Origin of the sequence: Mesorhizobium sp. CAU 1732 (assembly GCF_039888675.1) — a bacterium.
Taxonomy (GTDB): Bacteria; Pseudomonadota; Alphaproteobacteria; order Rhizobiales; family Rhizobiaceae; genus Aerobium.
This window is the reverse complement of record NZ_JBDQQR010000001.1, coordinates 2,648,271-2,704,702: the sequence shown is the minus strand read 5'-3', so window position 1 is coordinate 2,704,702 and position 56,432 is coordinate 2,648,271. Positions and strand designations below refer to the sequence as shown.

Sequence of the window (56,432 nt, the reverse complement as noted above, 5' to 3'; positions counted from 1 at the left end):
TCGCGTTCGCATCGGCGCCGGAAATGCTGGCCGCCGCATAGGCCGCGAGCGCCACCGGCGGGGTGATCGCCGAGACGAGGCCGAAATAGAAGATGAACATATGCGCGACGATGGGATCGAGCCCGAGCCTGATCAGCGCCGGCGCGACGAGCACGGCCAGCAGCAGATAGGCCGCCGAGGTCGGCAGGCCGAGACCGAGGACGAAGGCTGCCAGAGCCGTCAGGATCAGCACCAGCCAGAGATTGGTGCCGCCCACCTCGATGATCAGGCCGGAGACCATCAGCCCCATGCCCGTGAGGTTGAGAACGCCGATGACGATGCCGGCGGCGGCCACCGCGGCCACGATCGGCATCGCCGACATCATGGTCGAACGACAGATCGCCAGGAGGTCGATGAGATTGACGCGCGTCTCCTTGCGCCATGGCGACAGCAGTAGAGCGAACACCAGACAGTAGACGGCCGCGCGCGTCGGCGTCATGCCGGAGATCATCAGGCCGATCAGGCCCACGAGCGGAATGAGAAGATAGCCGCGCGTCTTCAGGGCCTGGCCAAGGAAACGCAGGCCGCCCGACGTATCGCGTTCGAGATTGAGCCGGCCGGCTTCGAGCCTGACCGCCACCATCAGGGCAAGCACGTAGAGCAGGCCCGGAACGAGGCCCGCAAGCGCGATCTGCGCATAGGGAACGCCGACGATTTCGGCCATGAGGAAGGCTGCCGCACCCATGATCGGCGGAAGGATCTGGCCGGCGGAGGATGACGCCGCCTCGATCGCACCGGCGGTCTTGGCCGAAAAGCCGGTGCGGCGCATCAGCGGAATGGTGAAGGGGCCGGTGGTCACGACATTGGCGACCGCGCTGCCGTTGATCGTGCCGAGCATGGCGCTGGCGAGCGTCGCCGACAGGCCGGCACCGCCCTGGACGCGGCCTGTCAGTCCGCGCGCGATGTCGACGAAGACCTCGCCGGTTCCCATACGCATCAGCACGGTGCCGAGCAGCGCGAACAGGAAGATGTATTCGACCGCGACGCCCATCGGGACGCCGTAGAAACCCTCGGTCGACAAGAACAGCGTCGATGCGAGCCGCGACAGGTCGTAGCCGCCATGGCCGTATTTGCCGGGGATCAGATAGCCCCAATAGGCATAGCTGAGCGAGATGAGCGACAGCACGAGCAGCGACCAGCCGATCGAGAGGCGGACGAGCAGCAGTACCACCAGCAGTGTCCCGACGAACATGATCTCGTCCATCGAATTCGCCATCGCGCCGCGCATGATGATGTCGAGATAGGACTGGTAGAGATAGGGCCCGGGCAACAGCGCAAAGAGCGCGAACGCATAGAGCACCATGCGCAGCACTGGCGAGCGCATCTTGAGGCCCGCCGCCATGAGGCCGGCTGCGGCGACGGCGGAAAAGAACAGCGACCGCAACAGAAGCGCCGTGATCGCACCGAAGAACGCGCCATAGATGACGAGCCCGTTCGCCACCAGGGCGAGCGCGACATAGAGGATGGATATGAGTGCCGTCTCGCGCGGCCCTGCGCCGTCTTGGGGAAGGCGCAATTCATTCAGGGTTTGCGACATCTGTCCTCGCTTCGCGCGGCTGAAACCGCTGCGGCGTCGTGGGGTGCCGGCGCGCACGGATGCGCGCCGGGATGGAAAGGCAGGAAACTGCGGATCGGCATCGCCATCCCGCAGCTTGTCGATGCTACTGAGCGGCCTCGTCGAAATAGCGCTGAGCGCCCGGATGCAGGGCGATCGGCGTTTCGGTAGCGGTGTCGAGCGAGATCGCACGCGCCTGCGGATGCACTTCGCCCAGCGCGCCGAGATTGTCGAAGAGCGCCTTGGTGATCTGGTAGACGGTTTCCTCGTCAGCGCCCGCGCTGGTGAAGATCGTCGCCGGATCGTTGATGGCAAGCACCGTTTCGTCCTGGCCGGAATAGGTGCCGGGCGCGATTTCATAGAGCTGGTAGAACGGGTATTCGGCGGTCAGCGCGTCGACCTTGTCGGCATCGATCGAGATCAGCCGCATGTTGCGCTGCGCTCCGAGGTCGATCAGGGCTGCGGTGGGCGCGCCCGCCAGCACGACCGTCGCCTCGATCACCCCGTTCATCAACGCGGTCGCGCCCTCCGAATAGGAGAGGAACTGCACGTTGCCTGCATCGAACACGTCGTAGGCTTCCATCAGGCGCTGGACGAGGATCGCGGAGTTCGAGCCGGGGGGCCCGAGATTGATGCGCTTGCCGGCGAGGTCTTCCATCGTCTCGACGCCGGTACCCTCGATCGTCGCGATCTGGAGAACGGCCGGATAGAGATACGCGAGCGCCGCGACGTCGAGCTTTTCCTGGAACGGACCTTCCGCCACGGTCGCTTCGTAGAGCGTCGAGGAGGAGGAGAAGCCGAAAGTCATCTGCCCGGCTGCCACGCGGCGGATGTTCTCCACCGATGCGCCGGTGACTTCGGCCCGTGCGGTCGTGTCCGGCATATGCTGGTTCAGGATGTCCGCCATGCCCGCGCCGATGACGTAGAAGAGGCCGCCGGTGCCGCCCGTGCCGATCGACACGCGCTCCGCTGCATGCGCCGAACTGGTGATGGCAAAGGCTATGCCCATTGCGACGATTGATTTGAAAAGTTTCATTGCCCGTCCTCCCTGGATTGGCATGTTGGTTGAATGGGTTTTCCCATCAGGTGGCGAGCGCAAGGAAGCTTGCGTGGCTCGCTTCGACGATCTGCTCGATCGCACGATCGTGATCGTTGCCGTCCACGCGTCCGTCCGACAGACGGCTCACGCGCTCGGGGTTGATGAGTGCGTAATAGAGCGATCCGAGCAGAAACTGGCTTCGCCAGATCAGGCCGTCGATCGGTGCGCCCGGAACGCATTCGCCGATCGCGTCGATGAAGGCGCGGCTCGTCGTGTCGAAGGCCTGGGCGATGATCGAACGCGCATCCTCGTTGCCCTCGGCCGACAGGATGGCGCGCATGCGGGTGAACTCCGCACCGCCCCCGTCGCCATGGCTGGACGAGGAGAACGCCGGAACGACATAGGCGCGCAGGATCGCACGCAACCTGTCGTGCCTGTCCTGAATGCGCTTGGCTTCGCCAAGAAGCTCCAGACGGCGCGCATTCATCGGCGCGGTCCGGCTTTCGTAGATTTCCCGCAGCAGATTGGCCTTGGAGCCGAAATGATAGGTGAGGCTGCCGACATTGGCATCGGCCGCCTTGGCGATCTCGCGCATGGACACGGCGCTGTAGCCGTTGCGCGAAAACAGCGTCGCCGCAGTATCGATCAATCGCTGTCGCACGTCTCCGCCCACGGTCTCCTCCATATGACCAATCTCCTTGTACGTTTGTACAAATTGCTTGGTCATGTCAACACTCGCTGCTGCGGGGAGTGCGATGGACGACCGCGCGCGGGCACGCGGAAGCGCGCGGGCCATGTCGGGTTTTAACCGAAACACCCCTCCACCACTTCGTGGTCCCCCTCCCCCGTAAACGGAGGAGGATCCAGGTCGAGGATGGCCGCAACGTGGATCCTCCCCCATTTTATGGGGGAGGGGGACCGCCGGAGGCGGTGGAGGGGGTGTTCGCGCAAAGCGATTCCACCTCATCCGGAACCGCGCCCGGGTGATCCGGTCTATCGCTTGATCCGTGGAGCAGACCTCAGGTCTTGGGTTCGACCGGGGGCGTGCCGTGGGTGTGGAAGGTCTCGATGGTCTTGAGCCCCCAGGCCTGCCCCTTCCTGCGATCGGCCTCCGTCCAGGTGACGGTCGGCCAGTCCGGCCTGAGGATCAGCCGCGCGCCGGCATTGGCAAGCTCGACGCGATTGCCGGCAGGCTCCCAGACATAGAGGAAGAAGGTGCCCTGGATCGCATGCTTGTGCGGGCCGGTTTCGATGTGGACGCCGTTTTCCAGAAAGATATCGGCCGCGCGCAGGATGTCCTCGCGCTGGTCGACCGCATAGGTCACGTGGTGAAAGCGCCCGCGCCCGCCGGAGTGATCTTCCGAATAGGCGATGTCGTAGCTCTTGTTGTTGACCGTGAACCAGCAGCCGCCAAGCCTGCCATTGTCGAGCTGGATCTGCTCCGTCACGCGGCTGCCGAGCGCCTTGGTCATGAAGTCGCGGATCGCCGAGACGTCCGCGGCGAGCAGGTTTAGATGGTCGAGCCGGCGCGGTGCCGCGCCACGCCCATGATATCGCTGCGCGATGTTCTTGAGCGCCGGACGCTCGTCCTCGGGCGCTTCATAGACGGCGGTGTCGTAGTAGAGCTCGAAGATGTGGCCGTCCGGATCGGAGAAGCGATAGGCCCGCCCATGGCCGGCATCGCCATCCACCCAGCCGATCCCGCACCCCATGCCCTCGATGACCGCGACGCGCCGTTCGAGCGCCTCCGGCGAACTCGTGCGGTAGGCGACGTGGCCGATGCCGGTGGTGCTGTGGCGCACCAGCTTGAGCGTGTGGAATTCATAATCGTCGAAGGCGCGCAGATAGGCGACGCCGTCCTCGACCAGGCTTGGCGTGAGACCGTAGACGCGGACGAAGAAGTCGAGGCTCTCCTCGAACCGGTCGGTATACAGTTCCACATGCCCGAGATGGGCGACGTCGAAGCAAGGCTCCGTCATCGCGCCGCCCGCCGGCATGGTCCGGTGTCCTGTCGATTCGTCATGGCGCGTCCTCCCTGTTGGCGCAAATCGTAGAAACTCGGCCCGGAACGCGCAAGCGCCCTCCCCGATTTTGGCGGCCTGATCGACGCTCGCCATGTATTCACGAACGAGCGCGACGCATACCGATACACCGAAAAATACAGTCGCAGCGCAACTATCCGGCGAAAATCATGCCTTCTCGATTGACGTCTCGCACATCATGTATACATGATAGCTGCAATACCGGTTTTGGGAAGGATTCCACGATGACGATTCTGGATATCTTCGGTCGCTCCGGGCGCAGATCGGCACAGCCGGTTCCGTCTGTGGTTCCCGGCACGCTGACCCAGGACTGGTCGATCGAGGTGATGCCGCGCACCGCCGCGAAAATCGACGATTTTCGCGCGCTGCTGCCGCAAGGCACGCGTGTCTATATCGCTCATATCGAGGGGACCCCGATCGAGGACATGGTCGCCACCGCGCGACGTCTTCACGAAGAGGGTTTTCCCATCATGCCGCATCTGCCGGCCCGCCTCATCGCCGATGCGGCGATGCTGGAAGACTGGATCTTGCGCTATCGCGGTGAGGCGAACGTCACGCAGGCGCTTCTGCTCGGCGGTGGCGTCTCCTCGCCCGCCGGCGTGTTCGACAGCTCGATCCAGATGATCGAGACGGGCCTATTCGACCGTCACGGTTTCACCCATCTCCACGTCGCCGGCCACCCGGAGGGCAACCGCGACATCGACGCGGATGGCTCATCGACGCAGGTCGATGCGGCACTGATGTGGAAGCAGGATTTCGCCGCGCGCACCGATGCGAAGATCGCCATCGCGACCCAGTTCGCCTTTGACGCGAGTGTGGTGACGGCATGGGCCGAGCGGATACAGGCGGCAGGCGTCACGCTCCCCATCCATGTCGGAATCGCGGGGCCTGCAAAGCTCCAGACGCTGATCAAGTTCGCGCTGGCCTGCGGCGTCGGCCCCTCGGTGAGGGTTCTCCAGAAGCGCGCCATGGATATCACCAAGCTGCTGCTTCCCTATGAGCCGACGGAAATCGTCTCGGAGCTTGCCCGTTACAAGGCTGCCCGCCCCGACAGCCTGATCGAGAACCTGCATCTCTTCCCGCTGGGCGGCATCCGGAATGCCGCCGACTGGATGAACGAGCACAACAGCGTGGAACTCGAAGCCGCGCGCGCCTGATCCTCTCAGACCTTGCCGACGTCGCGATAGCTGTCGTGCAGTGCCCAATCGCCGGGGCTGAACCGGTCGGCCGCGAAATTGTGCTGATGCCAGTAGGGATAGATGTAGGGCGGGCGGCTCACCTGGTTGAGACGGTCTCGCTCTTCGGCTGTCAGCTCCACATCGGCAGCGGCGATGTTGTCGCGGAACTGGTCAGGCGTCAGCCCGCCGGTCACGAGCGTCGCGACACCGGGCCGCGACAGCGTCCATGCGAGCGCGATCTGCGCCGGCGTCAGCGACCGCTCGGCCGCGATTTCGACCAGCACGTCCACGATGTTCCAGAGCCGTTCGCGGTCACGGATCGGCGGCTCGCTCCACCCCGCCGCCTGGCGCGAATCCTCCGGGAACGCATCGCGCCGGAATGCGCCCGACAAGAGGCCTGCCGCCAGCGGCGACCACACCATCACGCCGACGCCCTGGTCGACCGCGATTGGCAAAAGTTCGTATTCCGCCTCGCGCGCTTCCAGCGTGTAGTGGATTTGTTGCGCCACGAAGCGCGGCAGGCGCTCGCGCTCGGAAATGCCCAGCGCCTTCATCAGGTGCCAGCCCGCATAGTTGGAGCATCCGGCATAACGGATCTTGCCTTGCGCCTGCAACGTCTCGAAGGCCGCCAGCGTTTCCTCCAGCGGCGTCAGCCCGTCCCATTCGTGCATCAGATAGATGTCGATATGGTCGGTCCGAAGCCGCTTCAGGCTGCGCTCGCATTCGCGGATGATGTGGAAGCGCGACGCGCCCTCGTCATTCACGCCCCCGCCGATGCGCATGCGTGCCTTGGAGCAGATCAGCACCTCGTCGCGGCGGCCGTCCAGAACCTCGCCCAGGATTTCCTCGGCGAGTCCGGTCGAATACATGTTGGCGGTGTCGAACAGGTTGATGCCGCCCTCGATGCAGGTATCGACCAGCCTGCGCGCCTCGGGCACGCCCTGTTCCGCCACCATGGCGAAATCGCCCCGGCCGCCGAACGAGAACGTGCCCATGGCGATGGCCGAGACTTTCAGGCCCGAGCGGCCAAGCGTGCGATACTGCATGACCGGTTCCTATGCTGATTGGGGAAAGGCCGCTTCGACGATGCGCAGGAAGGCGATCTGACCGGGATCGTCGAGCTGCGCGCTCTTTTCGGCGAACATGCGCGCGCGGCCGAGCTTGCACGGGCGTCCTTTGAAGGCGGTCAGCGTGTCGCGCGCCGCCTGGACGGCCTTGCCGGCCATATCGTCCGCGCTCGCGCCGTCGATCGCCTGTGCGCAGGCATCGAGGCTGTCGAGAACGGATTTCGCGCCGAGCTCGCCCTTGCCACGCGCCATCATCGCATCGCGCGCCGCAGCCACAAGCGCCGGAATGGCGCTCACGTCGAGCGTCTCGCTGCCTTTCGAGCCCTTGGCGGCGGCCATGAAGCCGGTGGCGACCAGCGTGCCGTAGGACGACGACGAAACCCGCTGGAATGCCTTGGCGCACTCCAGAAACGCGAGCCCGACATCCGCCGGCAAATCCGCGGCGGCGGCTTCCGCGAAGCCCTTGGAAACAGTGATGCCGAGATCGCCATCGCCAAGCTGGCCATCGGCCGCGTTCAGTTCGGCGGCTGCGGCGGCGGTGCCCTCCGCGACCCTTTGCAGCGTGGTCTTGAGCGTTGCGCTATCGATCGTCGCCATGGCCAGCCCTCACCCCACGCGCCAATAGGCGCAGGCAGCGGGCGCCTTCAGGTAGCGTTCCAGTTCATCGTCGAGCGCGATGGTCGTGATCGTCGCGCCGGTCATCTCCATGGAGGTGGCGTAGCGGCCGACCAGCGGCATGACGATCTCCGCGCCGATATCAGCGAAGCGCTGCCGCACGCGGCGATACATGATGTAGAGCTCCTCGAGCGGCGTCGCGCCGAGCGAGTTGACCAGAACGGACAGGCGATCGCCCTCGGCGAAGGAATGATCGGCCAGGATGCGGTCGATCATCTCGTCGACGATCTGGTCGGCCGGGCGCAGCGCGTCGCGCCAAATGCCGGGCTCGCCATGGATGCCCATGCCCATTTCCATCTCGTTCTCGCCGAGTTCGAAATTCGCCTTGCCGGCCTGCGGCACGATGCAGGGTGTCAGCGCCATACCGATCGACCGGCAGGCATCCGCGGCCTTCTGCGACACGCGTGTCACCTCGGCGAGGTCGGCCTTGGTGTCCGCGCAGGCGCCGGCGATCTTGAACGCGTAGATCATTCCAGCCACGCCGCGCCGCTTGGCGGCCTCCTCCTTGGGCGCGGACACGATGTCGTCGGCGAGAAGAACGGTCGAGGTGGCGATGTCGTTTTCCATCTCCACCATCTCGCCGGCCATGTCGAAGTTCATGACGTCGCCGCCGTAATTGCCGTAGAGGCGCAGCACGCCCGCGCCGCCGTCGGCGTGGCGGATCGCGCTTGCCATCTGCTCGGCCGAGGGGCTGGCGAAGACGTCGCCGATCGCGCAGGCGTCGAGGAAGCCGGGGCCAACATAACCGGTGAAGACCGGCAGATGGCCCGAGCCGCCGCCGGTGACGATGCCGACCTTGCCCTTGGTCGCGCCTTGCGGCCGCGCGATCACCCGCCGCTCCGGCTGGGCGTAGAATTCAGGATGCGCGGCGGTGAAGCCCTCCAGCATCTCGTCGACATAATCGGCCGGGTCGTTGAGGATTTTCTTCATGGCGATGGGCTCCTTCCCAATATTCAGGCCGACGCCTGCGCGAGGCGCTCGCGGCGCTTGGCCAGCCGGTCGATGATGATCGGCAGGCCGGTGCCGACGATGATGAGCGTGCCGACGACGACGCGCTGCCAGTAGGACGGCACGCCAGCGCTGAGCAGCGAGGTGTTGATCATGGTGATCAGAAGCGCGCCGAGCAAGGTGCCGGTGACGGTTCCGTGCCCGCCGGTGATCCGCGCCCCGCCCAGCACGACGGCGGCGATGACGTTGAGCTCCATGCCGACGAGATCGAACGGATTGGCCATGCGCGACAGCGTCATATGCGTCATGCCGGCGAGGCCCGCGATCGCGCCGACGATGACATAGATCATCACCTTGGTGCGGCCGACCTTGATCCCGATGCGCCGCGCGCCCTCTTCCGACCCGCCGATCGCGTAAATCGCGCGGCCGAACTTCGTCAGGTTCATGAGGACCGCGACGAAGATCGTGACGCCGACCAGCACGACGAAGGAGAGCGGCAGCGAGGCGAGCTGGCCGACCGCGTTCTCCATGCGCACGATCATCGTGCGGGCGAACGAGATGACGTTGCGCGGTACGTTGGTGATGTAGGTCGTGCCGACGAAGGTCAGGAGCACGCCGCGATAGAGGCTGAGCGTCCCCAGCGTCACGATCAGCGTCGGCAGACCCAGACCGCCGATCAGGATGCCGTTCACCAGACCGAGCGCGGCGCCGATCAGCGCACTGACGACGAACAACATGGCGACCGGCACGCTGAAATCGACGCCCAGCACCAGTGTTGTCGTGGTGTACATGGCAAAGGCGGCGATGGCGGGAAACGAGACGTCGATGCCGCCGGACGCCAGCACCATCATCACGCCGAGCGCGAAGATTGCCGTCACCAGCGAATTGCGCAACAGGTCGACGATCGTCGCGACCGACAGGAAGTTCGGATTGATGATGCCGATCACCAGCGCGAAGACGAGCGCGGCGATCAGGACGACGCTCTGCGGCGACATCAGGATGCGTGTGGCGGCGTTCATCGTGCCGGTCCTTCCTCGGTCACTGCCGATGATAGCCGTTCCTCGTCGACGCTGTCGGCGTCGAACGTGGCGGTGATGCGTCCGCGAACCATGACGAGGATGCGGTCCGACAGCGCCAGCGCCTCGCCGATGTCGTCGGTGACGACGAGCACGGCGGTTCCGGCGCTGCGCAAATGCAGCAGGATTTCATGGATTTCGCGCTTGGAGCCGATGTCGACGCCGACCGTCGGCCCGTTGAGGATCATCAGTTCGGGAGCCCGCTCCATCCAGCGCGCAAGCACGACGCGCTGCTGGTTGCCGCCCGAAAGCGTGGCCACCGGCGGCTCGATGCCCGGCGTCTTGATGCGCAGCCGCTTGACCGCATCCCTGGCGCGCTGGTTGAGCGCGCGGCGATCGACCAGTCCGCTTTTCTGCAGCGAGGCGATTGCGATGTTGTCGCCGATCGGCTGGTCGAGGAACAGCCCCTCGGTCAGGCGATCCTCCGGCACATAGGCGATGCCGGCGTCCATCGCCTCGATCGGTTCACGAAAACGTCGCTCCAAGCCCTTGAATTCAATGGTTCCCTGGTCGGGCTGGATTTCGCCGAACAGCGACAGCGCGAGCTCGGTGCGACCGGAGCCGAGCAGGCCGACCAGCGCGACGATCTCGCCGGGAACGATCGACAGATCGACGTCGGCATAGGCGCCGAAGCGCGTCAGGCCGCGCGTCACGATGACCGGATCGGCGGACGGCGCCGTCTCGCGCGCCAGGCGATGGGTTTCGATGTCGCGGCCCGTCATGTCGCGGGCCAGCCTGTCGGCGTCGAATTCATCGGCGCTGCCCTCGGCCACGACCCGGCCATCGCGCAGCACGGTGATCGTGTCGCAGAACGCGAAGATTTCTTCCGTCTTGTGGCTGACGAACAGGAACGCGACGCCGTCCTTCTTCAGTGCCTCGATGATGCCCTGCAAGCGGCGGACCTCGGAGCGCGTCAGCGCCGTGGTCGGCTCGTCCATGACGATGATGCGCGCATCGTTGGCAAGCGCCCGCGCGATCGCGACGAGTTGCTTGGACGCGACCGGCAGGAACTCCACCGGCAAAGCCGGGTCGATGTCCACGCCCATCCGCGCCAGCGTGTCGGTAGCCAGTTTCGCGTCGCTTCCGCGCTTGTGCCAGCGGTCGCCCCGCGCCACGCTGCGCAGGAAAGCGATGTTCTCGGCCACGAGCAGATTGGGAAACAGGGAAAAGTCCTGGTAGATCACCGACAAGCCGGCATCGATGGCGGCGGCGGGATCGTTTGCGAGTTCGTGATCGGCGATGCGCACCGTGCCCGCATCGGCCCCCACGACCCCCGACAGGATCTTGATCAGGGTGGATTTGCCCGACCCGTTCTCGCCCGCGAGGCATCGCACTTCGCCGGGCCGCAAGGTGAGCGACACGTCCTCGAGCACGCGAACCTGGCCATAGGCTTTTCGAATGCCGCTGATTTCAAGAATGGGTTCGGCCATGTGGACTCCGATCCGTCGCCTGTCAGGGGCCGCCGCGCCTGCGCGCAGCGGCCCGGTCGCAGATATCAGAAGTCGTACTGATCGAGGTTTTCGGCGGTCACGTCGACCCAGGCCTGGCCGTACACGACCTTGCCGTCGACGCGCACGTCGTTGTAGCCCTCGACGCCGAGATCGTCGCCGGTCTTGACCGTCTCGCCCTTCAGCGCCTTTTCGGCCAGAACGTTCATGGCATAGCCGGCGAGCGCCGGATCCCAGAACGAGATCATGTCGATTTCGCCGGTCTCGACATAGGGGCCGGCGACGGAGGCGAGGCTGGTGCCCACGATCGACACCTGGTCGGAGAGGCCTGCTTCTTCGACGGCAAGTGCGGCACCGACGACGTCTTCACCGGCCGAGCCCTGCATGCCCTTGAGGTTCGGATAGGTGCGGAGCAGTTCGCGCATCTTCTGGTAAGCGGTCTGCTGCTGCTCGGCGGATTCCTGCTTGCCGCCGACCAGCTTCATGTTGGGGTACTTTGCTTCCTGGTAGGCGATCGCCGCGTCGACCCATTCATTGTGGGTCACCGAGGTGAGGTAGCCGACGAACGCGACATACTCGCCCTCGCCGCCCATCTTTGTGGCAAGAGCCTCCATGAGGTGCTCGCCATAGGCCTTGTTGTCGAAGGCTTCGAGGTCGTAGGTGATGTTCTGGAGCGTCGCGCCTTCATGGCCGATCACGACGATGTCGTTTTCGAGCGCGCGCGCAAGCACCGGCTCAAGCGCCTGCGGCGAGTTCGGAACCACCGTGATGGCGTCCACGCCGCGCGCGATCAGGTCTTCGATCAACTGCACCTGCAAGGCCGCGTCGGCGGTTGCCGCGCCAACCTGCGTCGCATTGTTGCCGGTGGCTTCGGCATACTGGCGCACGCCCTCTTCCATCCGGTTGAACCACGCGATGCCCGACAGCTTGACGACCGTCACGATCTCGCGCGTGTCCTGCGCTCCCGCGCTTATGACGTAGCCGCCTGCCAGCATGGAGGCGGCCATCGCCCCGATCATGATTTTTCTCAATCCAAACGCCATTTCACTCTCCCAGTTTGGGCCTTTTACGGGAAGGCCGTTCCCCAATCATGCCTTGCGCTCGGCATGCATGAAGCTGCGCGTCGCCTCGTAGAGGCCACGATATGTGCGAAAACCGTCATCGTAGAGCGACGCCAGATCGGTCTGCGGCTCGATGCGTCCGGCCGGTGCGTTCCAGCGCTCGATGTCGCTTTCCTGCGCATAACCGACGCCGATCGCGGCAAGGAAGGCGCTGCCGAAGCTGGCGCCGAAACTCTCGCTGCGCAGGATTTGCGGGCTCGCGGAAATGTCGGACACGGCCTGCAGCCAGACGGCATTGCGCACGCCGCCGCCCACGGCGGTGATCGTCTGGGGCGGGTTGCCGGTCTCGCCATAGGTGTCGAGCACGTGGCGAACGCCATAGGCGATCCCCTCCAGCACCGCGCGATAGATGTCGCCGCGCTCATGGGTGAGGTCCAGTCCGAAGATCATGCCCTTGGCGTGCGGGTCGTGGATCGGCGTGCGCTCGCCCGAGAAATAGGGCAACACCATCACGCCATTCGCGCCCGGCGGCGAGGCTCCGGCCTCCCCCGCCAGCGTCGCCATCGCCTTGTCGCCGGCAAGCTCGCGCGCGAAACGGTCGCGAAACCAGTGGGTCAGTGTACCGCTGGTGGCAAGCCCGGCCATCATCGCGTGGCGGCCGGGAAAGAGCCACGGCGCATACCACAGCCGGGGATCGGTCGCGGCCTTCTCGGTGACGAGAATGATGAAGATCGTCGAGCCGTACATCAGCATCATCTCGCCGGGGCGCGAGACACCGACGCTCAGCGCCTCGGCGGCGGCATCGATCGTGCCCGCGATGACCGGCGTGCCTTCGGCCAGCCCGGTCTCCTCGGCTGCGCGCGCGGTCACGTGGCCGGCGACCTCGCTCGACCAGAGAAGACGCGGCAGGCGCTCGCGCTCGACGATGCCGTCCATCAGATCGTCGGCCCAGTCATTGGTGCGCACATCGTAGAGCGGCGAGAAACTTGCCGCCGAATAGTGATCGAGAACGCGTTCGCCGGTCAGCCGCTCGACGATGAAGGTCGAGGAATTCACGAAGCCCGCGGCCTTCTCATAGATGTCGGGCCGGTTGCGCTTCAGCCACAGGATCTTCGGCCCGACGGATTGCGAGGTCAGCCCGTTGCCGGTCCGGCGCAGCAGCGTCTCCTGTCCGATCGCGGCGGTCAGGTCGGCGATCTCTTGATGGGCGCGCGTATCGACGCCGTAGAGCACGGCATTCATCAACGGCGCGCCATGGGCATCCACCGGCAGCATGCACGGGCCGATGCCGCTGGCGCCGACCGCGCGTATCGCGGAAGCCGGCAGACCCGACGCGGCGATCACTTCGCGCGCGATATCGCGGAACTCGCCCCACCAATGAAGCTCGGCATCGTGCTCGGCCCAGCCGGAGCGCGGCACGATCATGCGATGCGACCGGCGTGCCGATGCGAGGATCTTGCCCTCGTCCGATACGACGACGCCCTTCGTCTCGAAGGTTCCGATATCGATGCCGAGAAAGGCGCCGCTCATGTGTAGCGGTCCCGGTCGAGGTCGAAGTCCCTGCCCATGCGGGCAATGGCGCCGACGACGAGCGCGGTGAGACCCTCGAGGTCGCGCATGTCGCAGACTTCCAGCGAGGTGTGCGTATAGCGGCTCGGGAAGCAGAGATCGACGCAGGCCACGCCCTCGCCGACGAGCTGGACATAGGACGAGTCCGTCAGCGCGCCGACATGCGCCGTATGCTGGAGCGGGATGCCGTCCTCGCTCGCGGCGCGCTGCACCACGTCGACGACGGCCGGATGCGGGATCGTGCCGTTGAGCGTGCCGCGCCCATGAAAGGAGTAGTGCGAGATCGCCGGCCCCGCGCCCATCCGCACTTCGCCGCGATGCGCCATGTCGGGCGTGTCGGAGGTAAGCGCGAGGTCGAGCTGGATGGCGATGTCGGGCTGGAGCGACTGCGCCGCGACCATCGCGCCGCGCAGGTTGAATTCCTCCAGCACAGCGAACACGAAGTGGATGGTCGGGCGCGACGGCACGTCCTTCAGGCGGCGCGCCGCTTCCACGACCACGGCACAGCCCGCCCGGTCGTCGACCGACGTGCCGGCGACGCGGTGCTCGCCCAGATCGAAGACGTTGGGCTCATAGACGACCGGCGTGCCGATCTCGACGCCCAGCGCGCGCACGGCCTCGGCGCTCTCCTCGCCGATGTCGATGAACAGCTCCGCATAGGGCGTGACCTTGTACTTCTCTTCCGGCGGGGTCGCGTGATGGCTCTTGTTGGCGACGATGCCGCGAACGTCGCGCCCCTCGCCCACGCACAGGAGCACGCTTTGCGCCGGCAGCGCCTTTTCCGGTATGCCGCCCAGCCGCTCGACACGGATCAGCCCGTTGGCTTCGATCTTGCGGACGATGAAGCCGAGCTGGTCAGTGTGCGCGAAGAGCATCACGCTCGGCGCGCCGTCATCGCCTTCGAGCGTGGCGATGAGGTTGCCCAGCCGGTCGGTGCGACAGGCGATCCCCTCTTTTTCCATCAGGTCGCGCAGATGGCGGCGAACCCTGTCCTCATGGCCCGAAAGGCCGGGTATGAGCATCAATGCATTGAGATCTTGGCGTAAACGGTCGGTCATCAGGATGGTCTCGAAAAGAGCGCTCTGAGATCGCCGATGCGGTTTTCGACGATGACGCGAAGCGACATGATTGTGATGAGGAGCGCGCCGAAGAACAGGTCGCGCGCGAATGCGGTGAAGGCGAGGAAGTTGAGGCCCGACGAGATGAGCTGAAGCGTCAGCACCGCCAGCACCACGCCGATGGTCGAGCCGATGCCGCCGAAGGGGCTGACGCCGGCCAGGATGTTGATGAGGATGACGAGCAGCAGGTAGGACCCGCCGTAATCGGCATTGGCGGAGTTGACCCGCGCCAGGATGACGAGGCCCGCGATCGAGGCAATGAGGCCTGCGGTCGCGTAGATCTTGATGACGAGCCGCCGCTCCTGAATGCCGACGAAACGTGCGGCGCGCGGATTGGCGCCATAGAGACGGGCGCGCATGCCGGTTGCCGTGAAGCGCAGGAACAGCCCCATCATGAGCGCGACGACGGTGAAGACCACGAGCGGCACGGGCACGACACCGCCGATCGACCAGTTGCCCCACGACCCGTACCACGCCGGGAGCCCGGTGATTGCCGGGCCGCCGGTGATGACAATGCCGATGCCGCCATAGAGTTGCAGCGTTCCCAGCGTCGCCAGGATCGGCGGCAGCCGCAGATAGGCGATGAGGCAGCCATTGAGCGCGCCGCATGCGAGACCGGTCAGGAGGGCGGCGGGAACCGCCATCCAGGCGTATTCCGGTCCCGCCCTCAGGAGCAGCGCGCCGACGATCGACGACAGGTTCGCGATCGCCACGACGGAGAGGTCGATGCCGCCGGAGATCATCGTCGGCAGGAGTGCCAGCGCGAGCAGGCCGAATTCGGGGAACTGCGATCCCATCGAACTCAGATTGGCCCTCGACAGGAAGTTCGGCGCGTAAAAGCTCAGCGTGACGAAGATCGCCAGGGCAAGCAGGCCGAGACCCAGAATGTATGCGCCTGTCGTGTCGCGCCGTGCATTCATACGCTCACTCTCCCCGTGCTGCCTTGGCAAGCCGCATGAATTCGGCGGCCCGCTCAGGATCGACAGCCTTCCACGTATCGCCGTCCACCTTCAAGGAGGAACCGACGATGCAGCCATCCGCCACCTTGAGGACATCCGCGACGGTGGCGTGCTTGACGCCGGTATTGGCCAGAACCGCCGTGTCCGGCAGCGCCTTCTTCACGGCGATCAGATCCGCCATTTCGGCAGCTTCGCCGGTGATCGCGCCGGATACCAGAATGGCGTCGGGGATCGACGAGAACACCGCCGAGCGGGCGCGGTCGGCGAGTTCGCGGCGGTCGAGCGAATAGGCGAACTCGGCCGACACGTTGGCGAGCATCACGAGATCGGGCCGCTGCAGCCGGTCGCGGTAGCGCATGGCCGCACCTGCATTGGGCGTCCACGGGCCCATGTCGGAGGCATAGGTGCCGGTCAGGATTTCGCGCAGGAAGGACGCACCGGTCGCAGCCGCAAGCGCGACGGAGGCCATCGGGTCCCACAGAACGTTCACGCCGAAGGGTTTTTCGATCTCCTTGCGCACCTGGCCGATCACATAGGCCATCGTTGCCGTCGAAGCGGTGTCGACCTGCAATTCGTAGGGGCGATCATTCTCGTTGCCGAACATCACGGCATCGACATCCGCCGCCTGAAGGGCACGCAAATCGCGCCGCGCGGCTTCCACGATAGCCTCCACGCCGCCATCCGCGTCATAAAGCGGGGTGCCCGGCAGGGGCGAAAGATGCACCATCGCAATGACCGGCTTGCGTTCGCCGAAGAGGGCCCTGAATCTCGTCATGTCGTCTTGTTTCCTTGCTTGCCGGCGTCGGGATTGCAGTATTCGATCCCGACCGCCATGTTCTCGTACGGTTCGGCGGCCGGATGCCGGTCGGTTATGAAGAGGTCGATCGCGTTCCAGTCGCAAACGTCCGCGCCTTCGCGGCGATCGAGCTTGGTGTGGTCGGCGATGAGGACCGTGCGGCGCGCGCGCGCCATGGCCGCCTGCTTCACGTTCGCTTCTTCGACGGTCACGTTTGAAATGCCCTGCCCGTCCACCGCATCGGCGGAGAGGAAGAAGATGTCGCCCTCTTCCTGGGCGGCAATCGCGGACAGGGTTTCGTCGCCCACGACGCTGAAATAGCCGTTGCGCAGCCGCCCGCCGATGGCGACGACTTCCGTCTCGCGCGTCGCTGCCGCTTCCGAAATCTTGATGTCGAGCGCGACGATCGTCAGCGGCCGGCCGGCCAGAAGACGGGCGAGCGCAAGGCATGTCGTGCCCGAATCCAGCACGACCCGCATGCCGTCGCGTACGTGCCGCGCGGCCGCCCTCGCGATGCAGCTCTTGGCGGATTGCTGCCGGCGCATCTTTTCCATGAAAAGCGGTTCCTGCCCGCCCGACCGGCTCGCAGCCGTCACCCCGCCATGCGTGCGCACGGCGATCCCGGCCTGCACGAGAAACGCAAGATCGCGGCGGACCGTCGGACCCGAAACCGAGAAGACGTCGATCAGTTCGTCGACGCTGACATGGCCGCGCTGAAGGATCAGGTCGCCCATCCTGCGATGGCGCTCCTGCGGAAACCGGACTTCCCTGCGTGCCTCATGATCCATGGCTATGATCATTAGTGATCACTTTGCCCGGGTCAATCCCTCTCCGATATTTTTGCTACGGCTTTTTTTGACTCGCTTTTTGACTCGCTCGGGTTCGCCAGCGGGAATTGCCAAACCGCCTTGTGCCCGCGATCGGGTTCGACCCGACAGCCGCATGATGTAGGGCTGCCGCGAAAATCCCCTTGACTCTTTTCGGGCGGCATAATTTGATTAGTAAACCGCTTTAGTAAATCGGTTTACTCGTAGAGTTCGCGAAGTCTGGGAAGGGACCTATGTCGAGGGAGCGCACCACAAGCCTCAAGGACGTCGCGGTGGCGGCAGGCGTGTCGGTCACCACCGTATCGCGTCTCCTCAACGGCTCGCTCGAACTTCCCGCCGAGACGAAACGGCGCATCGAAACCGCCATCAACGACCTCAAATACGAGCCCAACCCTCACGCGCGCCGCCTCAGCCGGGGCCGTTCCGATACGATCGGCCTGGTCGTGCCCGACATCGCCAATCCGTTTTTCGCCACCCTGGTCGCCGCCGTCGAGGACGAGGCGGATCGCAAGGGTCAGGCGCTGTCGCTGTATGCGACGCTGAACCGTTCCGGGCGCGAAGTGGCCTATCTGAGGATGCTGGAGCGCAACCATGTCGACGGGCTCCTCTTCATCACCAATCACCCCGACGATGGCGAACTGGCCGAGTTGATCAACCGCACCGGCAAGGTGGTGGTGGTCGATGAGGACGTGCCGGGAGCCACGGTGCCGAAGCTCTTCTGCGACAACGTGCAGGGCGGCTATCTCGCGGGCCGGCATCTGGTCGAGCACGGGCATCGCCGCGTGCTCTATGTCGGTGGTCCGCGCGAGATGATCAGCACGCTGCGCCGCTTCCAGGGTCTCGAAAAGGCGATGATGGAAGGCACCGACGGCGCGGCCGAGCTTCTGCGCTACGAAGGCGAGTATACGGTGGATTTCGGCAGGGCTGCCGCCCGGCGCTTTCTCGAGGCGGCGATGCCGGCGACCGCCATCTTCGCGAGTTCCGACGAGATCGCCATCGGCCTGATCGAGGTGCTGCGCGCGCAAGGTGTCTCGATCCCGCAGGACGTGTCGATCGTCGGCTTCGACGATGTCGGCCCGCTTCATCTTTTCGCACCGCCCTTGACCGCCGTGCGGCAGCCAGTGCGTGCGCTGGGCCAGCGCGCCCTGGCGCTCCTTCTTGAAACCAATTGGCAGCAGTCCGACAGCCCCTATCGCGAGGAATTGCTGCCTGTCGAAATCGTCGTGCGAAGCTCCGTTGCGCCGCCGTCGAAACAATAACCGCAACGGAAACGGAACAGCCAACCAGAGGATCAATCCATGACCTGGAATATCACCCGCAGAACGCTTGCCGCTGCATTCGCAGCAACCGCCCTCACCGGCCTTTCCCTCGGCTCCGCCTTGGCCCAGGAAAAGACCTTCGCCCTCGTCCAGATCAACCAGCAGGCCCTGTTCTTCAACCAGATGAACGAAGGCGCCCAGAAGGCTGCGGACGCCGCCGGCGTCAAGCTAGTCATCTTCAACGCGAACAACGACCCCGCGGCGCAGAACAGCGCCATCGAGACCTACATCCAGCAGAAGGTCGACGGCATCGCGGTCGTGGCGATCGACGTGAACGGCATCATGCCGGCCGTCCAGCAGGCTGACGCCGCGGGCATCCCCGTCGTCGCCATCGATGCGATCCTGCCGGAAGGTCCGCAAAAGGCACAGATCGGCGTCGACAACGCCAAGGCCGGCGCGGATATGGGCGCATTCTTTCTCGACTATGTGAAGGCGAACAGCGACGGCAAGGCCAAGATCGGCGTCGTCGGCGCGTTGAACTCCTTCATCCAGAACGTGCGCCAGGAAGGCTTCGAGAAGACGCTGGAAGGCGTCGACGGCATCGAGAAGGCGGGCGTGGTCGACGGCCAGAACGTGCAGGACACGGCATTGGCTTCCGCCGAGAACCTGATCACCGGCAACCCCGACCTGACGGCGATCTATGCGACCGGCGAACCGGCGCTGATGGGCGCCATCGCGGCCGTGGAAAGCCAGAGCAAGCAGGATTCGGTCGAGATTTTCGGCTGGGACCTGACCGCCCAGGCCATCGCCGGCATTGATGCGGGCTACGTCGCAGCGGTCATCCAGCAGGACCCGTCCGCGATGGGCGCGGCGGCCGTGGATGCACTCAAGGCGCTGTCGGATGGCGGCTCGGTCGAGCAGACGATCTCGGTGCCGATCACCATCGTGACCAAAGACAATGTTGAGCCTTACCGGGCGATCTTCAAGTGATGCCTGAAAGACAGCAGACCACCGCTGTCGCAGGAGCCGGGGGAAGCGATCTCCCCCGGCCGCCTGACGGGCAGGCAGGCGGAAGCCCGCGCGTTTCGTTGCGCGGCATCCGCAAATCCTTCGGTTCGCACCAGGCGCTTCGCGGCGTCGATCTCGATCTTTATCCGGGCGAGTGCCTCGGACTGGTCGGCGACAACGCGGCCGGCAAGTCCACGCTGACCAAAATCATCTCAGGCGTCTATCTGCCGGACGACGGCACGATCACCATCGATGGGGACGAGGTCCGCCTTTCCGGCCCCGCCGATGCCCGCACCCGCCACATCGAGATGGTCTTCCAGGACCTCAGCCTCTGCGACCATGTGGATGTGGTCGGCAATCTCTTTCTCGGCCGCGAACTGACCAGGGGGCCGTTTCTCGACCGGCCCCGGATGCTGACCGAGGCGCGCGCGATGCTCGACGCGCTCGATATCAGAATCCCCCGCCTTGGGGCCAAGGTCGAGAAGCTTTCGGGCGGACAGCGCCAAGCGATCGCGATCGCGCGCGCGGCATCGTTCAACCCGAAAGTGCTGATCATGGACGAGCCGACCTCGGCTTTGGCCGTGGCCGAAGTCGAGGCCGTTCTGGCGCTGATCAACCGGGTGAAGGCGAAGGGCGTCTCGGTCGTGCTCATCACGCATCGCCTGCAGGATCTCTTCCGCGTCTGCGACCGCATCGCCGTCATGTATGAGGGCACCAAGGTCGCCGAGCGCGATATCGCAAACACCGATCTTGAAGACCTCGTGAAGCTCATCGTCGGGGGAGAACGCCATTGACCGCCTATACCGAACGCGCGGCCGGCTCTCCCGTCGCGGATTTCCTCAGTGAGCACGCACAGGTGCTCTCCATCACCGCCTTCTTCGTTGGTTGCGTGTTGTTCTTTGCAATCATGACCGACACGTTCCTGACGCTCGGCAACATCCTCAACGTCGTCCGCCAGGCAGCGCCCATTCTCATCGTCGCGGTCGCGATGACGTTCGTGATCATCACCGGCGGCATCGATCTCTCGGTCGGGTCGCTGGTGGCGCTCGTCAACGCAGTCGCGGCGCTGGTGCTCGCCATGGGCTATCCATGGCCGGTCGTCGTGGTCGGAATGATCGGATTCGGCGCGCTCATCGGCATCTTGCAGGGTTGGTTCGTCGCCTATCAGGGCATTCCCGCCTTCATCGTGACGCTGGCGGGACTGTCGATCCTGCGCGGCTTCGCGCTCTATCTCACGCAGGGCTACTCGATCCCCATCGCAGGCGTTCCGGGCTTCCTCGCACTCGGCCGTGGCGAGCTCTTCGGCATCCCCGTGCCGGCACTCATCGCGGTAGCCGTCGCGATCATCGGCTATGCGATCATCGCGACGACGAAATATGGACGGCAGGTGGTCGCGGTCGGCTCCAATCTGGAGGCCGCGCGGCGCGTCGGCATGCCCGCCAAGTGGATCGTGGCGTCGGTCTACCTCGTCTCGGGCATCGCCTGTGCGATTACCGGCCTGCTGATCGCCGCGCGTCTGGGCTCCGGCTCGTCCAACGCGGCGGTCGGGTTCGAGCTTCAGGTGATCGCGGCCGTCGTTCTGGGCGGAACGTCCCTGATGGGCGGACGCGGCAGCATTCTGGGCACGGTTCTCGGCACGCTGACCATCGCGGTCATCGGCAACGGACTGATCCTGATGCACATCTCGCCATTCTTCACGCAGATCGTGACGGGCGCGATCATCCTCGTGGCGATCTGGCTCAACACCCGCATCTTCACCACCAATTTCCGCCTCGGCGGGAAAAAGAAGTGACGCCGCATGGCCAGTGATCTTTCAGAGGCCCATGTCCGGTCTGGCAAGGTGATGACCGTCGCGGGGCCGATCGAGGCTTCCGCGCTCGGCGTCACGCTGATGCACGAGCATATATTGAACGACTGCCGCTGCTGGTGGCATGTGCCGAAGACGCCGGAGCGGCAACATCTCGCGACAAGCTTCGTGTGCATCGAAATCCTCGGCGAACTGCGCCAGGACCCGTTCGTCAACAAGCACAACATCACGCTTGACGACGAACCGCTGGCGATCACCGAACTGAAGGATTTCGCCAATGCGGGCGGGAACACGGTCGTGGAGCCCACCTGCCAGGGCATCGGCCGCGACCCGGCCGCGATGCTGCGGATATCCAAGGCGTCGGGGCTGAACATCGTCATAGGCGCGGGCTACTATCTGGCCGGCTCGCATCCGGCCAAGGTCGCCGCGATGAGCGTCGATCAGATCGCCGACGAGATCGTGCATGAGGCCAATGTCGGCGTCGATGGCACCGATATCCGTATCGGGCTGATCGGCGAGATCGGCGTCTCCGCCGATTTCACGGCGGAAGAGGAAAAGTCGCTGCGGGGCGCGGCGCGTGCGCAGGCACGCACCGGCCTGCCGCTGATGGTTCACCTGCCCGGCTGGTATCGGCTCGGTCACAAGGTTCTCGACGTCGTTGAGCAGGAAGGGGCGGATCTGCGGCACACAGTGCTCTGCCACATGAACCCCTCGCACGGCGATCTCGATTATCAGAGCGAACTCGCCGCACGCGGTGCGTTCATCGAATACGACATGATCGGCATGGATTTCTTCTATGCCGACCAGCAGGTGCAATGTCCGAGCGACGAGGATGCCGCGCGCGCCATCGTCAAGCTCATCGAGCGCGGGCATCTCGACCGCATCCTGCTCTCGCACGACGTCTTCCTGAAGATGATGCTGACGCGCTACGGCGGCAACGGATACGCCTACATCCTGCGCCATTTCCTGCCACGGCTGAGGCGTCACGGACTGGACGAGAACAGCATCGGCATTCTGATGCGCGACAATCCAAGATCGGTCTTCGAGGCGAAAGCCTGACCGGCACGACACATGACTGAAGAAAGAACGGAAAGACCATGACCAAGAAAGTCCTTCTCGTCGGCGAGAGCTGGGTCAGCTCGGCCACGCACTATAAAGGCTTCGACCAGTTCGGCAGCGTGACCTTCCATCTCGGCGCGGAGCCGCTGGTGAAGGCGCTCGAAGGCAGCGAGTACGAACTCACCTATATGCCGGCCCACGAGGCGGTGGAGAAGTTCCCGTTCGAGATGGCCGGCCTCGACGCCTACGACGTGATCATCCTGTCGGATATCGGGGCGAACTCGCTGCTGCTGCCGCCGGCCGTCTGGCTGCATTCCAAGACGGTGCCGAACCGGCTCAAGCTCATCAAGGCATGGGTGGAAAAGGGCGGCGGCCTGCTCATGGTCGGCGGCTACTTCTCCTTCCAGGGCATCGACGGCAAGGCCCGCTGGCGGCGCACGCCGGTGGAGGACGTGCTGCCCGTCACCTGCCTGCCCTATGATGATCGCGTCGAGATTCCCGAAGGCGCGACCGCCGTCGTCACGAAGGCGGACCATCCGACGGTGGCAGGGCTTTCGGGCGAGTGGCCGCTGCTTCTCGGCGTCAACGAGGTCGAGGTTCGCGAGCGCGACGACGTCGAAGTCATCGCCCGCCTGCCGGACGATCAGGGCGGTCATCCGTTGCTCGTCACGGGCGTCTTTGGCGAGGGCCGCACAGCCGCCTGGACGTCCGACATCGGCCCGCACTGGCTGTCGCCGGCATTCTGCGAGTGGGATGGCTACGGCCGCTTGTGGAAGAACATTCTCGGCTGGCTTTCGCCGCGCTGACCCGGCTCATCCTAACCCGCGAGGATGCGCCGCAGCTCCTCGCTGGTTGGAAAGGCCGAACGGGTTCCGCGGCGGCTGACGGTCAGGGACGCGGCCGCGGAGGCATGGGCGATCGCGCGCGTGTCGAGTGCGACGCCACGCAAGGCCGCCGAGGCAAGCGCGACGGCCATGAAGGTGTCGCCCGCGCCGGTCGTGTCGATCGCGGTCGTGGCGGCTGCGGGGATCGTTTCGGCCGCGTCGCCGGATACGAGCATCGCGCCGTCGCCGCCGAGCGTCAGGACGACGCGGCGCACGCCGGCTTCCATCAGGCGGGAAGCGGCCTGCGCTCCCGACGATCCGGCGAGGCGCTCGGCCTCCCCCCGGTTGAGGAAGGCGATGTCGACGAGCGGCCACAAATCGGCGAAATACGGCCGCAGCGGCGACGGATTGAAGGCGGTGACCATGCCGCGTTCCCTTGCCGCCGACAGCAGGCCACGGGTGACTTTCTCGCTGAGGTTGCCCTGGAGGACGACGAGATCGCCGGGCCCGGCGGGCGCAAGGGCATCGAGCGCCTGGTCGAGCGAAAGCGCTTCGGCCGAGTCCGTCGTCGTCACGATGGCGTTCTCGCCATCGGGCGTGGTGAAGATGATCGAGAAGTCGCTGGAGCGGCCGGCAAGCGCGATCAGGCGCGCATCGACCGGTTCTTCGGCGAGCTGGTCACGGATCGTTCCGGCGCGGAAATCGTCGCCGATTGCGGCGACCAGCGTGGTGGGAAGACCGGTTCGGGCCATCACGACCGCCTGGTTGGCGCCCTTGCCGCCGAGATCGCGGGTCTCCTCGCGGCCGAGGATGGAAGCGCCGGCCTCGGGCATGGACGATACGGCGATTGTCTCGTCGACGGCAACGTTGCCGATTACGTGAGCACGCATGACAGACTTTCAAAAGAGGACGGCAAATGCAGACGATATCCGACAACAATTCAAGCGCCATAAGGGAAATCTTCGGACGGGACAAGGCGCTGATCGGCATGATCCATTGCCTGCCCTTCCCCGGCGCGCCGCGCTATCGCGGATCGGCGATGGATACGATCTATGATGCCTGCATGCGCGACGCCGAGGCGCTCGTGAACGGTGGCCTCCACGGCCTCATGATCGAGAACCACGGCGACGTGCCGTTTTCCAAGCCGGACGACATCGGCCCTGAGACCTCCGCCTTCATGTCGGTGGTCACCGACCGCATCGCGCGCGCGACCGGCGTGCCGCTCGGCGTCAACGTGCTGGCCAATGCGCCGATACCCGCCTTCGCGATCGCCATGGCGGGCGGCGCGAAATTCATCCGCGTCAACCAGTGGGCCAACGCCTATGTCGCCAATGAAGGCTTCATGGAAGGCCGCGCGGCCGAGGCGATGCGCTATCGCTCGCTCTTGCGCGCCGAGCACATCAAGGTGTTCACCGACAGCCATGTGAAGCACGGCGCGCACGCCATCACCGCCGACCGCACGATCCAGGAACTGACGCGCGATCTCGCCTTCTTCGACGCCGACGCGATCATCGCGACCGGCCAGCGAACCGGCAACGCCGCGACCGTCGAGGAGATCGAGGAGATCGGCGCGGCGACGCATCTGCCGCTTCTGGTCGGGTCGGGCGTGGACAAGACCAACATCGTGGAAATCCTCAAGCGCACCAGCGGCGTCATCGTCGCATCGTCGCTCAAGCAAGGCGGCGTGTGGTGGAACCCCGTCGATCCGGCGCGCGTGAAAAGCTTCATCGAAGCCGCGCAGCCCGCATTGGGTGATTGAGATGAGCGAAACGCTGTCCGAACAGATATTGCGCGAGAACCGGGACGTCCTCGAAGCGATGGTTGCTCATCGTTTCGTCGAGGACATCAAGCAGGACCGGCTGCCTGAAGACGTCTTCGCGCGCTATCTCGTCTTCGAGGGCGCGTTCGTGGATACGGCCATCTCGATCTTCGCCTATGCCGCCGCCAGGGCGCAAACCATCGCGCAAAAGCGCTGGCTGATCGGCGTTCTCGACGCGCTCGCCAACCAGCAGATCGCCTATTTCGAGAAGACCTTCGCCGCGCGTGGCATCGATCCATCGGCATACGACACCGACATTCCCCAAGTGGCGGCGTTTCGCCAGGGCATGCTCTCGATCGCCCGGGACGGCGGCTATCTCGACACGGTCGCCGCCATGTTCGCCGCCGAATGGATGTACTGGACATGGTGCCGGCAGGCGAGCGGCCGAACGATCAGCGATTCGCTTCTGAAAGAGTGGGTGGACCTGCACGCGCATGAGGATTTCGCGGCGCAGGCGCTGTGGCTGAAAGCCGAACTCGACGCGGCCGGCCCGCATCTCGAGCACGCGGAGCGAGCCCGTCTCAGCGCTGTCTTCGGCCATGCGCAACAGCTCGAAATCGCGTTTCACGACGCTGCCTATCTCGACGCGCCGGAGCCTGCCGACCGATGACCGCGATCGATCCTGAACGGCTCAACCACCGGCTGGAAGAGTTCGCGGCAATCGGCGCGACCGACAAGGGTGGTGTCAATCGGCAGGCGCTGACCGAGGGCGACCGCATTGCACGCCGGCTTCTGGCGGACCTCGCCATCAAGCGCGGCTTCGCAGTCTTTCAGGATCCGATGGCGAACCTCTTCATCCGCCGCGAAGGGCGTCGCGGCGACGTGCCCCCGCTGCTGATCGGCAGCCACCTCGACAGCCAACCGACAGGTGGCCGCTATGACGGCGCGCTCGGCACGCTGTCGGCTTTCGAGGTTCTGGAGAGCCTTGAGGATTCGGGAGAAGCGACGGAACGCGCCGTCGAGGTGGTCGCGTGGACCAACGAAGAAGGATCGCGCTTTTCGCCCGGCTGCATGGGCTCGATGGCGTTTTCGCAAGGCGCGATACCGGACGACTGGGCGGACAAGTACGCCGCCGATGGGCCGCGTTTCGCCGATGAATTGCAAGCGACGCTTGCCAGCCTGCCGCAAGCCGCGATGCGTCTGCTCGGCTTTCCGATTTCCGCCTATGTCGAACTGCATATCGAGCAGGGACCGTCGCTGGAGGCGGAGAGTATTCCCATCGGCGTCGTTACCGGCATACAGGGAACGCGCTGGCTGGAGGTGGTCGTCAGCGGCCAGACCGCGCATGCCGGCACCACCGCGCAGGCCTATCGCCGCGATCCGATGCGGGCCGCGACGCATGCGCTCAACGCGCTCTACGATGCGGTCATGCCCGGCGACGAGGCCGCGCGCTTCACGATCGGGCGCATCTCGGTCGCGCCCGGTTCGATCAACGCCATTCCCGAGGAAGTGCGCTTCACCGTCGATATCCGACACCCTGATCCGGCGGAGCTCGACCGTATCGAGGCGGTCGTCGTCGCCAGGATCGCGGAAAGTGCAGACAGGTTCGGCTGTTCTTCGCGCACGCAAAGGCTGTTCGATATGCCGCCCGGCCGGTTCTCGCCGGACATCCTTCAGACGATGGATCGCGCCGCGGCAATGCTGGGTGTGAAGACGAAGCCGATGCTGTCGGGCGCGTTCCATGACGCGCTCTTCGTGGCCCGCGTGGCCCCCTCCGCGATGATCTTCGTGCCATGCCGCGACGGCCTCAGCCACAACGAGGCGGAGTATGTCGAGCCGGAACATGTCGCCACCGGATGCCGGATGCTGGCATCCACCGCGCGGCTGCTGGCATCAAGCGTGTAGGCCGCGGCGATGGAGAGCCGGAGATAAACCTGAAGCGTGGCCCCTGCGGCCGTCGAAGTGAACGCCGCTCACGCCACAGCCTACCGCGTGAGCGCGAACCCCTCTTGACCGCTCGGTGGTTTTGGTCAATTGTCTTGTTCAATTGACCAAAACTGGCGGGCGCTTTTATCTGGCACCCAGGTTTGGTCGAGGGAGGAGACTGCCTTGAACAGCGCGACCAGCAGCACGCAGCGGCGTGACGTGCGCAGCGACATCATGGATGCCGCCGAGCGTGTCTTTGCGGCCTGTGGGTTCGCCGGCGCCACGACGCGCGCCATCGCGGACGAAGGCAGCGTCAATCTCGGCCTCATCCACTATCATTTCAGTTCCAAGGAAGCCCTGTTCGAGCAGGTCATCGCGCGTCGCAGCGCGCAGGTGAACGGCCATCGCCACCGCCTCCTGACCGACGTGCTGAGCGCGCCGTCAAAGGTGACGCCGGAGCGCATCTTCGAGGCGCTGGTGCGCCCGACGATCGAGATGAGCAACGCGCATGACGGCGCCGGCCAGAGCTATTCGCGCATCATCGTCCAGATCGCATCGGGCGCGGACGAGCGCTCGATCCAGCTCACGGCGGAGAATTTCAACGGGATCGCGCGTGAGTTCATCGAGGCACTGCACACGCATGTGCCGGGGCTCGATCGCGGGAACGCGGTGTGGGCCTACATGAACGCGATCTCGGTGGGCATGCTGATGATGGCGCGCACCGGTCGCGTGACGGATCTCTCCGATGGCCTGTGTCGCGAAGACGAGACCGAGGAGTCGATCGAGCGTGTGGTTCGCTATCTCGCAGCCGGCACGCGCGCACTCGCCACGGGCGGTTGAATGAATTCCGGCGGCGGCCTCGGGCCACTGCCGGCGTGATGAAAAACTATCTTGATCCGGGAGGTAACTATGAACTTCAGACTGCCGATGACTGCCATGGCCACACTGCTTGCGGGAAGCGTCGCAATTCCGGCCCACGCGGACGACATCTCCGTGACGGTGGTGAACGGGCACCCGCCTGTCTTCCTGTGGGTGAAGCATCTCACCGAGACCTTCATCCCTACCGTCAACGCGAAGCTTGAGGGCACCGAACACACGATCACCTGGAGCGAGGCCTATGGCGGCACGCTGGCCTCGGTCGGCGGCGAGCTCGAGGCGATCGAGGATGGCCTGGCCGAAATCGGCGTGGTGCCGACCGTGTTCGAGCCGACGTCGCTGCCGTTGCAGAACGTTTCCTACTTCACGCCGTTCGGCACGTCCGACCCGCAGGTCGTGATCGGCGCGGTCGACAGGCTGCACCGGGATATCCCGGGCATGATCGAGTCCTGGGAGAAGTACAATGCCGAGTATCTCGGCGGCGGCTTCGCGCTCGACAACTACCTCTTGATGACCAACTTCCCGGTCACCTCGATCGACGACCTCAACGGCCGCAAGATCGGTGCGCCCGGACCGGCGGTCAACTGGCTCGAAGGCACCGGCGCGGTCGGCGTGGCAGGCAATTTGACCACCTACTACAACGACATCCAGACGGGCGTCTTCGACGGCACGATCGTGTTCCCCACAGCCGCCGCTCCGGCCAAGCTGCAGGAAGTCGCCTCGCACATCCTGATCACCGATTTCGGCGCGCAATATGCCGGTTCGCTGGTCGCCAACAAGGACTGGTATGACGGCCAGCCGGCAGAGGTGCAGGAAGCCCTGCGCGCCGGGGCGGAGGCCTACACCGCCGCCTATATCAGCGAGCAGAACGCCCGCGTCGCGGCCGCTCTGAAGCAGATGGAAGACAATGGCGGCACCATCACCAAGCTCAGCGACGAAGAGCGCGCCCGCTGGGCAGCCGCCTTGCCGCAGATCGCCGACGTATGGGCGAAGAACGCCGATGGCCAGGGTCTTCCCGGCTCGGAAGTTCTCGACGCCTATATCGGCATCCTGAAGGAAGCCGAAGTTCCGCTCGCACGCGACTGGTCGCAGCGCTGATCGTGAAACCGGCTGCGGGGCATCCGCTCCGCAGCCACCTCCCCTCCAAGCAGGAAAGAAGCCGTGTCCACCACACCGGATAACAATCTGACCGGTCTGCGGAGCTATGATCTGGTCTTCAGGCTCTTCGATCGCGCGACCGTCGCGATGAGCATGATCGGCACGGCAGCCATCCTGTTCATCATGGTCATCATCACGGCTGACGTGGTCGGCCGGGCCTTTCTCGGACGCCCCATTCCCGGCGTGCCGGAAATCGTTTCGATGCTGATCCTCGGCATCGTCTTCCTCCAGATCGCCAACACGCTCCTGCGTGGCAGGCTGACGCGTGCGGACGGCTTCCTGATGCTGGTTCGCACCAAGTCGCCACGTGTTGCAGGGGTGATCGACGCGATCATGCATCTGGCCGGCGTCGGTCTGGTGGCTGTGCTGGTCCACGCCTTCTATCCACTCTTCATGCGCAGCTATGGACGTGGCGAAATGGTCGGGACAGTCGGGCAGTTCCTCGCGCCGATCTGGCCGACCTATTTCGTCGTGCTGATGGGGTCCGTGGCGCTGTGCATCGCTTTCGCGCTGCGTGCCGTCGGTATCCTCATCGTCACGTTCCGCACTCCAGACAGTACGGAAGGTGCGCGATGACCGGCTTTGAAATCGGCCTGTGGTCGCTCGGCGCGATCCTGTTTCTCATCTACACCGGCATGCATGTGGCGATCGCGCTGGCTATCGTCTCGTTCTTCGGCATCTGGATTTTGCGTGACAATCCCGAACAGGCCGCGCGCATCCTGTCGCTCGCGGCGCGCGAGAGCATTTCCAGCTATCTCTTTGGCGTGGTGCCGCTTTTCGTCCTGATGGGACTGGTCGTCAGCCGCGCCAATATCGGGCGCGACACGTTCGATGTGGCGACACGCTTTCTCGGCAAGTTGCGCGGTGGCCTCGGCATCTCGACCGTCGGCGCCAACGCGATTTTTGCCTCGATCACCGGCATCTCGATTGCTTCGGCCGCAGTCTTCACCAAGATCGCGGTGCCGGAAATGATGCGCGCCGGGCATACTGCCAGGTTCTCGACCGGCGTTGTCGTCGGCTCGTCGATCCTCGGCATGCTGCTGCCGCCCAGCCTGCTGATGATCCTCTACGGCATCCTTGCCGAGCAGTCGGTCGGCGCGCTGTTCATCGCCGGCATCGGGCCGGGCATTCTGGTCACGATCATCTTCTGCGTCGGCATCTGGCTGATGGTGAAGTACTGGAGCGGCTTCACCGGTGTCGCCGCCGTGCCGGAAACCTACGACACCACGGGGTTTGCAGCCGTCAGGGAGGTCACCTCCAAGCTGTCCCCGATCGTCATTCTGGTCGGGCTGGTCCTCGGCGGCCTGTATGGCGGCATCTTCACGCCGACCGAAGCCGGCGCGATCGGCGCGCTTGGCGCCATCGTCATCGCCTTCGTCAAGCGCCGGCTGACGGGCAAGGTCCTGTGGCAGGTGACCATCGAAACCGGCCACATCACCGCGGCGATCTGCTTCCTCATTATCGCCGCCACCATGTACAGCCGCATGCTGGCGCTGACCGGCCTGCCGTCCTTCCTCACCGAATGGATCGTGAGCATGGATGTCGGCGTCTACGGCTTCCTGATGTTCTACATCGCCGTGCTTGTGCTCTTGGGAACGATCCTCGACTCATCGTCGATCCTTCTCATTACCGTGCCTTTGGCTCTGCCCGTCGCGCAGTCGCTTGGCATCGACCTGATCTGGTTCGGAATGATCACCATTCTCGCCGTGGAGATCGGCCTGCTGACGCCGCCGATGGGACTGTCCGTGTTCGTCGTCAAGGGATCGCTGGACGACCCCTCCATATCGCTCAAGGACGTCTTCATTGGCGCCGCACCATTCGCGGTTCTCATGTTCATTGCGCTGATGATCATCGTCATGTTCCCGAGCATCTCGCTCGGTCTACTCTAAGGAAGGACAGGCATGGCACGCCGTATCGTCGACATCTCCACCGCCCTCAAGGCCGGCATCGCCTCGGACCCGAAAGGCACCGAACCGCAGATCACCTATATCGATCACCAGCAGTCGGTCGGGCAGCTTACCGGCTTCTTTCCGGGGCTGACGAAAGACCAGCTTCCAGCCGGCGAAGGCTGGGCCGTCGAGCAATTGGTGGTGTCGACGCATAACGGCACGCATCTCGACGCGCCCTATCACTTCCACTCCACCATGGATGGCGGCAAGCGCGCACTGACCATCGACGAGGTGCCGCTGGAATGGTGCTTCGGCCCGGGCGTCAAGCTCGACTTCCGCCATCTGCCGGACGGCCATGTCGTCACCGCTCACGAGGTCGAGGCCGAACTCAAGCGCATCGGCCATGAAATCCAGCCGGGCGACATCGTCGTCGTCAACACGTCGGCAGGCGCGAAGTATGGGCAGGACGACTATCTCGCATCGGGCTGCGGCATGGGCCGCGAGGCGACTTTGTATCTCACCAGCCGCGGCGTTCGGGTGACCGGCACCGATGCGTGGAGCTGGGATGCGCCTTTCATCCATACGGCGAAGCGCTATGGCGAAACCCATGACGCATCGCTGATCTGGGAAGGTCACCGTGCCGGCATGGAGATCGGCTATTGCCACATCGAGAAGCTCGGCCAGCTCGATCAGCTTCCGGCCACCGGCTACATGATCGCCTGCTTCCCCTTCAAGATCGAAAAAGCCTCGGCGGGCTTCACCCGCGCCGTCGCGATTTTCGAAGACTAGCCAGGGAGGGAGGAGCCATGGCGACGACCTCAAAGGGACCGAACCCGCTGATCGGCTGGCAGGTCGACCGGTCGCAGATCAAGACGATCGGCACCGATTTGCAGCGGCCGGAGTGCATCCTCGCCGAGCGTGACGGCACGCTGTGGTCTGCCGATGCGCGCGGCGGCGTCATGCGCATCGCGCCCGATGGCAGCCAGACGCTCATCAGTCAGACCGTCAGCGGACATTTCGACCTCTCCGGCGACCAGCAGCAGAGCCTGCTTCACGGCACGCTGCCGAACGGTCTCGCCTTTGCGCGGAACGGCGACATACTGATCTCCAATTTCGGCACGGATTTGCTGGAGATCATGACCCGCGACGGCAAGACGCGCACGCTCTACGACACCATCGACGGCAAGCCGATGGGCAAGGTCAACTTCGTGCTGCGCGACTCGAAGAACCGCATCTGGATCACGATCTCGACCATGGTGAACCCGTGGAACGAGGCCATCCGCACCGGCCTGAGCGACGGCTATGTCGCGCTGGTGGACGAGAAGGGCATTCGCATCGTCGCGGACGGCTTCGCCTTCACCAACGAAATCCGCCTCGACGAGAAGGAAGAGTGGCTCTACGTCGCCGAGACCTGCGGAAAGCGCGTGACGCGCCTGCGCGTCCAGCCGGACGGTTCGCTCACCGACCGCGAGGTCTATGGGCCGTCGAGTCTCGGGGATGGCCTGATCGACGGGTTTGCCTTCGACGCCTATGGCAATCTCTGGTGCACGATGGTCTTCGCGGACCGCCTCGTCGCCATCACACCCGAAGGCGATGCACTCACGCTGCTTGAAGACGGCAACCCGGAACAGACGGCCGCCTTCGAAAAGGAATTCGCCAGCGGTCGACCGATGCCGTTCGACACGCTCGCAGCCTCCGGCGGCACAATCGCGCCATGGCTTGCCAGCGTGACCTTTGGCGGGCCGGATCTGAAGACGGTCTATCTCGGCAGCCTCAAGGGCAACACCATCCCCTATTTCCGCTCACCGGTCGCCGGCCTGCCGATGGTTCACTGGTAGGCCCGTTCACGCATTTAGAAATCTCGAAGGGAGAATACACATGGCAAAACGCAAGGTTATCATCACCTGCGCCATCACCGGCTCGATCCACACGCCATCCATGTCGCCGCATCTGCCGATCACGGCGGAGCAGATAGCAGATCATGCGATTGCGGCATCCGAGGCAGGCGCTGCCGTCGTCCATCTTCATGCGCGCGATCCCAAGGACGGCCGCCCGGTTCAGACCGTGGAAGCCTATGAGCCGTTTCTCAAGGTGATCAAGCAGCGCTCGGGCGCCATCGTCAACATCACCACCGGCGGCGCGCCCACCATGCCGATCGAGGAGCGTGTCGGCCCTGCGGCTCACTTCAAGCCGGAAATCGCCTCGCTCAACATGGGCACGATGAATTTCGGCCTCTACCCGATGCTGGAGCGCTTCAAGGAGTTCAAGCACGACTGGGAGAAGCCGTATCTCGAAGCCTCGCGCGCGGGCATCTTCAAGAACACCTTCGCCGACATCGAATACATCCTCACCAAATGCGCCGAGAACGGCACGCGCTTCGAGATCGAGTGCTACGACATCGGCCATCTCTACACGCTGGCGCATTTCGTCGATCGCGGCATCGTCAAGCCGCCATTCTTCGTGCAGTCGGTGTTCGGCCTGCTCGGCGGCATCGGCGGGCATCCCGAAGATGTCGTTCACATGAAGCGCACCGCCGACCGGCTGTTCGGCGACCAGTATCACTGGTCGGTGCTGGGTGCAGGCCGCAACCAGATGCAGGTCGCGGCAATGTCCGCTTCCATGGGCGGCAATGTCCGCGTCGGCCTTGAGGATTCGCTGTGGATCGGCGCCGGCAAGCTTGCCGAAAACAACGCCCAGCAGGTCACCAAGGTGCGCCAGATTATCGAGGGCCTCGGCCTCGAAATCGCAACGCCCGACGATGCCCGCGAAATCCTTCAGCTCAAGGGCGGCGACCGCGTCAATTTCTAAAGACATACGTAAATCGATGCCTTCCGGTGGCGGCGGCTTCCCAGTCGCCCGGTTGCATCCTCCCAGGAACGCCGCTCCGGAAAACGGGGCGGCGTTTCTGCGTCGGGGCTTTCGCTATGAAGGCAGCTTCGCGCTCGCCGGCGGCGAAGTCGCATCGGCAGACGGCGGGACGAGCGTTCCGCGATAGGCGAAAAGCAGGCCCAGCCATCTGTGCGCCACCACGACGCGGAAACGGTAGAGGCCGCCCGCATCCTCGGCGCCCGCCCTGATGCGAGGCGCGAGCCAAACCGGCAACGGCAGGCCGAAAAGCCGCCAGCCGACGAACTCCCAGACCACGCCGTTTTTCGCAGGGCGCATGTCGAAGGTGAAGCGCAGCAGCCCGAAACGTTCCTGGAACAGGCCGATCGCCGTCTGATGGCTATCCGTGAGCCGTGACGAGAATTGCGATGCTCCGAAACGCCGCGTCCAGGTTTCGCCGCTCGCGTCGGCGTCGATCGAGACGGACACGGCGTGCTGTCCCGAACGCGGCAGACCCAAGAAGAAGCGCGCTCCACGCGCGGCAAGGCTCTTGCCGGCACGCGCCACAGCGCGCCCGGAAGCGCGGATGCTTTGGCCACAGTGCACCACCCGCACCGCCTCCGGCAGTGCCTCCCAGCCCGGCCCGAGCAGACGTTCGAAGAGGATCGGGCTTTCCGCCAATGCCCGATCGACCCGGGTTGCGACGGGGAGGTGTTCCAGCTCGCGCAGGATCAGGTCGAGGTCCAGCATCCCGACGCAAGGCGTTGCTCCCATTGCGAATTCCCGTCCGTGGAGAAGCGCACGGATCAGCGCGGCGGCGGGCGCGGCCGGTGTGTTGGGCCCTGCCCCGGCTTCCGCCCACAACGCCCAGCGCGCACGGATCGGACGATCCTCCCCGTCGCGGCCCACCGCCTCCACGGTCATGCCGCCGCGGTCCGATCCGAACAGCGCGAAAACACCGGACAGCGCGCGCAGCGGCCGGGCGAGCGGCCGAAGCGACGGGATCAGTCGCGCGCGCACGCCAAGTCCCAGCACGGCGAGGCCCAGATGCATCGGCGCGACCTCGAGCCCGGCCATGAACAGCGCGTCTCGCCGAACGGCAAAGTGCTGCGGCAGGAGATCGAGATCCGGCGTCTCACAGATCGATACGTATCGTCCGCCAAGATGGGGCATCCAGAGCGCGCGCAGGCCGGACCAGCCGGGAACCGACTGCCACCGCCCATCGAGAAACACCCGAACCGGCTGCCCGACATAGGACAGGATGGCCTGCACCACTGAGAGGCCGCGCGGTGCGCGGGCTCCGGGCGAAATCGCCACGACGATCTGGTCGATGCTGCGCCATCCCTCAACCAGCGGGGCAAGTGCTGCGTGCGAGATGGCCGGGGTCGAGCTCGCAGCCGTGACCGCCAGCACCCCGGCCTCCTTCGCCGCAGCGTCGAGCGCCTTGGCAAATCCGGCGACATAGTCGCGGCCATCGGCGAGGTCGACATAGTGCGCGCTGTGCCGGGCCGCCGCCAGGGCAAGGCTGTAGTCGCTGCCCTGAAACGGGCCGGCGGCATCCACCACGAGCCAGGGCGCGATACCGGCCAGCGTTTCCGGCCGCGACCGCTCAAAAGATCGGACGACGATGTCGGCTGCCGCGCCGGCTTCCAGAAGCGACGAACGCAACGCCTCCAAAGGCTCCGTTCGCCGCGCCGCAAGCACCAGTTCCAAATCGGGCAATCTCGCCAGCATCGTTGCCAGCCGGCTGCCGAACGTGCCCGATGCGCCAATCAGGAGGACGCGCCGCTTCACCGGGCGTCCGCCGGGATTTCGTCTATGAAACGGGCCCGCACATGCGGGGCGGGTATCATGCAGGAATCCCGCTTTCCGAGCAGGCGATAGCGGTTGCGGGCGACAAGCCGATAGAGTGCATCGCGCATGAAACGGGGCAGGATGCGCAGCGCGCGCAGCCACCGCCGCGGTCGCGGCAGACGTCGCAGCATCGCGATCACCGCGTCGCTCGCCTCGAGGGGACGGCCGTGATCGAAGAAGAGAAAGGTCGAAGGATCGTCGGGATCGATCCCGAAGCGGGCGGCCAGATGGCGACCATAGGGAGACTGGATCGAGGTGAACCGGATCGCGCCCGATCGATCGATCCGCAGGATAAGCTGCACCTGCGCAGAACAGAAGTTGCAAAGGCCATCGAACACCATCAGGCCATCCGGGCCGGGCTCGTCACCATGGGCTATTGTGCGGACAACCGGACTTTTGTCGTGCCCTATATTCCCTACGGCTTTCAATGGCTTTCTCCCGCCGCCGTTTCGATCATCCAAGCAGGTAGCGCTGCCCCGGTCGAGACGCCATTTCCGACTGCGTCGGTGTGCCGCTGCAGCGCATATCCGCGCAACAGGGATTTGCATCCTCCGGCATCCGGTGCTTCATAACGCCATGGCCAGAGAGACACATGCTTTGCGGACAGCCATCGACGCCCTGCTCTTCACCCTGTTCTTCATCGTCACGACGCTGATTGCCATCGTCTTCGGCATCGGTTGGTACATGTCGCCCCTGGCTCTCGGCTTCGCCGATGGACCTGCCGATCCCGTGACACGGGATTGGGCCGAGCGCGCCTATCACCTCTCCTATTTCGTCGGCATTCCGATGCTGATCGCCGGGCAGATCGCGTCGGCCGTCCTGAATGCCAAAGGCATGTATCGCCTCGCTTATCTGGTGCCGTCGGCGTCGATCCTGCTCTTCGCCGGCAGCGTCGCGGCTGTCCTGCTTCTTCGGCAATGAGCATGGATAGCACCGGTCCCCATCGGCAATGATGGTGAGGGATCGCTCGTTACAACGCGTGCCCGGCATGCGCGGCCAGCATCTGCGCGTCGAGATTGTGCGTGCCGAGTTCATCGACGCGTGAACATCCGAGATGGCCGAGCGTGGTCCAGAACTCGGCTTTGAGCAGTTCGAGCACACGCCGCGCACCTGCCTCGCCATCGGCGGCGAGCCCGTATCCGACCGCGCGTCCGAGCGCGACGACGTTGGCGCCGAGCGCGATCGCGGCCGCAATGTCCGAGCCACGGCGAATGCCGCTGTCGAAGATGATCGGCACATCCTTGCCGACGGCCGCGCGAACCTTCGGCAGCGCGGAGATCGATGACGGCATACGGTCGATGCTGCGCCCGCCATAGTTCGACACGTAGAGGCCGGCCGCTCCCGCCTGCATCGCACGCGTCGCCTCGTCCGCCTCCATCACGCCCTTTACGAAAACCGGCAGCGGCGAATTGCGGATCACCTCTTCGGCCTGCGGCCAGCCCCAGCGCGGCTGCGTGAAGGCAAGCTGTTCGCGCAGCATCTCCGGGTCGGATTTGCCGGCGCCGAAATTGCCATCCTCATCCGATGACCGGATAGAAAAGCGATCCTCCATCATCCGTTCACGCCACTGGCGGATCGGCGAATATGTGGCCACGATCTGCTCGTAGCCCGCCGCCTTGGCCCGTTCGATCATGGCCAGAACGGACTCGACCTTACCGACGAAGGTAAGCTGGAACATCTGGGCGACGCCTGTCGCAGCCGCGATCGTCTCCAGGCTGTGGGCGGCGGCGACTGGGACGATCTGCCGAATGCCGGCGGTCGCGGCGGCGCGGCCCGTCGCGCAATGCCCGTCGCCATGAAGAAGTTGCTCGCCGCCGCCGAACGGCGCGATCAACGCGGGGAAGCTCAAACGATGCCCCAGGAACGATGTACTCGTATCGGGATTGGAGATGCCGGCGAACAGTGGCGTGCGAAACTGCAGCCTGTCGAAGTCCGCGATGTTGGCGCGCAGCGTCACCTCGTCGCCGGTGCCGCAATTCAGGTAGTTCCAGACCGTGTCGGAAAGCTGCTTTCGCGCCGCCGCCTGAATGCCCTTGTTGGTGGTGAAGCGCTCGCCGGTGGAGTAGCGATCGTCGATCCGGTTGGTCGTCATGGCAAGGCCCTTGGTCTGTTTCAGGTCACAAGGAGGCAGCGGCGACGCCGCGCTTGACGGCGAGGCGCGCGCGAATGGCGTCGGCGCTGGTGGACGGGGTCGCGGCGAACAGCTTCTTCGTGTAGGGATGCTGCGGATCGGAGAAGATGGCATCGCGCGTTGCCGCCTCCACCACCTCGCCAGCCTGCATCACGATCACATCGTCGGCGATGTACCGCACGACCGACAGGTCGTGGCTGATGAACACATAGCTGAGGCCGAGTTCGTCCTGGAGATCCTTGAGCAGGTTCAGGACCTGCGCCTGGACCGACAGGTCGAGCGCGGAAACGGGCTCGTCGAGCACCACGATCTTCGGGTTGACCATCAGCGCCCGGGCAATCGCCACGCGCTGCCGCTGGCCGCCGGACAGCATGTGCGGATAGCGCCTCGCATGCTCCGCCGTCAGCCCGACCCGTTCGAGCATCGCCTCCGCCTTCTGGCGGCGCATCGGCTTCGTGTCCTCGGTGTTGAGGTAAAGCTGCTCGGCAAGCGCGTCGCCGATCCTCTGGCGTGGATTGAGCGACGCATAGGGGTTCTGGAACACGATCTGTACGGCGCGACGCAGCGAGCGATCCGGCTTGTGCCGGGCGATGTTCACGTCCTGCCCCGCGATGCGCAGGGTCCCCTCGGTCTGCGGGTCGATCATGGTGAGAATGCGCGCCAGCGTGGACTTGCCACAGCCGCTTTCGCCGACCACGGCGAGCGTCTTGCCGAGGCGCAGTCCGAACGACACGCCATTCAGCGCGCGCACGCCTTTGCGGCTCGTCAGCCAGCCGCCACCGCCATAGTCGCGCACGAGGCCGGTCGCCTCGATGATGAGGTCTTCAGCGGGCATGCGACGAACCTCCCTCGGCCATCGCGCCCACAGTGGGAAGCCGCTCCCCGATCGCATTTTCGGGCAGCGCCGCAAGAAGCGCTTTCGTGTAGCGCTCCTTCGGGCTCTCGAAGAGGGACAGCACGTCGGCTTCCTCGATCTTGCGCCCCATATATTGCACGATGACGCGGTCCGCCGTCTCGGCCACGACGCCCATGTCGTGCGTGATCATGATCAGGCCCATGCCGGTGGCGCGCTGGATGCCGTTCAAGAGGTCGAGTATCTGTTTCTGGATTGTCACGTCCAGCGCCGTGGTCGGTTCATCGGCGATCAGAAGTCGCGGATTGCATGCGATCGCCATGGCGATCATCACCCTCTGGCACTGCCCGCCGGACATCTGATGCGGGAAACTCGACAGGCGCGTTTCGGGGTCGGGAATGCCGACGGAAGTCAGCAGTTCCACCGCCCGGTCGCGGCGCTCGCGCCTTCCGAGACCGAGATGAAGCCTCAGCACTTCCTCGATCTGGAAGCCGACCGTGAAGCACGGGTTGAGCGACGTGACCGGCTCCTGGAAGATCATGGCAATGTCCTTGCCGAGGATCCGCCGTCTCTCCCGGCCGGAAAGCGAAAGCAGGTCGTGCCCGTCGAAATCCATGCGGTCGGCCTCAACCCGCGCCGTGGGCGGAAGCAGCCCCATCACCGCGAGCATGGAGACGGACTTGCCGGATCCGCTCTCGCCGACGATGGCCAGCACCTCGCCCTGATCGACGGAGATATCCACCCCGTCGACCGCATGGAAATATCCGGCGGCTGTCGGGAACGTGACGCGGAGGTTGCGGATTTCGAGAAGCGGCATGGTTCAGCCCTTCCTCAGTTTCGGATCCAGCGTATCGCGCAGGCCGTCGCCGATCAGATTGATGCTCAGCACCGTGATGAGGATCGCAAGGCCGGGAAAGGTGACGACCCACCACGCCCTCAGGATGAACTCGCGCGCCTCTGCAAGCATCGTCCCCCATTCGGGCGTGGGCGGCTGCGCGCCCATGCCGAGAAAGCCGAGCGCTGCGGCGTCCAGAATGGCGGTGGAGAAGGAGAGCGTCGCCTGCACCACCAGCGGCGACATGGAATTCGGCAGGATGGTCAGGAACATGAGCCGCAGCGGGCCGGCGCCGCCGACGCGCATGGCGGTGACATATTCCTTGCCCTTTTCCGTCATCACGGCGGCGCGCGCGAGCCGGGCGAAATGCGGCTGCAGCACGATCGCGATCGCGATCATCGCATTTGTGAGGCCCGGCCCGAGGATCGCCACCAGCACGAGCGCGAGGAGCAAAGAGGGAAACGCGAGGAGGACGTCCATCACCCGCATGATGACGGTGTCCACCCAGCCGCCGACATAGCCGGCGATCATGCCCACCGCCACGCCGCCGACCAGCGCGATGAAGACGACCAGCGAGCCGACATAGAGCGAATAGCGCGCGCCGAAGATAAGCCTCGAAAGGATGTCGCGTCCCACCGCGTCGGTGCCGAGCGGGAACGCCGCGCGTCCGCCCTCGATCCAGGCAGGCGGCAGCAGAAAGGCGTCGCGAAACTGTTGCGCGGGCGCATGTGGCGCGACGTAGGGCGCGAAGATCGCGACGATCACCAGCGCCAGCATGACGCCGAAGCCGATCACGGCGCCCTTGTTTGAGGCAAAGCCATGGATGAAATCGCGAACGCGCTGTCGCCCCGGGGAAATCTCGCGCATGGCGGCTGGAGACGTGTGGGTCATCGATCGCCTCCCGCATGCCGGATTCTGGGATTGATCAGCGCATAGAGCAGATCGACGATCAGGTTCACCGACATCACGATGAGCGCGATCATCATCAGCCCGCCCTGCACGACGGGGTAGTCTCGCCGCGCGATGGAATCGACCATCCACTTGCCGATGCCCGGCCACGAGAAGATCGTCTCGGTCAGGATCGCGCCGGTCAGCAGTCCGCCGATCTGGAGCCCGAGCGTCGTGACGATGGGAATGAGCGCATTGCGGAAGGCATGCATGCCCACGACGCGACGCGGTCCAAGCCCCTTGGCGCGGGCTGTGCGTACGTAATCCTCGCCGAGCACCTCGAGCATCGCCGAGCGCGTCTGTCGCGCGAGGACAGCCATGGGAATGGTAGCGAGTACGATGGACGGCAAGATGAGATGCTGGAGAGCGGAGGTGAATGCGCCCTTCTGGCCGGACAGGAGACTGTCGATCAGCATGAAGCCCGTGCTGTCGGGGAAGTAGTACATCAACGAGATCCGCCCCGACACCGGGGTCCAGCCAAGCGTGCCGGAGAAGAAGATGATGAGCAGCAGACCCCACCAGAAGATCGGCATGGAATAGCCCGTGAGCGCGAGGCTCATCGAAATCTGGTCGAACCAGGACCCGCGCTTGGCGGCGGCCAGCACGCCCAGCGAGACGCCCACGACCGAGGCGATCAGCAGGGCACAGATCGCCAGTTCGACGGTGGCCGGGAAAAGCGTCGAGAATTCTTCCAGAACCGGCTTCTTGGTGACCAGGGAACTGCCGAGATCGCCCTGGAAGATGCGAGCCACGAAATCGAGATATTGCTGCCAGAGCGGGCGGTCGAACCCGAACTGGGCCATGAGTTCGGCATGGCGTTCCGGTGTCAGGCCCCGCTCGCCGGCCATCAGCATCACGGGATCGCCCGGCAGCACCCTGACGAACCCGAACGCGACGATCGTGATGCCGATGAAGGTCGGCAAAATGACGAGCAGCTTTCTCAGCAGAAAACGTAGCATCGAGCACCATCCGGGCTGGGTGCGAAGGCGGGTTTCCCTTTCGGGCGACCCGCCTTCGCGGTTGCGTCGCTCAAACGTTCAAGCCACGCTTAAGCGTTTTCCTTGACGCTGGCGATCGTCGCGATCTCGATGAGCCTCCGCGGATCGCCGAGGTCGGCGACGCCGATGGTGGCGCGCGCCGGCAGATCTTCATCGTCGAGCCACTCCAGCCATGCCGCGTTCATCTCTTCCTTCTTCGACATGTCGGTGATGTAGATGCGGGCCTGAAGCAGATGCTTCTTGTCCGAGCCGCATTCGGCCAGAAGCGCGTCGAGCTTGGAGCAGATTTCGCGTGTCTGGCCGCCCATGCCCTGGTCGAGGTCGTGAGCGGCATGCCCGCCGATGTAGAGAACGCCGTTGTGCTCGACGGCCGCGTGCATGATACGGGCCTTCTTCTTGCGTTTGATCATCGTCTTTCCTTGTGTTGATGATGCGTTCAGGACGCCGCGACCATGCGGCGCCTCGTGGAAACCTGTTGGGAGCGCTGTTTCAGCTTCGCTGCGGCGCGTAAGCCGTCACCGGCAGTTCGGGAGTCTCGCCGCGAACGATGTCGGCGAGCAGCTTGCCTGCATAAGGGCCGATCGAAATGCCGCCGGCTCCCAGTCCGTTGCCCACGCTCAGGCCCTCGATGCCCGGCACGCGCCCGAAGATCGGCTTGACCGTCGGACCGGCGGGACGGAAGCCGATGCGTGTCTCGATGATCTCGGCATTGACGAGGCCGGGCGCGATCGACATTGCGGCTTCCAGCACTTCCGCCTGTCCGGCCGCCGTGACCCGGTAGTCGAAGCCGGCATCGTCCTCGCGCGTTGCGCCCACGACGACGCGGCTGTCGTCGAACGTCAGCATGTAGTGGCTGGTCATCGGCAGGAGAACCGGCCATTGCGCGGTCGCCACGCCGGCCAGCCGAAGGTGGACGATCTGGCCCTTCTGCGGCTTGACCGGATGGGCGATGCCGATCGGGTCGAGAATCTGCGATGCCCACGCACCTGCCGCGACGATCACCTCGTCGGCGGTCATGATCCGCCCTCCCCCGTCCCGCACCCGCACGCGGTCACCCGCCATGTCGAGCGTGACGTAGTCGCTGCGGTAGGTCGCGCCGCGCGCCACCGCCGCGCGGATCATCGCCGCCGACAGGAGGCGCGCATCGACCCGCGCACCGCCGGGAATGAACCAGGCTTCCAGCCCCTCGCGCAGGGCCGGAAACTTGTCGCGAGCCTCGCCCGGCGACAGAAGGCGCACGTCGCCGGCTTCCGGCGCGTTCTTCACCCGCCCCGAAATGCGCTCGCCCGCAGCCTTGAGTTCCGCCGGATCCGTGGACGTGACCAATGCGCCGACCTTGCGGTAACCGAGATCGGTTTCGCCGGCGGCATGGAGATCGGCAATGAGCTGGTCGTAGAAACGCGCGCCGGCGGCGTACATCTCGTACCACTCGGGCTCCTCGATACGGGTCGCCCATGGGCATACGATACCGGCCCCGGCAAGGGTCGCCTTTCCCGGATGCGCATGGTCGACGATCGTGACGTCGACACCCGCCCGGGCCAACTGGTAGGCGGTGCTCGCGCCGAACATGCCGCCACCGATTACGATTACACGCATTTCTGATTTCCCTGGCCCGGATGCCTGCACCGCATCCTCCGGGGATGCGGGCACGCCATCAAGGCTTTCTGCCACGTCATGGAAAAGCGGTGTCCCGAGCGCCGGGACACCCGCAAGCGCCGAGCCTCTAGTCGGTGGTAACGCCCGACATACGCGACGTGCCGAAGATCGCCGGGGCGAAGCCCTTGACGTCCTTGCTGACGGCCATGAGCTGGTCGGCACCGCCGAACATCACCGCCGGCACGTCATCGTAAAGGATGTGCTGTGCTTTCAGATACAGCTCGGCGCGCTTCTCCTGATCGGTGATCGCACCGGCTTCGGCCATGACCGAGATGAACTCCTCATTGCACCACGCACCGATGTTGGAGGGGCTGGGCGTGCCTTCGGAATTGCAGGTGAAGTAATTGTTCGGAATCTGGCTGGGATCGGGGAAGTCATAGATGCCGCCGAACATGCCGACCTCCGCCTCGAACGCGCGCGCTCGCTGGATGTACTCGGCCCATTCGTAGGTGACGATCTCTGCCTTGACGCCGATCTCCGCCCAGTCGGCCTGGATCATTTCGGCGGCGCGGCGACCGTTCGGCATGTAGGGACGCGCGACCGGCACGGCCCAGAGCTGCGTCTCGAAGCCATCCGCAAATCCAGCGTCGGCGAGAAGCTGCTTCGCTTTCTCGGGATCATACGCGTAGGGCGCGAGATCGTCCGCATGCCCCCAGAACGCCGGCGGCACCACCGCGCCCGTCACGTGGCCCATGCCGTTGAAGACGACCTCCACCAGCGGCTCCATGTTGATCGCGTGGGCCAGCGCCTGGCGCACGCGGATGTCCTGGAACTTCTCCATCTTGAAGTTGAACGTGATGAAGCCGGACGAAGCGACCTTGGCGACGACGAGATCCAGATTCTCGCTCTGCTCGATCAGCGGCGCATCGGCGAGGTTCGGATAGAAGGCGATCTGGCATTCCCCGGCGAGCGCGCGCTGGACGCGCACCGAGGCGTCGGCGCTGATCGCCATGATGATGGCATCGACCATCGGGGTGTTTTCCGCGATGTTCTGCTCCGCGCCCCAGGTCTGCGCAAAGGGCAGCAGGCGCACGACCGCGTCGGTCTGGTAGGCCTGAAGCTGGAATGGACCGGTGCCGACAGGGTTGCGGTCGAACAGTTCCGGCGTCCCTGCTTCCAGAAGCTGCTCGGCATATTCGGCCGACGTGATTTTCAAGGAGCCGTGGGCCATGATGCCGGTGAAGGGCGCCAGCGCTTCCTTCAGCGTGAAGGCGACCGTGTGGTCGTCGATCTTCTCGACCGACTCGAGCGCATCCGCGAGCTTGGTGTTGAAGGTGATGTAGTTGCCGCCATTGACCTTGTTGTAAGCATGGTCCGCATCCAGCATGCGCTCGAAGGTGAAGATGACGTCGTCCGCGTTGAACTCGCGCGATGGCGTGAAGTCCGACGTCGTCTGCCACTTCACGCCCTGGCGGAGATGGAAGGTGTAGGTGCGGCCGTCTTCGGAAACATCCCAGCTTTCTGCCAAAGCCGGTTCGATCTGGGAACCGCCGCGCTCCACGGCAACGAGGCCGTCATAAATCTGGCCGAGAACGGTGGAGGTCGTGCCGCTGCTGGTCAGTTGCGGATTGAACGTCTCCGGCGCGCCCTCCAAACACACGGTGAGCGTGCCCGCCATCGCGGGAGCGGACAAGCCAGCAAGCAAGGTGGCGAGGGCAAGTGTTTTCTTCATGTCGGGAGCCTCCGGTCTCATAGGGCACAATCGGCAGCCTTCCCCACGATTTGGCCTCTTCTATTCGCCCGGCAAACGCGTGTTCGCTGCGGCGGGACGCTGGAGGCCTCAATCGTTCGGGTGAGGTTCGTCCCTATGAAGAGCGACGACAAAATGATTGTCAAATATCAAATTAGCCCACTAATATAACCAGAACTCATGATGGGGGCAGGATGAACATCCGACAGATCGAGGCGTTTCACGCGGTCATCGAAACCGGTTCGGCGACGCGCGCCGCGGAGCGCCTGGGCATCACGCAACCGGCCGTTTCCAAGCTCCTGAAATCATTCAGCGACCATTGCGGCTTTCTGCTTTTCCAGCGCAAGGGCGGCCAGCTCGTCCCCACGCGCGAGGCGCAAATCCTGGCAGGAGAAGTGAACAAGGTATTCAACGGCGCAAGCCGGATCAAGGAGGTCGCGCGCGCGGTGCGGGAGCACGAATGGGGCGAAATCTCGATCGCGGCGCCGCCTGCCTTTGCCGTGAATTTTCTTCCGCGCATCCTTGCGGAAAACGTCCAGCAGATCGAGCTGCGCATGCAGGTGTTGTCGCGGACATCGCCGCAGATCATCGAGATGGTCGCCGCCCAGCAGGTCGATCTCGGACTGAGCGTGATGGCCGTCGACCACCCCGACATCGACAGCGAACATCTCGTCACGTTCCCGCTGATCTGCCTGCTTCCGGCCAATCACCGCCTCGCGGCGAAGACCGAGTTGCACATCAACGATCTTCGCGCCGAGCACTTCATATCGCTGCCCTCGAGCGACTGCTCCTTCACGCGCGCGGACAGGGCATTTCAGGTCTCCGGCGGGTCTATGAAGCGCAGGATCGAGGTGCCCTTCTCCGAAACAGCGGCGATGCTGGTGGCGCAAGGCGCAGGCGTGACGATCGTGCCGCCCTTTGCCGGGATCGACATCGATGAAAGCCTCGTCGTTCGGCGGCCGATCCAGCCGGTCGAGCATGTCGATCTCTGGCTTCTGAAGCCCAAGCAGCGTCACGTGCCGCTGGTGGTGGGCATGATCGAAGACCTGCTGACGCAGACCTGTGCGACGATCGGCAAGGTCCCGCTTCAGGCCTGATCGCGCCAGCCCGTTTCCCCGCAAGCCGATCGACGGCCGCAGCGTTCGATCATGGTTCAGCGCAGCCTGTCGGACGTGACGATCCCGCGCGCCATGACCAGGCGAAGCGTCTTTTCCGGCGCGGCCAGCACTCCGATGTCATCCAGAGGATTGCCGTCGACCACGATGAGGTCGGCCCGATAGCCGGCCTTCACCTGGCCGATCTCATTTTCCAGCCGCATCAGCCTCGCACCATTGACGGTCGCGGCGCGAATGAGATCGGCGGCCGGCACCACGTCCGCGCGCAGGGCGAACTCGCTCGACTGCCTGCGGTGCATGGCACCCAGGAGATCGGTGCCATAGGCCATCTGGACTCCGGCGCGCTGCGCCATCTCCACGGCGTTGATACCCGCGTCCAGCACGTCATCGATCTTGGCGGCGAGTTCCAAGGGCAAGCCGGCCTCGACGCCCTCATCCTTCAGCGCGCGGTAGGTGGCGAGCGTGGGCACGAGGAAGGCATCGCGTTCCCTGATCAGGTCGATCGCTTCCTGGTCGGCGAGATTGCCGTGCTCGACCGAGCGGACGCCGAGCCTCACGCTGCGCTTGATTGCGCGCGGGGTGTAGGCATGGACGACGACGTAGAGGTCCGCCATGTTGGCTTCGTCGACCACGGCGGCGATCTCTTCCTCGGAAAACTGGTCGGAGGAGATGCGATCGGTCGGCGAGGAAATGCCGCCATTGCCCATGATCTTCAGGTGATGCGCGCCGCGGCGGATTTCCTCGCGGGCATGGCGCCGCACATCCGGCACGCCATCGACGATCCTGCCGAGTCCGGGCTGGTTGTAGGAATCGTCATGCCGATCGACGCCTGCAAGCCGGACATCGCCATGGCCGCCGGTGGGCGAAAGCGCCTTGCCGCCATAGATGAGCCGGGGCCCGCGGATAAGGCCCTGCTCCACCGCCCTGGCGAGGCCGAATTCGCCGCCGCCGACATCGCGCACGGTCGTGAAGCCGCGGTCGAGCATCCCGCCCATGATCGTCGCGGCGGCTGCCGCCACGTAGAATGGGGAACTGCGCTGGAGTTCGGTGAAATTGGCCGAGAACGCGGTGACATGGACATGGCTGTCGATGAGGCCCGGCATCAGCGTGCCGCCCTTCAGGTCGATGCGCCGTGCGTCGGCCGATGCCACCGGCGCTTCCGCCACGTCCTTGATGGTCGAGCCTTCGACGACGACATGACGGTCCGCGAGGATCTCGCCGGCCACGACGTCAATGACTGAAGCGTTCTCGAAAATGGTGATGGACATGACGATGCTCCGTTTCTGGAAAGTCTAGCGGATCGAGGCGAGGAAGCCGGGGGCGAGCAGCGGCGCGATGGCATCGAGCCCGCGCAGGTCGTCCTCGCCATAAGCGCCCTCGGGGCCGAGGACGGAGACGACGCCCAGCACCTGCCCGTTCCAGAGGACCGGCGCATTGATGCAGGCGGCGCAGCCGAGGCTGGCGATCAGTTCGTGGTCGGGAAAGGCCCATCGTATGTCGTCGGCGTTGCGACCGATCCAGGTCTTGCCGCCCTTGAGCACATGCGCGCCCCATTCGGTCGGCCCCATGGCCTTGCGGCCAAGCAGCGGATAGTCGGTCGGCCGGCCCGAATAGAGCCGCTCGACATCGTTCGTCTCAGGCGCCCATGCGAGGATGGTGAACAGGCGATGGCCGAAGGTCTCGCCGCAAAGGCGGTCGAAAACCGCGAACAGGGCCTCGGGCTGACCGGCCTCCGCCTGGGCGGCACCGAGGGTCTGAAGGGCGGCCGCGACGTCGAGGCGGCCAAAGTCGGCATGTTTCATGATCTCTATCCGTAAAGGGTTCGGGGAAGCCAGAGCGCGATGTCGGGGAAGAACCAGAGAAGCGCGACGGCCAGGCCCATCAGGCAGAAGAAGGGGAAGGAGGCGATCGCCACCTTGCCGATCGGCGTGCCCGTCAACCCCTGGATCACGAACAGGTTGAAACCGACGGGCGGCGTCACCTGGCCCATCTCGACCATGATGACGAGATAGATGCCGAACCAGATCGGATCGAACCCGGCCTGCATGGCGAGCGGGAGGGTAATCGGCAGGCTCATCACGATGATCGAAACACCGTCCAGGAACAGGCCGAGGATGATGTAGAACACCGACAGCACCAGCAGAAGCTGCCATGGCGAGAGGTCGAGGACGGCGATCGCGCGCGCGACGTTGGCCGGTACGTGCAGATAGCCCATCGCCGTCGCCAGGAAGGCGGCCGAGACGAGGATGATGGACACCATGCAGCTCGTACGGATCGCCCCGAGAAGGGTATCGACGAACAGCCGCGCCGTCATCTGGCGCATCGCGATCGTGATGGCGATAGCGGCGGCGACGCCCACCGCAGCGGCTTCCGAAGGCGTCGCGATGCCGCTGTAGATGGAACCGAGCACGATCACCATGAGAACCAGGATCGGCGACAGGTCGACGAGCGCGCTCAAATAGTCGCGAAATCCGTAGCGCTCGTTCGATTCAGGAGCGATCGACGGCTCCGCCACGGCGCGGAAGATGATGTAGGAGGAGTAGAGGCCAGCCACCATCAGTCCCGGAAAGACGCCGGCTGCGAACAGGCGGCTGACGGAGACCTCGGCCAGGATGCCGTAGACGATCATGATGATCGAAGGCGGGATCAGAAAGCCGAGGCTGCCGGCTCCGGCAAGCGACCCCATCGAGAGGGAGCGGTTGTAGCCGCGCCGCGCCAGTTCGGCCGTCGTGATCTTGCCGACCGTGGCCGTGGTGGCGGCGGAGGAGCCGCTGACGGCGGCGAACAGCGTGCAGCCCAGCACGTTGGTGTGGAGAAGCCGGCCGGGCACCCAGTGAACGAACGGCATCAGACCGCGAAACAGACGGTTCGAGATGTCGGTCCGGAAGATGATTTCGCCCATCCAGATGAACATCGGGATGGCGGCGAGCTCCCATGTGGAGGAGTAGCGGAAGGCAATGTTGGCTGCGATCGTACCGATGCGCTCGATGCTCATCCCCATGATCCACCACAGGGACGTGGCCGCCACCAGCATGAGCCCGGCGAACACCCACACGCCCAGGCCGAGATAGAAGAAGATCAGCGCCAGAACGACGCCGACGGAGAGAAAGGCTTCCATTGTGGTACCTCAAATGGGCGTCCGAACCGACACCCGTTGGCCGTGCCGGGACGCGGCTCAGACCTCGTGTGCGGTTTCGCTCGGAGTGATGGGCGGCGGCGTATTGGTGACCTGGCGAAGCAGGTAGACCAGAAGCTGCAGCCAGAAGACGCAGAGACCCAGGAAAACGAGCCCCTCGGGAATCCACATGGGAACTTCGGCGATGGAACTGGAGGTGGTGCCGCGCATCCAGTGGCGCAGGACCCGGATCCAGAAGAACCAGATGAAGAGCCCGATCACCGCCATCGTCAGCCCGGCGCAGAAAATCTCGAAAGTCCGCTTCGCGCCGCCGTGCAGCCTGCTGACGAGCACATTCACCCGGATCAGGCTGCCATGCTCGAGTGCGTATCCGAGGGAGAGAAACGTACAGGCCGCCACGCCGTAGCCGACGAACTCGTCGAGCACGTATGTCGAGCTGTGGAAGAAGTAGCGAAGGACGATTTCGTAGAGGATGAACCCCACCATGCCGACCAGAACGGCGCATGCCAGCGCAGCCGCAAGCCGGGAGACGGCGAAGACCGTATCGTAGAAATATTGCATCTCTTGCCCCATCGGACGGGGCCGGCACGATCGGCATCGCGATCATGCCGGCGCGAGCAGCTACTGCGAGCGAGCGGCCTCGTAGGCTTTCAGAAGAACGTCGGCTTCCTCGCCGAACTTCGACTTCCAGTCCGCGATGGCGGGAACGGCGGCCTCGGCGAGAGCCGCCAGATAATCCTCCGGCACCTCATCGACGATCGTCATGCCGTGCTCGCGCATCTGGGCGTAGTTTTCCTGCACGCGGTTGGCGAGGAGATCCCAGCCGAAATTCTCGGCGACCGAAGCCGCCTCGGCGATCGCAGCCTTCTGCTCGTCGCTCAAGGCTTCGTACTCGTCCTTGTTGAGGTGGACGATCTGCAGCGGCATCGCGTAATTCACCTCGGTGAAGTGCGACTGGTGCTCCCACAGTTGAGCCGCGACGCCGCCATCGGCGGAGGTCAGAACGCCATCGATGCCGCCGGTGGTAAGCTGCGGGACGGTATCTGCCCAGGAGAGCTGGATCGGCGCGGCGCGGGCCTGGCGAAGGGTCACGGTGCCGTTCGCGTCGTAGGTACGGATGCGCACGTTGCGGATCGAGTCCATCGAATCCATCGGCTTGTTGCCCCACAGGCCGCTCGGGGGCCAGGGCGTGGCGAACAGGAAGATCTGGTTGGCATCGGCCAGGACACGCTCGTAGTAGGGCTTGGACGCTTCGTAGAGCGCGCGGTTGTCGTCCACCGTCGGCGCCAGGAACGGCAGAGACGAGACGAGGAAGATCGGGTCGATGCCCGACCATGGTCCGATGAAGGAAGAGGCGAGTTGGATCGCGCCATCGCCGACCGCGTCAAAATGGTCGACGGATTTGTAGCCGAGGGCCGCGCCGTGGTGTGCCGTCACCACGATCTCGCCGCCAGACGCCTCGTCCAGCGCCTTGATGAAGGCGTCCGATGACTGTGCATGGACCGAATTCGGCGGGTATTCGTTGGCCAGATCCCATGCGACCTGGGCAGACGCGCCCTGAACCGCGAAAGCAATTCCCAGCGCGAACGCTGTCGTAGCAAGCAACTTGTTCATCTGTTCCGTCCTCTCTGTCGATATGCCGACTATTATTCTGCGGGGTGGGCGGTCCCATTGGCAAAACCCGGGTAGTGCGCGGCGAGGAACTCGCCTGAATATTTCTGCGACTTTCGGTCGATCTCGATGGCCGCGGCATCACGCTCGCTGGCCGGCCCATAGCCTCCGCTTCCCGGCGTCTCCACGACGATATGCTGGTCGGGAGAAACCGTTACCCCGGACGGCTTCACCTCGAGCCGGCGTTCCCCGGTTTCGCTCGCCAGCAGGAACCGGCCCGGACGCCCCGGCTCACCGCCGAACAGTCCCCACGGCGCGTTGGTGAAGCGTTCACCGGCGCCGTTGAAGATGCACGCGTGGCCGATCGGCTGGATGACACGTCTCAAACCGCCGCCGCCCCGGTACTGCCCCGGACCGCCGGAATCCTCGATGAAGCCGTAGCTCACCACACGCAGCGGGTATTCCGTTTCGATCGCTTCGATCGGCAGGTTGGACGTGTTGGTGATGTGCACCTGCACGCCATCCTTTCCATCGCGGTCGTTGCGTCCGCCGAAACCTCCGCCGAGCGTCTCGAAGTAGAGATATTCGTGCCCGTTGCGCGGGTCCGTGCCGGAAAAGACAGCCGTGGTATTGGCACCGTTCGAGGCACCGACGGCGCGTTCCGGAATCGCCTTGGAGAAGGCGCCGATGATGATGTCGATCAGGCGCTGCGAAGTGTTGGCGCGCGCGGCGACCGGCGCCGGCGACTTGCAATCGACGATCGAGCCCGGATCGGTCAGAAGCTCGCAGCAGTCGATGATGCCCTGGTTGTTGGCGATCTCCGGGTCCAGGAGCGCGCGCAGCGAATAGGCGACGGCGGCCTGGGTGGCGTTGATCGGCACGTTGATGTTGCCTCGCACCTGGCTCGAAGAGCCGCGCCAGTCGAACAGCGCGGAATCGCCGTCGATGGTGATGCTGAGTTTGATCGGGATATCGACGGTTCCAAGCCCGTCATCGTCCATCACGTCGTCGAAGCTGTAGACCCCGTCCGGCACCGCCGCGATGGCGGCCCGCATGCGCGAGCGCGTCCGCTCGATCAACTCATCGAAGACCTGGCAGATCGTCGCAAGCCCGTAACGCTCGCCGATCTCCTTCACGCGCCGCACGCCAAGCCGGCAGGCGGCGATCTGCGCGAAATGGTCGCCGCGCCGTTCGTCGGGAATGCGTGCATTGAGCAGGAAGATGTCCATCAAATCCTGCTGGATCACGCCCTTGCGAAACAGCTTCACGACCGGGATGCGCAACCCTTCCTGATAGATTTCGGACATGCCGCCGGCCATGGAGCCGGGCGCCATGCCGCCGATATCGGCATGGTGCGCGATATTGCAGATGAAGCCCATAAGCTGGCCTTCGAGGAAAAGCGGTGCCGCGTAGTTGATGTCGGGCAGGTGCGTGCCGCCGGCGACGTGCGGGTCGTTGGCGACGAACACGTCGCCTTCCTCGATCTCTTCCGTCGGATATTTGGCGAGGATGGATTTCATCAGCCCCGTCATCGAGGCGATATGGATCGGAAGCGACATGTCGGCCTGGACGATCAGCCGTCCGTCCCGGTCGCACACGGCGGTCGAATGATCGTGCCGCTCCTTGATGTTGGTGGAATAGGCGCTCTTCATGAGGGCGATGAAGGTTTCGTCCACGACCGAACGGAACGCGCTGGCGACGATCTCGATGGTGATCGGATCAATCGGAGTGGTCATCACGAAGTCCTCGCCCGGTCGATGACGATATTGAGCGCATCATCGATGCGCGCGATGTCCCCTGGAAACACCAGGGTGGTTGCGTCGAACTGGTCGATGATCGCCGGCCCTTCGATCGTGACGCCGGGTGCGAAGCCGGCGCGATCGTAAACAGGCGTGTCGTACGGCTCGGCATCCTCGAACCACACGGACCGCCGTGAACGCGGAACCGGCTCCCTGGACGCGGTTTCCGGCACCGGCGGCGTGCCGGGCGATGGAAGCGAGCCGAGCGCAGTCAGCCGCACGGCCACCACGTCCACCGGATCGGCAGGATTGTGGAAGCCGTAGGCCTGCTCGTGGGCGGCGAAGAAGAGCTGCTTGAGCGCATCCACCGACGGCAATGCCGACGCGCCCATATCGGTCTCGATCGGCACCTGGAGCTCGTAATTCTGGCTTGCGTAGCGCATGTCGACGGCAAGTTTCAGCGCGCGGGCGCCCTCACCGATCCCCTCTGCCTTCCACCACGCCAGCGCTTCCTCCATCATCTCGTCGATCAGCGCGGCAAGCGGGGCGACACTCCTGTCGTCGAGCGGGAGGCGCTGGCTGCGCACGAAGCTTTCCGACTGGTCGGCGACGAGCAATCCCTGCGCACAAAGAATGCCCGGCGAGTAAGGGACGATGATCTGGCCGATGTCGAGCGCGCGCGCACAGCCATCGGCGTGCAGCGGGCCGGCTCCGCCGAATGGCATCAGGACGAAATCGCGCGGATCGTGGCCGCGCTCGACCGAAATCGCGCGGATCGCCCGGACCATATTGGCCGCGACGATGTCGAGCATGCCCTTGGCGGCGCGCTCGATGGAGAAGCCCAGCCGCTCCGCGACCACGCCGACGGCACGTCTCGACGCGTCCACGTCGAGCGGCATTGCGCCGCCGAGCAGCCCGTGCACCGACAGCCGCCCGAGCACGACGTTCGCGTCGGTCACGGTCGGCTCGATGCCGCCGCGCCCGTAGCAGGCGGGACCGGGCACCGCGCCGGCGCTTTGCGGGCCGACCTTCATCAGTCCGTCGCGATCGAACCACGCGATCGAGCCGCCGCCCGCGCCCACCGTATTGATGTCGACCATCGGCATGCGAACCGGGAAGCCGGCAACGTCCCTGTCGAAGGCGAGTTTGGTTTCGCAGTTGCGGATCAGGGCCACGTCGGCGCTGGTGCCACCCATGTCGAAGGTGATGATGTCGAGCTTGTTGGCCTGCCGAGCCGTATGGATCGCGCCGATCGTGCCTGCGGCCGGGCCGGAAAGCGCGGTGCGGATCGGAAAGTCCCGCGCCTTGTCGACGGACATCAGGCCGCCGTTCGACTGGTTGATGCCGACATGCGCGCCGGGCGACATCGTCGCCAGCGCATCTTTCAACGTCGTCATGTAGCGCGAGAAGATCGGCTGCAGATATGCGTTGAGCAACGTGGTGGACGTGCGCTCGTACTCGCGGAATTCGGGCTGCACCTCGGACGAGGTCGAGATTGCCAGGTTCGGCAGCGCAGCCTTGATCCGCGCCTTGACGGCATCCTCATGCGCGGGATTGAGATAGGCGAACAGGAAAGCGATCGCACAGGCTTCGGCGCCGCTCTCGCGAAGCTGCTCGATGACAGCATCCACGCTCGCTTCGTCGAGCGGCTCGATCACTTCGCCTGCCGGCCCGATGCGTTCGGTGACCTCGAAGCGCATTTCGCGGGGGGCGAGCGGCAGCGGATGATCCGCCTTCAGATCGTAAAGCTTGGGGCGGATTTGCCGGCCGATCTCAACGAGATCCCGGAAATTGCGCGTGGTGACGATCGCCACGCGCGCACCACGCCGCTGGATGAGCGCATTGGTGGCGACAGTGGTGCCGTGGGCCAGGCTGGCCATCGCCGCAAGCGGCAGGCCGGTCTTGAGGGAAAGCTCTCTCAACCCGTTCAGGATGGCTTCGGCGGGATTGGCCGGAGTGCTTGACGTCTTGTGAAGCGCTACCGAACCCGCCTCGCGATCGAACGCGTAGAGATCGGTGAAAGTGCCCCCCACATCGACGCCGATAAACCAGTTTCCTGCCTGCATACCGTCCTTCCCCACTTGATAGACGAACGGTATGCAATATGTATACGCAGAGTCAAGCTACATATATTCGCCTTGATTTCACGCAAAACACGGCGGAAAATCATGCTTCATAGGGCTGGGACAAAGAACATGACGGAGGATTCCGCTGCGTCGGGGCTTGGCAGCGAAATGGTCTATCGCAGCTTACGGCGCGACATCCTCAAGTTGGACTTGAGGCCTGGGACCGAACTCGATGAAAGCGTCGTATCGGCACGATACGGTGTGTCCCGGACCCCTGTGCGCGAGGCGCTGATCCGGCTCACTGCCGAAAATCTCGTGACCTCCACCAAGGGGCGCGGCGCAAGGGTGGCCGGGCTGGACCTCCAGAACCTGCGCGATTTCTTCGAGGGCCTGGACATCCTGCAGCGCGTGGTGACGCGGCTTGCCGCGGTGCGTCGTCGGCCCAACGATCTGGACACGATCAAGGCGCATATGCTCGCCTTCGAGGAAGGCGCGCGGGCTCTGGACAGCGAAACCGTGAACGAGGCGAACTATGCTTTCCACGCAGCGATCGGCGAGGCCGGGCAGAGCAGCCATCTCGCCGCCGCCTATCGGCGCAGCCTGATTGAAAGCCTGCGCATCTCCTATGTCTGTTTCAGCGAGCACAGCGAACTGGACGAACGGCTGGATGCTCATCTGGGCGCCACGATGCAGGATCATCGTGCGATGTTCGATGCGATCGTCGCTGGCGATGTGGACACGGCCGAGCTGATCGCCGGAAACCATGTCGAATTGTTCAGGGGCAGGATCATCACGACGCTGCTCTCCACCGACACGGCGCGCCGGATATCGGTGAAGACGGCGGGCGGGTGATGCCGCCATTGTCACTGGCATAAGGGCTATCAGGCGCCGCAGGGGTGCCATAGGCGATCGCGTTGACACCGGTCACCGGTGGCGCAGGAGATTGTAGGACACGGTCTCGATGTGCTGGCGCATCGCCAGTTCGCTGGCTGTCGGATCGCGGTCCATGATGGCGTCCACGATCGCGTCGTGTTCGGCGAAGGAATGGTGATCGGCGGCCGGGCCTTCGGTGGCTTCCCGGCGGCGCCCCCACACGACCGTGCGCCGGATCGTGTTCAGATTGTCGAACATCATGACAAGCAGCTTGTTCTGCGTGGCGGTCGCCACCGCACGATGGAAGCGGTTGTCCCAATTCTCATAGCGTCGCCAGCTACCGGCATCGCGGCCGCGCTCCGCACACAGCTTCAGCTCATCCAGATCAGCCGTCGATGCGTTGAGGGCCGCCTCCCGCGCCAGGGCCGGCTCTATCGTCAAGCGCGCACGGATCACTTCCACCGGGCTTGCCAGATTGGCTAGAACCAAGTCGGGGGCCACGGCCCCAATCGGTTTGCTTCCGAGGAACGTGCCCTTTCCGACGTGACGCCAGATGCGGCCTTCCGACTCGGCTATAGCCAGCGCCTTGCGCAGGGCGCCCCGGGAAACACCGAGTATATCGCAGAGTTCACGCTCGGGCGGCAAACGCCCATGCTCGCTGAGCTCATGCTGCGCAAGGAACGCCTGCAACTGTGTGAAGGCGGCCTGCCCCTCGTCCGGGATCAGGTGATCCTGATCTTTTGAGAACATTGCGTCAGGCTTTTCCACCGATCGTCTCCACTGACAGAGATGCTTCCAAGTGCCGGAATCTCTGAATTGGTATCATAGGCCTCCCCATCCGCGATATCCGCCATTGGTGTCAATGTCATAAATTTCGCGCGAGCGATCAAAACCACTTGCGCACATTGGAAAATTGATAAACATTGGTTTTCAAGATAGCAAACAGGGACAGGTGAACGATGACAGGCGAGGCAGCCGTCGCGCAGAAGGCGGGCAACTATGCGATTGCCCTTCCTCCGATCACGACGATCGAGGTTCAGGGGTCGGACGCGCTCTTCCCGGTACGCCGCATTTATTGCGTCGGGCGTAACTATGCGGCGCATGCCGTGGAGATGGGGCACGATCCCGATCGCGAGCCG

The 56,432-nt window shown here is 64.7% G+C and carries 55 protein-coding genes (2 of these 55 cut by a window edge); 21 read left to right on the top strand and 34 right to left on the bottom strand.

Annotated features, from left to right (window positions below; genetic code table 11):
* The 4 genes from AAFN55_RS13155 to AAFN55_RS13140 all read right to left on the bottom strand — a co-directional run.
* Positions 1–1,576 carry the 5' portion of a TRAP transporter fused permease subunit gene (locus tag AAFN55_RS13155; RefSeq protein WP_347799286.1) on the bottom strand. It extends 374 nt beyond the left edge of the window, so only the first 1,576 of its 1,950 coding nucleotides appear in the window; the start codon lies at positions 1,574–1,576; its stop codon lies off the left edge, out of view.
* 124 nt (positions 1,577–1,700) lie between these two features.
* Positions 1,701–2,630, bottom strand: coding sequence for a TAXI family TRAP transporter solute-binding subunit (locus tag AAFN55_RS13150; protein WP_347799285.1), 930 nt, complete (start codon positions 2,628–2,630; stop codon positions 1,701–1,703).
* A 46-nt stretch (positions 2,631–2,676) separates the two neighbouring features.
* The gene (locus AAFN55_RS13145) at positions 2,677–3,318 is read right to left on the bottom strand and encodes a TetR/AcrR family transcriptional regulator (RefSeq protein ID WP_347799284.1); all 642 of its coding nucleotides are present in this window, start codon (positions 3,316–3,318) and stop codon (positions 2,677–2,679) included.
* 334 nt (positions 3,319–3,652) lie between these two features.
* The gene (locus AAFN55_RS13140; RefSeq protein WP_347800256.1) at positions 3,653–4,612 is read right to left on the bottom strand and encodes a VOC family protein; all 960 of its coding nucleotides are present in this window, start codon (positions 4,610–4,612) and stop codon (positions 3,653–3,655) included.
* A 287-nt stretch (positions 4,613–4,899) separates the two neighbouring features.
* On the opposite strand from AAFN55_RS13140, the gene AAFN55_RS13135 reads away from it, so the two are divergent.
* Positions 4,900–5,832, top strand: a complete 933-nt coding sequence (locus AAFN55_RS13135; RefSeq protein ID WP_347799283.1) for a methylenetetrahydrofolate reductase — start codon at positions 4,900–4,902, stop codon at positions 5,830–5,832.
* 5 nt (positions 5,833–5,837) lie between these two features.
* On the opposite strand, the gene AAFN55_RS13130 is transcribed toward AAFN55_RS13135, so the two are convergent.
* From AAFN55_RS13130 to AAFN55_RS13080, 11 genes are all read right to left on the bottom strand, one after another.
* Positions 5,838–6,899 (bottom strand): aldo/keto reductase, encoded by a 1,062-nt coding sequence (locus tag AAFN55_RS13130; RefSeq protein WP_347799282.1) that lies wholly within the window; start codon positions 6,897–6,899, stop codon positions 5,838–5,840.
* Positions 6,900–6,908: 9 nt separating this feature from the next.
* Positions 6,909–7,517 carry a DAK2 domain-containing protein gene (locus AAFN55_RS13125; protein WP_347799281.1) on the bottom strand — a complete coding sequence of 203 codons (609 nt, stop codon included), beginning with the start codon at positions 7,515–7,517 and terminating at the stop codon, positions 6,909–6,911.
* A gap of 9 nt (positions 7,518–7,526) precedes the next feature.
* Entirely contained in the window at positions 7,527–8,525 is a 999-nt protein-coding gene (locus tag AAFN55_RS13120) for a dihydroxyacetone kinase subunit DhaK (RefSeq protein ID WP_347799280.1), read from the bottom strand.
* A 23-nt stretch (positions 8,526–8,548) separates the two neighbouring features.
* Positions 8,549–9,562 carry an ABC transporter permease gene (locus tag AAFN55_RS13115; RefSeq protein ID WP_347799279.1) on the bottom strand — a complete coding sequence of 338 codons (1,014 nt, stop codon included), beginning with the start codon at positions 9,560–9,562 and terminating at the stop codon, positions 8,549–8,551.
* Positions 9,559–11,049, bottom strand: a complete 1,491-nt coding sequence (locus tag AAFN55_RS13110; RefSeq protein WP_347799278.1) for a sugar ABC transporter ATP-binding protein — start codon at positions 11,047–11,049, stop codon at positions 9,559–9,561. The genes AAFN55_RS13115 and AAFN55_RS13110 overlap by 4 nt, the downstream gene beginning before the upstream one ends.
* Before the next feature lie 65 nt (positions 11,050–11,114).
* Positions 11,115–12,110: an autoinducer 2 ABC transporter substrate-binding protein gene (locus tag AAFN55_RS13105; protein WP_347799277.1), complete on the bottom strand. Its 996-nt coding sequence runs from the start codon at positions 12,108–12,110 to the stop codon at positions 11,115–11,117.
* Between the two features lie 45 nt (positions 12,111–12,155).
* Entirely contained in the window at positions 12,156–13,658 is a 1,503-nt protein-coding gene (locus AAFN55_RS13100; protein ID WP_347799276.1) for an FGGY-family carbohydrate kinase, read from the bottom strand.
* Positions 13,655–14,755, bottom strand: a complete 1,101-nt coding sequence (locus AAFN55_RS13095) for a M42 family metallopeptidase (protein WP_347799275.1) — start codon at positions 14,753–14,755, stop codon at positions 13,655–13,657. The genes AAFN55_RS13100 and AAFN55_RS13095 overlap by 4 nt, the downstream gene beginning before the upstream one ends.
* Positions 14,755–15,735, bottom strand: a complete 981-nt coding sequence (locus tag AAFN55_RS13090; protein WP_347799274.1) for an ABC transporter permease — start codon at positions 15,733–15,735, stop codon at positions 14,755–14,757. Before AAFN55_RS13090 ends, AAFN55_RS13095 begins: the two co-directional genes overlap by 1 nt.
* Positions 15,736–15,739: 4 nt before the next feature.
* Entirely contained in the window at positions 15,740–16,549 is an 810-nt protein-coding gene (locus AAFN55_RS13085; RefSeq protein WP_347799273.1) for a BtpA/SgcQ family protein, read from the bottom strand.
* The gene (locus AAFN55_RS13080; protein WP_347799272.1) at positions 16,546–17,358 is read right to left on the bottom strand and encodes a DeoR/GlpR family DNA-binding transcription regulator; all 813 of its coding nucleotides are present in this window, start codon (positions 17,356–17,358) and stop codon (positions 16,546–16,548) included. Before AAFN55_RS13080 ends, AAFN55_RS13085 begins: the two co-directional genes overlap by 4 nt.
* Before the next feature lie 272 nt (positions 17,359–17,630).
* Here AAFN55_RS13080 and AAFN55_RS13075 point away from each other — a divergent pair, with 272 nt between their 5' ends.
* From AAFN55_RS13075 to AAFN55_RS13050, 6 genes are read left to right on the top strand one after another with little or no spacing between them, the layout of a single operon-like run.
* Positions 17,631–18,656 (top strand): LacI family DNA-binding transcriptional regulator, encoded by a 1,026-nt coding sequence (locus AAFN55_RS13075; protein WP_347799271.1) that lies wholly within the window; start codon positions 17,631–17,633, stop codon positions 18,654–18,656.
* Positions 18,657–18,695: 39 nt separating this feature from the next.
* The gene (locus AAFN55_RS13070) at positions 18,696–19,646 is read left to right on the top strand and encodes a substrate-binding domain-containing protein (protein WP_347799270.1); all 951 of its coding nucleotides are present in this window, start codon (positions 18,696–18,698) and stop codon (positions 19,644–19,646) included.
* Positions 19,646–20,458 carry an ATP-binding cassette domain-containing protein gene (locus tag AAFN55_RS13065; RefSeq protein WP_347799269.1) on the top strand — a complete coding sequence of 271 codons (813 nt, stop codon included), beginning with the start codon at positions 19,646–19,648 and terminating at the stop codon, positions 20,456–20,458. The genes AAFN55_RS13070 and AAFN55_RS13065 overlap by 1 nt, the downstream gene beginning before the upstream one ends.
* Positions 20,455–21,456, top strand: a complete 1,002-nt coding sequence (locus tag AAFN55_RS13060) for an ABC transporter permease (protein ID WP_347799268.1) — start codon at positions 20,455–20,457, stop codon at positions 21,454–21,456. Before AAFN55_RS13065 ends, AAFN55_RS13060 begins: the two co-directional genes overlap by 4 nt.
* Positions 21,457–21,462: 6 nt before the next feature.
* Positions 21,463–22,530 (top strand): phosphotriesterase, encoded by a 1,068-nt coding sequence (locus AAFN55_RS13055; protein ID WP_347799267.1) that lies wholly within the window; start codon positions 21,463–21,465, stop codon positions 22,528–22,530.
* 38 nt (positions 22,531–22,568) lie between these two features.
* Positions 22,569–23,336, top strand: a complete 768-nt coding sequence (locus AAFN55_RS13050) for a glutamine amidotransferase (protein ID WP_347799266.1) — start codon at positions 22,569–22,571, stop codon at positions 23,334–23,336.
* An 11-nt stretch (positions 23,337–23,347) separates the two neighbouring features.
* Here the strand turns inward: AAFN55_RS13050 and AAFN55_RS13045 are convergent, their stop codons facing one another.
* Positions 23,348–24,244 carry a PfkB family carbohydrate kinase gene (locus AAFN55_RS13045; protein ID WP_347799265.1) on the bottom strand — a complete coding sequence of 299 codons (897 nt, stop codon included), beginning with the start codon at positions 24,242–24,244 and terminating at the stop codon, positions 23,348–23,350.
* A gap of 26 nt (positions 24,245–24,270) precedes the next feature.
* Between AAFN55_RS13045 and AAFN55_RS13040 the strand changes: the two genes are divergently transcribed.
* From AAFN55_RS13040 to AAFN55_RS12995, 10 genes are all read left to right on the top strand, one after another.
* Entirely contained in the window at positions 24,271–25,113 is an 843-nt protein-coding gene (locus AAFN55_RS13040) for a BtpA/SgcQ family protein (RefSeq protein ID WP_347799264.1), read from the top strand.
* 1 nt (position 25,114) lies between these two features.
* Positions 25,115–25,783 (top strand): TenA family protein, encoded by a 669-nt coding sequence (locus tag AAFN55_RS13035; RefSeq protein WP_347799263.1) that lies wholly within the window; start codon positions 25,115–25,117, stop codon positions 25,781–25,783.
* Positions 25,780–27,018: a Zn-dependent hydrolase gene (locus AAFN55_RS13030; protein WP_347799262.1), complete on the top strand. Its 1,239-nt coding sequence runs from the start codon at positions 25,780–25,782 to the stop codon at positions 27,016–27,018. The genes AAFN55_RS13035 and AAFN55_RS13030 overlap by 4 nt, the downstream gene beginning before the upstream one ends.
* Positions 27,019–27,222: 204 nt before the next feature.
* Positions 27,223–27,879: a TetR/AcrR family transcriptional regulator gene (locus AAFN55_RS13025; protein ID WP_347799261.1), complete on the top strand. Its 657-nt coding sequence runs from the start codon at positions 27,223–27,225 to the stop codon at positions 27,877–27,879.
* A 69-nt stretch (positions 27,880–27,948) separates the two neighbouring features.
* Positions 27,949–29,013, top strand: a complete 1,065-nt coding sequence (locus tag AAFN55_RS13020) for a C4-dicarboxylate TRAP transporter substrate-binding protein (RefSeq protein WP_347799260.1) — start codon at positions 27,949–27,951, stop codon at positions 29,011–29,013.
* A gap of 63 nt (positions 29,014–29,076) precedes the next feature.
* The gene (locus tag AAFN55_RS13015; RefSeq protein WP_347799259.1) at positions 29,077–29,649 is read left to right on the top strand and encodes a TRAP transporter small permease; all 573 of its coding nucleotides are present in this window, start codon (positions 29,077–29,079) and stop codon (positions 29,647–29,649) included.
* Positions 29,646–30,962, top strand: coding sequence for a TRAP transporter large permease (locus AAFN55_RS13010; protein WP_347799258.1), 1,317 nt, complete (start codon positions 29,646–29,648; stop codon positions 30,960–30,962). The genes AAFN55_RS13015 and AAFN55_RS13010 overlap by 4 nt, the downstream gene beginning before the upstream one ends.
* Before the next feature lie 12 nt (positions 30,963–30,974).
* Entirely contained in the window at positions 30,975–31,751 is a 777-nt protein-coding gene (locus tag AAFN55_RS13005) for a cyclase family protein (RefSeq protein WP_347799257.1), read from the top strand.
* Between the two features lie 17 nt (positions 31,752–31,768).
* Positions 31,769–32,800, top strand: a complete 1,032-nt coding sequence (locus AAFN55_RS13000) for an SMP-30/gluconolactonase/LRE family protein (RefSeq protein ID WP_347799256.1) — start codon at positions 31,769–31,771, stop codon at positions 32,798–32,800.
* A 40-nt stretch (positions 32,801–32,840) separates the two neighbouring features.
* Positions 32,841–33,770: a 3-keto-5-aminohexanoate cleavage protein gene (locus AAFN55_RS12995; protein ID WP_347799255.1), complete on the top strand. Its 930-nt coding sequence runs from the start codon at positions 32,841–32,843 to the stop codon at positions 33,768–33,770.
* A 114-nt stretch (positions 33,771–33,884) separates the two neighbouring features.
* Here AAFN55_RS12995 and AAFN55_RS12990 read toward each other — a convergent pair whose 3' ends face one another.
* Complete coding sequence (locus tag AAFN55_RS12990; protein ID WP_347799254.1) at positions 33,885–35,582, bottom strand: DUF4166 domain-containing protein; 1,698 nt, start codon at positions 35,580–35,582, stop codon at positions 33,885–33,887.
* Entirely contained in the window at positions 35,579–35,983 is a 405-nt protein-coding gene (locus AAFN55_RS12985; protein ID WP_347799253.1) for a DCC1-like thiol-disulfide oxidoreductase family protein, read from the bottom strand. Before AAFN55_RS12985 ends, AAFN55_RS12990 begins: the two co-directional genes overlap by 4 nt.
* Positions 35,984–36,218: 235 nt before the next feature.
* Between AAFN55_RS12985 and AAFN55_RS12980 the strand changes: the two genes are divergently transcribed.
* Positions 36,219–36,563: a hypothetical protein gene (locus AAFN55_RS12980; RefSeq protein ID WP_347799252.1), complete on the top strand. Its 345-nt coding sequence runs from the start codon at positions 36,219–36,221 to the stop codon at positions 36,561–36,563.
* Between the two features lie 49 nt (positions 36,564–36,612).
* Here AAFN55_RS12980 and AAFN55_RS12975 read toward each other — a convergent pair whose 3' ends face one another.
* The 8 genes from AAFN55_RS12975 to AAFN55_RS12940 form a co-directional block, all read right to left on the bottom strand.
* Positions 36,613–37,734: an alpha-hydroxy acid oxidase gene (locus AAFN55_RS12975; protein WP_347799251.1), complete on the bottom strand. Its 1,122-nt coding sequence runs from the start codon at positions 37,732–37,734 to the stop codon at positions 36,613–36,615.
* A 25-nt stretch (positions 37,735–37,759) separates the two neighbouring features.
* Positions 37,760–38,608 carry an ATP-binding cassette domain-containing protein gene (locus AAFN55_RS12970; RefSeq protein WP_347799250.1) on the bottom strand — a complete coding sequence of 283 codons (849 nt, stop codon included), beginning with the start codon at positions 38,606–38,608 and terminating at the stop codon, positions 37,760–37,762.
* Positions 38,598–39,443 (bottom strand): ABC transporter ATP-binding protein, encoded by an 846-nt coding sequence (locus AAFN55_RS12965; RefSeq protein WP_347799249.1) that lies wholly within the window; start codon positions 39,441–39,443, stop codon positions 38,598–38,600. The genes AAFN55_RS12970 and AAFN55_RS12965 overlap by 11 nt, the downstream gene beginning before the upstream one ends.
* A gap of 3 nt (positions 39,444–39,446) precedes the next feature.
* The gene (locus tag AAFN55_RS12960) at positions 39,447–40,352 is read right to left on the bottom strand and encodes an ABC transporter permease subunit (RefSeq protein ID WP_347799248.1); all 906 of its coding nucleotides are present in this window, start codon (positions 40,350–40,352) and stop codon (positions 39,447–39,449) included.
* On the bottom strand, positions 40,349–41,368 hold the full coding sequence (locus AAFN55_RS12955; protein WP_347799247.1) for an ABC transporter permease subunit: 1,020 nt from the start codon (positions 41,366–41,368) through the stop codon (positions 40,349–40,351). The genes AAFN55_RS12960 and AAFN55_RS12955 overlap by 4 nt, the downstream gene beginning before the upstream one ends.
* An 89-nt stretch (positions 41,369–41,457) precedes the next feature.
* Positions 41,458–41,817: a RidA family protein gene (locus AAFN55_RS12950; RefSeq protein WP_347799246.1), complete on the bottom strand. Its 360-nt coding sequence runs from the start codon at positions 41,815–41,817 to the stop codon at positions 41,458–41,460.
* Positions 41,818–41,896: 79 nt separating this feature from the next.
* Positions 41,897–43,003 (bottom strand): FAD-dependent oxidoreductase, encoded by a 1,107-nt coding sequence (locus AAFN55_RS12945; protein WP_347799245.1) that lies wholly within the window; start codon positions 43,001–43,003, stop codon positions 41,897–41,899.
* A gap of 127 nt (positions 43,004–43,130) precedes the next feature.
* Positions 43,131–44,735 carry an ABC transporter substrate-binding protein gene (locus tag AAFN55_RS12940; protein WP_347799244.1) on the bottom strand — a complete coding sequence of 535 codons (1,605 nt, stop codon included), beginning with the start codon at positions 44,733–44,735 and terminating at the stop codon, positions 43,131–43,133.
* Positions 44,736–44,947: 212 nt separating this feature from the next.
* Between AAFN55_RS12940 and AAFN55_RS12935 the strand changes: the two genes are divergently transcribed.
* A complete protein-coding gene (locus AAFN55_RS12935; RefSeq protein WP_347799243.1) occupies positions 44,948–45,850 on the top strand; it encodes a LysR substrate-binding domain-containing protein in 903 nt (300 codons plus the stop codon).
* Between the two features lie 56 nt (positions 45,851–45,906).
* Here AAFN55_RS12935 and AAFN55_RS12930 read toward each other — a convergent pair whose 3' ends face one another.
* From AAFN55_RS12930 to AAFN55_RS12900, 7 genes are read right to left on the bottom strand one after another with little or no spacing between them, the layout of a single operon-like run.
* On the bottom strand, positions 45,907–47,136 hold the full coding sequence (locus AAFN55_RS12930; protein WP_347799242.1) for an amidohydrolase family protein: 1,230 nt from the start codon (positions 47,134–47,136) through the stop codon (positions 45,907–45,909).
* A 24-nt stretch (positions 47,137–47,160) separates the two neighbouring features.
* Positions 47,161–47,670, bottom strand: a complete 510-nt coding sequence (locus AAFN55_RS12925; protein WP_347799241.1) for a GAF domain-containing protein — start codon at positions 47,668–47,670, stop codon at positions 47,161–47,163.
* A 5-nt stretch (positions 47,671–47,675) separates the two neighbouring features.
* Positions 47,676–48,986, bottom strand: coding sequence for a TRAP transporter large permease subunit (locus tag AAFN55_RS12920; RefSeq protein ID WP_347799240.1), 1,311 nt, complete (start codon positions 48,984–48,986; stop codon positions 47,676–47,678).
* 57 nt (positions 48,987–49,043) lie between these two features.
* Complete coding sequence (locus AAFN55_RS12915; protein ID WP_347799239.1) at positions 49,044–49,565, bottom strand: TRAP transporter small permease; 522 nt, start codon at positions 49,563–49,565, stop codon at positions 49,044–49,046.
* Between the two features lie 60 nt (positions 49,566–49,625).
* Entirely contained in the window at positions 49,626–50,618 is a 993-nt protein-coding gene (locus tag AAFN55_RS12910; protein WP_347799238.1) for a TRAP transporter substrate-binding protein, read from the bottom strand.
* A gap of 32 nt (positions 50,619–50,650) precedes the next feature.
* A complete protein-coding gene (locus tag AAFN55_RS12905) occupies positions 50,651–52,351 on the bottom strand; it encodes a hydantoinase B/oxoprolinase family protein (protein ID WP_347799237.1) in 1,701 nt (566 codons plus the stop codon).
* Entirely contained in the window at positions 52,351–54,420 is a 2,070-nt protein-coding gene (locus AAFN55_RS12900; RefSeq protein ID WP_347799236.1) for a hydantoinase/oxoprolinase family protein, read from the bottom strand. The genes AAFN55_RS12905 and AAFN55_RS12900 overlap by 1 nt, the downstream gene beginning before the upstream one ends.
* Positions 54,421–54,549: 129 nt before the next feature.
* Between AAFN55_RS12900 and AAFN55_RS12895 the strand changes: the two genes are divergently transcribed.
* Positions 54,550–55,272 carry a GntR family transcriptional regulator gene (locus AAFN55_RS12895; RefSeq protein WP_347799235.1) on the top strand — a complete coding sequence of 241 codons (723 nt, stop codon included), beginning with the start codon at positions 54,550–54,552 and terminating at the stop codon, positions 55,270–55,272.
* Positions 55,273–55,344: 72 nt separating this feature from the next.
* On the opposite strand, the gene AAFN55_RS12890 is transcribed toward AAFN55_RS12895, so the two are convergent.
* Positions 55,345–56,061, bottom strand: a complete 717-nt coding sequence (locus AAFN55_RS12890) for an FCD domain-containing protein (protein WP_347799234.1) — start codon at positions 56,059–56,061, stop codon at positions 55,345–55,347.
* Positions 56,062–56,252: 191 nt separating this feature from the next.
* On the opposite strand from AAFN55_RS12890, the gene AAFN55_RS12885 reads away from it, so the two are divergent.
* A protein-coding gene (locus AAFN55_RS12885) for a fumarylacetoacetate hydrolase family protein (RefSeq protein ID WP_347799233.1) crosses the window boundary here: on the top strand, positions 56,253–56,432 show its beginning. 540 nt of this gene lie beyond the right edge of the window; only the first 180 of its 720 coding nucleotides appear in the window; its start codon is at positions 56,253–56,255; the stop codon falls past the right edge of the window.

Coding starts and splice junctions, on each gene's coding strand:
- AAFN55_RS13150 (WP_347799285.1), bottom strand. CDS start 2,630: ATGAAACTTTTCAAATCAATCGTCGCAATGGGCATAGCCTTTGCCATC.
- AAFN55_RS13145 (WP_347799284.1), bottom strand. CDS start 3,318: ATGGAGGAGACCGTGGGCGGAGACGTGCGACAGCGATTGATCGATACT.
- AAFN55_RS13140 (WP_347800256.1), bottom strand. CDS start 4,612: ATGACGGAGCCTTGCTTCGACGTCGCCCATCTCGGGCATGTGGAACTG.
- AAFN55_RS13135 (WP_347799283.1), top strand. CDS start 4,900: ATGACGATTCTGGATATCTTCGGTCGCTCCGGGCGCAGATCGGCACAG.
- AAFN55_RS13130 (WP_347799282.1), bottom strand. CDS start 6,899: ATGCAGTATCGCACGCTTGGCCGCTCGGGCCTGAAAGTCTCGGCCATC.
- AAFN55_RS13125 (WP_347799281.1), bottom strand. CDS start 7,517: ATGGCGACGATCGATAGCGCAACGCTCAAGACCACGCTGCAAAGGGTC.
- AAFN55_RS13120 (WP_347799280.1), bottom strand. CDS start 8,525: ATGAAGAAAATCCTCAACGACCCGGCCGATTATGTCGACGAGATGCTG.
- AAFN55_RS13115 (WP_347799279.1), bottom strand. CDS start 9,562: ATGAACGCCGCCACACGCATCCTGATGTCGCCGCAGAGCGTCGTCCTG.
- AAFN55_RS13110 (WP_347799278.1), bottom strand. CDS start 11,049: ATGGCCGAACCCATTCTTGAAATCAGCGGCATTCGAAAAGCCTATGGC.
- AAFN55_RS13105 (WP_347799277.1), bottom strand. CDS start 12,110: ATGGCGTTTGGATTGAGAAAAATCATGATCGGGGCGATGGCCGCCTCC.
- AAFN55_RS13100 (WP_347799276.1), bottom strand. CDS start 13,658: ATGAGCGGCGCCTTTCTCGGCATCGATATCGGAACCTTCGAGACGAAG.
- AAFN55_RS13095 (WP_347799275.1), bottom strand. CDS start 14,755: ATGACCGACCGTTTACGCCAAGATCTCAATGCATTGATGCTCATACCC.
- AAFN55_RS13090 (WP_347799274.1), bottom strand. CDS start 15,735: ATGAATGCACGGCGCGACACGACAGGCGCATACATTCTGGGTCTCGGC.
- AAFN55_RS13085 (WP_347799273.1), bottom strand. CDS start 16,549: ATGACGAGATTCAGGGCCCTCTTCGGCGAACGCAAGCCGGTCATTGCG.
- AAFN55_RS13080 (WP_347799272.1), bottom strand. CDS start 17,358: ATGGATCATGAGGCACGCAGGGAAGTCCGGTTTCCGCAGGAGCGCCAT.
- AAFN55_RS13075 (WP_347799271.1), top strand. CDS start 17,631: ATGTCGAGGGAGCGCACCACAAGCCTCAAGGACGTCGCGGTGGCGGCA.
- AAFN55_RS13070 (WP_347799270.1), top strand. CDS start 18,696: ATGACCTGGAATATCACCCGCAGAACGCTTGCCGCTGCATTCGCAGCA.
- AAFN55_RS13065 (WP_347799269.1), top strand. CDS start 19,646: ATGCCTGAAAGACAGCAGACCACCGCTGTCGCAGGAGCCGGGGGAAGC.
- AAFN55_RS13055 (WP_347799267.1), top strand. CDS start 21,463: ATGGCCAGTGATCTTTCAGAGGCCCATGTCCGGTCTGGCAAGGTGATG.
- AAFN55_RS13050 (WP_347799266.1), top strand. CDS start 22,569: ATGACCAAGAAAGTCCTTCTCGTCGGCGAGAGCTGGGTCAGCTCGGCC.
- AAFN55_RS13045 (WP_347799265.1), bottom strand. CDS start 24,244: ATGCGTGCTCACGTAATCGGCAACGTTGCCGTCGACGAGACAATCGCC.
- AAFN55_RS13040 (WP_347799264.1), top strand. CDS start 24,271: ATGCAGACGATATCCGACAACAATTCAAGCGCCATAAGGGAAATCTTC.
- AAFN55_RS13035 (WP_347799263.1), top strand. CDS start 25,115: ATGAGCGAAACGCTGTCCGAACAGATATTGCGCGAGAACCGGGACGTC.
- AAFN55_RS13030 (WP_347799262.1), top strand. CDS start 25,780: ATGACCGCGATCGATCCTGAACGGCTCAACCACCGGCTGGAAGAGTTC.
- AAFN55_RS13020 (WP_347799260.1), top strand. CDS start 27,949: ATGAACTTCAGACTGCCGATGACTGCCATGGCCACACTGCTTGCGGGA.
- AAFN55_RS13010 (WP_347799258.1), top strand. CDS start 29,646: ATGACCGGCTTTGAAATCGGCCTGTGGTCGCTCGGCGCGATCCTGTTT.
- AAFN55_RS13005 (WP_347799257.1), top strand. CDS start 30,975: ATGGCACGCCGTATCGTCGACATCTCCACCGCCCTCAAGGCCGGCATC.
- AAFN55_RS13000 (WP_347799256.1), top strand. CDS start 31,769: ATGGCGACGACCTCAAAGGGACCGAACCCGCTGATCGGCTGGCAGGTC.
- AAFN55_RS12995 (WP_347799255.1), top strand. CDS start 32,841: ATGGCAAAACGCAAGGTTATCATCACCTGCGCCATCACCGGCTCGATC.
- AAFN55_RS12985 (WP_347799253.1), bottom strand. CDS start 35,983: ATGGTGTTCGATGGCCTTTGCAACTTCTGTTCTGCGCAGGTGCAGCTT.
- AAFN55_RS12980 (WP_347799252.1), top strand. CDS start 36,219: ATGGCCAGAGAGACACATGCTTTGCGGACAGCCATCGACGCCCTGCTC.
- AAFN55_RS12975 (WP_347799251.1), bottom strand. CDS start 37,734: ATGACGACCAACCGGATCGACGATCGCTACTCCACCGGCGAGCGCTTC.
- AAFN55_RS12970 (WP_347799250.1), bottom strand. CDS start 38,608: ATGCCCGCTGAAGACCTCATCATCGAGGCGACCGGCCTCGTGCGCGAC.
- AAFN55_RS12965 (WP_347799249.1), bottom strand. CDS start 39,443: ATGCCGCTTCTCGAAATCCGCAACCTCCGCGTCACGTTCCCGACAGCC.
- AAFN55_RS12960 (WP_347799248.1), bottom strand. CDS start 40,352: ATGACCCACACGTCTCCAGCCGCCATGCGCGAGATTTCCCCGGGGCGA.
- AAFN55_RS12955 (WP_347799247.1), bottom strand. CDS start 41,368: ATGCTACGTTTTCTGCTGAGAAAGCTGCTCGTCATTTTGCCGACCTTC.
- AAFN55_RS12950 (WP_347799246.1), bottom strand. CDS start 41,817: ATGATCAAACGCAAGAAGAAGGCCCGTATCATGCACGCGGCCGTCGAG.
- AAFN55_RS12945 (WP_347799245.1), bottom strand. CDS start 43,003: ATGCGTGTAATCGTAATCGGTGGCGGCATGTTCGGCGCGAGCACCGCC.
- AAFN55_RS12940 (WP_347799244.1), bottom strand. CDS start 44,735: ATGAAGAAAACACTTGCCCTCGCCACCTTGCTTGCTGGCTTGTCCGCT.
- AAFN55_RS12935 (WP_347799243.1), top strand. CDS start 44,948: ATGAACATCCGACAGATCGAGGCGTTTCACGCGGTCATCGAAACCGGT.
- AAFN55_RS12930 (WP_347799242.1), bottom strand. CDS start 47,136: ATGTCCATCACCATTTTCGAGAACGCTTCAGTCATTGACGTCGTGGCC.
- AAFN55_RS12925 (WP_347799241.1), bottom strand. CDS start 47,670: ATGAAACATGCCGACTTTGGCCGCCTCGACGTCGCGGCCGCCCTTCAG.
- AAFN55_RS12920 (WP_347799240.1), bottom strand. CDS start 48,986: ATGGAAGCCTTTCTCTCCGTCGGCGTCGTTCTGGCGCTGATCTTCTTC.
- AAFN55_RS12915 (WP_347799239.1), bottom strand. CDS start 49,565: ATGCAATATTTCTACGATACGGTCTTCGCCGTCTCCCGGCTTGCGGCT.
- AAFN55_RS12910 (WP_347799238.1), bottom strand. CDS start 50,618: ATGAACAAGTTGCTTGCTACGACAGCGTTCGCGCTGGGAATTGCTTTC.
- AAFN55_RS12905 (WP_347799237.1), bottom strand. CDS start 52,351: ATGACCACTCCGATTGATCCGATCACCATCGAGATCGTCGCCAGCGCG.
- AAFN55_RS12900 (WP_347799236.1), bottom strand. CDS start 54,420: ATGCAGGCAGGAAACTGGTTTATCGGCGTCGATGTGGGGGGCACTTTC.
- AAFN55_RS12895 (WP_347799235.1), top strand. CDS start 54,550: ATGACGGAGGATTCCGCTGCGTCGGGGCTTGGCAGCGAAATGGTCTAT.